This window comes from Peribacillus sp. NPDC094092, from assembly GCF_050279365.1.
Classification (GTDB): Bacteria; Bacillota; Bacilli; order Bacillales; family DSM-1321; genus Peribacillus.
The window spans coordinates 1,326,446-1,384,116 of the sequence record NZ_JBNNUC010000001.1; the positions used below are offsets into that span (position 1 = coordinate 1,326,446).

Annotated in this window: 58 protein-coding genes, 1 tRNA gene and 2 pseudogenes (2 of these 61 running past the window's edge); 19 read left to right on the top strand and 42 right to left on the bottom strand. The window is 39.3% G+C overall.

Annotated elements, in window-relative coordinates; genetic code table 11:
- Together ACQKNS_RS06330 and ACQKNS_RS06335 are read right to left on the bottom strand one after the other, a co-directional pair.
- On the bottom strand, positions 1-928 hold the 5' portion of the coding sequence (locus tag ACQKNS_RS06330) for an acyl-CoA dehydrogenase family protein (RefSeq protein WP_054400504.1). The gene continues 278 nt to the left of window position 1, outside the view; 928 of the gene's 1,206 nt are visible here — the first part of the coding sequence; it begins with the start codon at positions 926-928; the stop codon falls past the left edge of the window.
- A 14-nt stretch (positions 929-942) separates the two neighbouring features.
- Positions 943-2,130 carry a CaiB/BaiF CoA transferase family protein gene (locus tag ACQKNS_RS06335; RefSeq protein WP_427641668.1) on the bottom strand — a complete coding sequence of 396 codons (1,188 nt, stop codon included), beginning with the start codon at positions 2,128-2,130 and terminating at the stop codon, positions 943-945.
- Between the two features lie 453 nt (positions 2,131-2,583).
- Between ACQKNS_RS06335 and ACQKNS_RS06340 the strand changes: the two genes are divergently transcribed.
- A complete protein-coding gene (locus ACQKNS_RS06340) occupies positions 2,584-3,522 on the top strand; it encodes a DHH family phosphoesterase (protein ID WP_427641669.1) in 939 nt (312 codons plus the stop codon).
- 122 nt (positions 3,523-3,644) lie between these two features.
- On the opposite strand, the gene ACQKNS_RS06345 is transcribed toward ACQKNS_RS06340, so the two are convergent.
- The 4 genes from ACQKNS_RS06345 to ACQKNS_RS06360 all read right to left on the bottom strand — a co-directional run bounded on the left by ACQKNS_RS06345 (position 3,645) and on the right by ACQKNS_RS06360 (position 8,584).
- Positions 3,645-4,661 (bottom strand): aliphatic sulfonate ABC transporter substrate-binding protein, encoded by a 1,017-nt coding sequence (locus ACQKNS_RS06345; RefSeq protein WP_427641670.1) that lies wholly within the window; start codon positions 4,659-4,661, stop codon positions 3,645-3,647.
- Positions 4,662-4,702: 41 nt separating this feature from the next.
- Complete coding sequence (locus ACQKNS_RS06350; protein ID WP_076367033.1) at positions 4,703-5,455, bottom strand: ABC transporter permease; 753 nt, start codon at positions 5,453-5,455, stop codon at positions 4,703-4,705.
- Positions 5,388-6,230, bottom strand: a complete 843-nt coding sequence (locus ACQKNS_RS06355) for an ABC transporter ATP-binding protein (protein WP_427641671.1) — start codon at positions 6,228-6,230, stop codon at positions 5,388-5,390. The genes ACQKNS_RS06350 and ACQKNS_RS06355 overlap by 68 nt, the downstream gene beginning before the upstream one ends.
- Positions 6,231-6,481: 251 nt before the next feature.
- Entirely contained in the window at positions 6,482-8,584 is a 2,103-nt protein-coding gene (locus ACQKNS_RS06360) for a YhgE/Pip family protein (RefSeq protein ID WP_427641672.1), read from the bottom strand.
- Positions 8,585-8,868: 284 nt separating this feature from the next.
- On the opposite strand from ACQKNS_RS06360, the gene ACQKNS_RS06365 reads away from it, so the two are divergent.
- Positions 8,869-9,588: a DUF421 domain-containing protein gene (locus tag ACQKNS_RS06365; RefSeq protein ID WP_427641673.1), complete on the top strand. Its 720-nt coding sequence runs from the start codon at positions 8,869-8,871 to the stop codon at positions 9,586-9,588.
- Positions 9,589-9,700: 112 nt separating this feature from the next.
- On the opposite strand, the gene ACQKNS_RS06370 is transcribed toward ACQKNS_RS06365, so the two are convergent.
- The 3 genes from ACQKNS_RS06370 to ACQKNS_RS06380 all read right to left on the bottom strand — a co-directional run bounded on the left by ACQKNS_RS06370 (position 9,701) and on the right by ACQKNS_RS06380 (position 12,466).
- The gene (locus tag ACQKNS_RS06370) at positions 9,701-10,225 is read right to left on the bottom strand and encodes a type 1 glutamine amidotransferase domain-containing protein (RefSeq protein ID WP_427641674.1); all 525 of its coding nucleotides are present in this window, start codon (positions 10,223-10,225) and stop codon (positions 9,701-9,703) included.
- A gap of 110 nt (positions 10,226-10,335) precedes the next feature.
- Complete coding sequence (truA, locus tag ACQKNS_RS06375; RefSeq protein WP_427641675.1) at positions 10,336-11,073, bottom strand: tRNA pseudouridine(38-40) synthase TruA; 738 nt, start codon at positions 11,071-11,073, stop codon at positions 10,336-10,338.
- Between the two features lie 1,039 nt (positions 11,074-12,112).
- Complete coding sequence (locus ACQKNS_RS06380) at positions 12,113-12,466, bottom strand: hypothetical protein (RefSeq protein WP_427641676.1); 354 nt, start codon at positions 12,464-12,466, stop codon at positions 12,113-12,115.
- 299 nt (positions 12,467-12,765) lie between these two features.
- Between ACQKNS_RS06380 and ACQKNS_RS06385 the strand changes: the two genes are divergently transcribed.
- The gene (locus ACQKNS_RS06385; protein ID WP_427641677.1) at positions 12,766-13,587 is read left to right on the top strand and encodes an STAS domain-containing protein; all 822 of its coding nucleotides are present in this window, start codon (positions 12,766-12,768) and stop codon (positions 13,585-13,587) included.
- Positions 13,588-14,405: 818 nt separating this feature from the next.
- Here ACQKNS_RS06385 and ACQKNS_RS06390 read toward each other — a convergent pair.
- From ACQKNS_RS06390 to ACQKNS_RS06435, 10 genes and pseudogenes are all read right to left on the bottom strand, one after another.
- Positions 14,406-14,822 carry a hypothetical protein gene (locus ACQKNS_RS06390; protein ID WP_144526961.1) on the bottom strand — a complete coding sequence of 139 codons (417 nt, stop codon included), beginning with the start codon at positions 14,820-14,822 and terminating at the stop codon, positions 14,406-14,408.
- Between the two features lie 314 nt (positions 14,823-15,136).
- Positions 15,137-15,528, bottom strand: a pseudogene (locus tag ACQKNS_RS06395) (type II toxin-antitoxin system death-on-curing family toxin).
- 41 nt (positions 15,529-15,569) lie between these two features.
- Positions 15,570-15,761: an AbrB/MazE/SpoVT family DNA-binding domain-containing protein gene (locus ACQKNS_RS06400; RefSeq protein ID WP_427641678.1), complete on the bottom strand. Its 192-nt coding sequence runs from the start codon at positions 15,759-15,761 to the stop codon at positions 15,570-15,572.
- A gap of 146 nt (positions 15,762-15,907) precedes the next feature.
- Positions 15,908-17,017: a Ger(x)C family spore germination protein gene (locus tag ACQKNS_RS06405; RefSeq protein WP_427641679.1), complete on the bottom strand. Its 1,110-nt coding sequence runs from the start codon at positions 17,015-17,017 to the stop codon at positions 15,908-15,910.
- Positions 17,014-18,114, bottom strand: coding sequence for a GerAB/ArcD/ProY family transporter (locus tag ACQKNS_RS06410; protein WP_427641680.1), 1,101 nt, complete (start codon positions 18,112-18,114; stop codon positions 17,014-17,016). The genes ACQKNS_RS06405 and ACQKNS_RS06410 overlap by 4 nt, the downstream gene beginning before the upstream one ends.
- 10 nt (positions 18,115-18,124) lie before the next feature.
- A complete protein-coding gene (locus ACQKNS_RS06415) occupies positions 18,125-19,699 on the bottom strand; it encodes a spore germination protein (protein WP_427641681.1) in 1,575 nt (524 codons plus the stop codon).
- Between the two features lie 181 nt (positions 19,700-19,880).
- Positions 19,881-20,489: pseudogene (locus ACQKNS_RS06420) on the bottom strand (IS6 family transposase).
- 664 nt (positions 20,490-21,153) lie between these two features.
- Positions 21,154-21,225, bottom strand: a tRNA-Val gene (locus ACQKNS_RS06425).
- A gap of 560 nt (positions 21,226-21,785) precedes the next feature.
- Positions 21,786-22,340 (bottom strand): hypothetical protein, encoded by a 555-nt coding sequence (locus ACQKNS_RS06430; RefSeq protein ID WP_427641682.1) that lies wholly within the window; start codon positions 22,338-22,340, stop codon positions 21,786-21,788.
- Positions 22,340-22,945, bottom strand: a complete 606-nt coding sequence (locus tag ACQKNS_RS06435; RefSeq protein WP_427641683.1) for a hypothetical protein — start codon at positions 22,943-22,945, stop codon at positions 22,340-22,342. Before ACQKNS_RS06435 ends, ACQKNS_RS06430 begins: the two co-directional genes overlap by 1 nt.
- A 720-nt stretch (positions 22,946-23,665) precedes the next feature.
- Between ACQKNS_RS06435 and ACQKNS_RS06440 the strand changes: the two genes are divergently transcribed.
- Positions 23,666-23,887, top strand: coding sequence for a hypothetical protein (locus ACQKNS_RS06440; protein ID WP_076367067.1), 222 nt, complete (start codon positions 23,666-23,668; stop codon positions 23,885-23,887).
- Positions 23,888-23,904: 17 nt separating this feature from the next.
- On the opposite strand, the gene ACQKNS_RS06445 is transcribed toward ACQKNS_RS06440, so the two are convergent.
- Entirely contained in the window at positions 23,905-24,462 is a 558-nt protein-coding gene (locus ACQKNS_RS06445) for a phosphatidylglycerophosphatase A family protein (protein ID WP_034314446.1), read from the bottom strand.
- A 190-nt stretch (positions 24,463-24,652) separates the two neighbouring features.
- Here ACQKNS_RS06445 and ACQKNS_RS06450 point away from each other — a divergent pair, with 190 nt between their 5' ends.
- The 5 genes from ACQKNS_RS06450 (at position 24,653) to ACQKNS_RS06470 (ending at position 27,558) form a co-directional block, all read left to right on the top strand.
- Positions 24,653-25,375 (top strand): alpha/beta hydrolase, encoded by a 723-nt coding sequence (locus ACQKNS_RS06450; RefSeq protein ID WP_427641684.1) that lies wholly within the window; start codon positions 24,653-24,655, stop codon positions 25,373-25,375.
- Between the two features lie 91 nt (positions 25,376-25,466).
- Positions 25,467-25,982 carry a YjcG family protein gene (locus ACQKNS_RS06455; RefSeq protein WP_427641685.1) on the top strand — a complete coding sequence of 172 codons (516 nt, stop codon included), beginning with the start codon at positions 25,467-25,469 and terminating at the stop codon, positions 25,980-25,982.
- Positions 25,954-26,415 carry a GNAT family N-acetyltransferase gene (locus tag ACQKNS_RS06460; protein WP_427641686.1) on the top strand — a complete coding sequence of 154 codons (462 nt, stop codon included), beginning with the start codon at positions 25,954-25,956 and terminating at the stop codon, positions 26,413-26,415. The genes ACQKNS_RS06455 and ACQKNS_RS06460 overlap by 29 nt, the downstream gene beginning before the upstream one ends.
- 157 nt (positions 26,416-26,572) lie before the next feature.
- Positions 26,573-26,836, top strand: coding sequence for a hypothetical protein (locus ACQKNS_RS06465; RefSeq protein ID WP_427641687.1), 264 nt, complete (start codon positions 26,573-26,575; stop codon positions 26,834-26,836).
- Between the two features lie 233 nt (positions 26,837-27,069).
- Positions 27,070-27,558 carry a spore coat protein gene (locus tag ACQKNS_RS06470; protein ID WP_251431300.1) on the top strand — a complete coding sequence of 163 codons (489 nt, stop codon included), beginning with the start codon at positions 27,070-27,072 and terminating at the stop codon, positions 27,556-27,558.
- 55 nt (positions 27,559-27,613) lie between these two features.
- Here ACQKNS_RS06470 and ACQKNS_RS06475 read toward each other — a convergent pair whose 3' ends face one another.
- On the bottom strand, positions 27,614-27,904 hold the full coding sequence (locus ACQKNS_RS06475) for a hypothetical protein (protein WP_427641688.1): 291 nt from the start codon (positions 27,902-27,904) through the stop codon (positions 27,614-27,616).
- A gap of 151 nt (positions 27,905-28,055) precedes the next feature.
- Between ACQKNS_RS06475 and ACQKNS_RS06480 the strand changes: the two genes are divergently transcribed.
- A complete protein-coding gene (locus ACQKNS_RS06480; RefSeq protein WP_427641689.1) occupies positions 28,056-30,329 on the top strand; it encodes an ATP-dependent helicase in 2,274 nt (757 codons plus the stop codon).
- Between the two features lie 63 nt (positions 30,330-30,392).
- Here the strand turns inward: ACQKNS_RS06480 and ACQKNS_RS06485 are convergent, their stop codons facing one another.
- The 9 genes from ACQKNS_RS06485 to ACQKNS_RS06525 all read right to left on the bottom strand — a co-directional run bounded on the left by ACQKNS_RS06485 (position 30,393) and on the right by ACQKNS_RS06525 (position 34,967).
- Positions 30,393-30,647 (bottom strand): stage VI sporulation protein F, encoded by a 255-nt coding sequence (locus tag ACQKNS_RS06485; protein WP_034314458.1) that lies wholly within the window; start codon positions 30,645-30,647, stop codon positions 30,393-30,395.
- A gap of 110 nt (positions 30,648-30,757) precedes the next feature.
- On the bottom strand, positions 30,758-30,907 hold the full coding sequence (locus ACQKNS_RS06490) for a YjcZ family sporulation protein (RefSeq protein ID WP_427641690.1): 150 nt from the start codon (positions 30,905-30,907) through the stop codon (positions 30,758-30,760).
- A 102-nt stretch (positions 30,908-31,009) separates the two neighbouring features.
- Positions 31,010-31,366 carry a stage V sporulation protein AE gene (spoVAE, locus tag ACQKNS_RS06495; RefSeq protein WP_283901583.1) on the bottom strand — a complete coding sequence of 119 codons (357 nt, stop codon included), beginning with the start codon at positions 31,364-31,366 and terminating at the stop codon, positions 31,010-31,012.
- 16 nt (positions 31,367-31,382) lie between these two features.
- On the bottom strand, positions 31,383-32,408 hold the full coding sequence (gene spoVAD / locus ACQKNS_RS06500; protein WP_427641691.1) for a stage V sporulation protein AD: 1,026 nt from the start codon (positions 32,406-32,408) through the stop codon (positions 31,383-31,385).
- Positions 32,409-32,411: 3 nt separating this feature from the next.
- Entirely contained in the window at positions 32,412-32,882 is a 471-nt protein-coding gene (spoVAC, locus tag ACQKNS_RS06505; RefSeq protein ID WP_427641692.1) for a stage V sporulation protein AC, read from the bottom strand.
- A gap of 15 nt (positions 32,883-32,897) precedes the next feature.
- Positions 32,898-33,395, bottom strand: coding sequence for a sporulation protein (locus ACQKNS_RS06510; RefSeq protein ID WP_427641693.1), 498 nt, complete (start codon positions 33,393-33,395; stop codon positions 32,898-32,900).
- A 290-nt stretch (positions 33,396-33,685) separates the two neighbouring features.
- Positions 33,686-34,051 carry a DUF1360 domain-containing protein gene (locus ACQKNS_RS06515; RefSeq protein WP_427641694.1) on the bottom strand — a complete coding sequence of 122 codons (366 nt, stop codon included), beginning with the start codon at positions 34,049-34,051 and terminating at the stop codon, positions 33,686-33,688.
- A gap of 14 nt (positions 34,052-34,065) precedes the next feature.
- A complete protein-coding gene (locus ACQKNS_RS06520; RefSeq protein ID WP_427641695.1) occupies positions 34,066-34,641 on the bottom strand; it encodes a hypothetical protein in 576 nt (191 codons plus the stop codon).
- An 11-nt stretch (positions 34,642-34,652) separates the two neighbouring features.
- Positions 34,653-34,967, bottom strand: coding sequence for a hypothetical protein (locus ACQKNS_RS06525; RefSeq protein ID WP_427641696.1), 315 nt, complete (start codon positions 34,965-34,967; stop codon positions 34,653-34,655).
- 219 nt (positions 34,968-35,186) lie between these two features.
- On the opposite strand from ACQKNS_RS06525, the gene ACQKNS_RS06530 reads away from it, so the two are divergent.
- From ACQKNS_RS06530 to ACQKNS_RS06540, 3 genes are read left to right on the top strand one after another with little or no spacing between them, the layout of a single operon-like run.
- Positions 35,187-36,323, top strand: a complete 1,137-nt coding sequence (locus ACQKNS_RS06530) for a GerAB/ArcD/ProY family transporter (protein WP_427641697.1) — start codon at positions 35,187-35,189, stop codon at positions 36,321-36,323.
- Positions 36,280-37,803 (top strand): spore germination protein, encoded by a 1,524-nt coding sequence (locus ACQKNS_RS06535; protein WP_427641698.1) that lies wholly within the window; start codon positions 36,280-36,282, stop codon positions 37,801-37,803. Before ACQKNS_RS06530 ends, ACQKNS_RS06535 begins: the two co-directional genes overlap by 44 nt.
- Complete coding sequence (locus ACQKNS_RS06540) at positions 37,800-38,969, top strand: Ger(x)C family spore germination protein (protein WP_427641699.1); 1,170 nt, start codon at positions 37,800-37,802, stop codon at positions 38,967-38,969. The genes ACQKNS_RS06535 and ACQKNS_RS06540 overlap by 4 nt, the downstream gene beginning before the upstream one ends.
- 53 nt (positions 38,970-39,022) lie before the next feature.
- Here ACQKNS_RS06540 and fabI read toward each other — a convergent pair whose 3' ends face one another.
- Both fabI and mgtE read right to left on the bottom strand, forming a co-directional pair.
- The gene (fabI, locus tag ACQKNS_RS06545; RefSeq protein WP_427641700.1) at positions 39,023-39,796 is read right to left on the bottom strand and encodes an enoyl-ACP reductase FabI; all 774 of its coding nucleotides are present in this window, start codon (positions 39,794-39,796) and stop codon (positions 39,023-39,025) included.
- A gap of 133 nt (positions 39,797-39,929) precedes the next feature.
- The gene (mgtE, locus tag ACQKNS_RS06550) at positions 39,930-41,300 is read right to left on the bottom strand and encodes a magnesium transporter (RefSeq protein WP_427642156.1); all 1,371 of its coding nucleotides are present in this window, start codon (positions 41,298-41,300) and stop codon (positions 39,930-39,932) included.
- Between the two features lie 122 nt (positions 41,301-41,422).
- Between mgtE and prpE the strand changes: the two genes are divergently transcribed.
- Complete coding sequence (prpE, locus tag ACQKNS_RS06555) at positions 41,423-42,166, top strand: bis(5'-nucleosyl)-tetraphosphatase PrpE (protein WP_427641701.1); 744 nt, start codon at positions 41,423-41,425, stop codon at positions 42,164-42,166.
- Positions 42,167-42,251: 85 nt separating this feature from the next.
- Here the strand turns inward: prpE and ACQKNS_RS06560 are convergent, their stop codons facing one another.
- Genes ACQKNS_RS06560 through ACQKNS_RS06570 form a run of 3 tightly spaced genes read right to left on the bottom strand, consistent with a single transcriptional unit; the run spans position 42,252 to position 44,649 of the window.
- The gene (locus ACQKNS_RS06560; protein ID WP_427641702.1) at positions 42,252-43,166 is read right to left on the bottom strand and encodes an RluA family pseudouridine synthase; all 915 of its coding nucleotides are present in this window, start codon (positions 43,164-43,166) and stop codon (positions 42,252-42,254) included.
- Positions 43,167-43,183: 17 nt separating this feature from the next.
- Positions 43,184-43,978 (bottom strand): NAD kinase, encoded by a 795-nt coding sequence (locus ACQKNS_RS06565; RefSeq protein WP_427641703.1) that lies wholly within the window; start codon positions 43,976-43,978, stop codon positions 43,184-43,186.
- A 50-nt stretch (positions 43,979-44,028) separates the two neighbouring features.
- The gene (locus tag ACQKNS_RS06570) at positions 44,029-44,649 is read right to left on the bottom strand and encodes a GTP pyrophosphokinase (protein WP_034314484.1); all 621 of its coding nucleotides are present in this window, start codon (positions 44,647-44,649) and stop codon (positions 44,029-44,031) included.
- Positions 44,650-44,965: 316 nt separating this feature from the next.
- Between ACQKNS_RS06570 and ACQKNS_RS06575 the strand changes: the two genes are divergently transcribed.
- From ACQKNS_RS06575 to ACQKNS_RS06590, 4 genes are all read left to right on the top strand, one after another.
- Positions 44,966-45,544: a CYTH domain-containing protein gene (locus ACQKNS_RS06575; protein ID WP_427641704.1), complete on the top strand. Its 579-nt coding sequence runs from the start codon at positions 44,966-44,968 to the stop codon at positions 45,542-45,544.
- A 22-nt stretch (positions 45,545-45,566) separates the two neighbouring features.
- A complete protein-coding gene (locus ACQKNS_RS06580; RefSeq protein WP_427641705.1) occupies positions 45,567-46,235 on the top strand; it encodes a lytic transglycosylase domain-containing protein in 669 nt (222 codons plus the stop codon).
- Between the two features lie 233 nt (positions 46,236-46,468).
- On the top strand, positions 46,469-46,873 hold the full coding sequence (locus ACQKNS_RS06585; RefSeq protein ID WP_427641706.1) for a globin: 405 nt from the start codon (positions 46,469-46,471) through the stop codon (positions 46,871-46,873).
- Positions 46,870-47,763, top strand: coding sequence for a ClpXP adapter SpxH family protein (locus ACQKNS_RS06590; RefSeq protein ID WP_427641707.1), 894 nt, complete (start codon positions 46,870-46,872; stop codon positions 47,761-47,763). Before ACQKNS_RS06585 ends, ACQKNS_RS06590 begins: the two co-directional genes overlap by 4 nt.
- Before the next feature lie 921 nt (positions 47,764-48,684).
- On the opposite strand, the gene pepF is transcribed toward ACQKNS_RS06590, so the two are convergent.
- From pepF to ACQKNS_RS06620, 6 genes are all read right to left on the bottom strand, one after another.
- Complete coding sequence (gene pepF / locus ACQKNS_RS06595) at positions 48,685-50,502, bottom strand: oligoendopeptidase F (protein ID WP_427641708.1); 1,818 nt, start codon at positions 50,500-50,502, stop codon at positions 48,685-48,687.
- Between the two features lie 191 nt (positions 50,503-50,693).
- Positions 50,694-51,902, bottom strand: coding sequence for a competence protein CoiA (locus ACQKNS_RS06600; protein ID WP_427641709.1), 1,209 nt, complete (start codon positions 51,900-51,902; stop codon positions 50,694-50,696).
- Between the two features lie 93 nt (positions 51,903-51,995).
- Positions 51,996-53,504, bottom strand: coding sequence for a cardiolipin synthase (cls, locus tag ACQKNS_RS06605; protein ID WP_427641710.1), 1,509 nt, complete (start codon positions 53,502-53,504; stop codon positions 51,996-51,998).
- A gap of 119 nt (positions 53,505-53,623) precedes the next feature.
- A complete protein-coding gene (mecA, locus tag ACQKNS_RS06610; RefSeq protein WP_427641711.1) occupies positions 53,624-54,292 on the bottom strand; it encodes an adaptor protein MecA in 669 nt (222 codons plus the stop codon).
- Positions 54,293-54,781: 489 nt separating this feature from the next.
- Positions 54,782-55,177, bottom strand: a complete 396-nt coding sequence (gene spxA / locus ACQKNS_RS06615) for a transcriptional regulator SpxA (protein ID WP_034314502.1) — start codon at positions 55,175-55,177, stop codon at positions 54,782-54,784.
- A 605-nt stretch (positions 55,178-55,782) separates the two neighbouring features.
- A complete protein-coding gene (locus ACQKNS_RS06620) occupies positions 55,783-56,364 on the bottom strand; it encodes a GNAT family N-acetyltransferase (RefSeq protein WP_427641712.1) in 582 nt (193 codons plus the stop codon).
- A 96-nt stretch (positions 56,365-56,460) separates the two neighbouring features.
- On the opposite strand from ACQKNS_RS06620, the gene ACQKNS_RS06625 reads away from it, so the two are divergent.
- Positions 56,461-56,649: a hypothetical protein gene (locus tag ACQKNS_RS06625; protein WP_034314508.1), complete on the top strand. Its 189-nt coding sequence runs from the start codon at positions 56,461-56,463 to the stop codon at positions 56,647-56,649.
- A gap of 50 nt (positions 56,650-56,699) precedes the next feature.
- On the opposite strand, the gene ACQKNS_RS06630 is transcribed toward ACQKNS_RS06625, so the two are convergent.
- Positions 56,700-57,671, bottom strand: the 3' portion of a protein-coding gene (locus ACQKNS_RS06630; protein ID WP_427642157.1) for a putative glycoside hydrolase. The gene runs 174 nt beyond the window's last position; 972 of the gene's 1,146 nt are visible here — the last part of the coding sequence; its start codon lies off the right edge, out of view; the stop codon is at positions 56,700-56,702.

Sequence of the window (57,671 nt, forward strand, 5' to 3'; positions counted from 1 at the left end):
TTCCTTGGTTTTTTAAGGTACCCGCTTTAAAGACCAGCAATCTGGAAATCTCTAAATTTGCGGTCATCTTGGCAATCATCTGCTGAACGAGCTGATGCCTGCCAATCTCTTTTCCGAAAGTACTTCGTTCATGGCAATATTTCAAGCTTGCTTCCAGGCTTGCTTCTATTAACCCTACAGCACCTGCGGCCACTGTAAACCGGCCGCTGTCCAATGCCGACATGGAAATTTTAAAGCCCTCACCTTCTTCACCAAGCCTATTCTCGACCGGAACTTTTACATCCGTTAAAAAGATTTCGCCTGTATTTCCGGCACGAATTCCTAATTTACCTTTAATGGCTTTCGACTCCACTCCCTCGAAAGTCCGTTCCACAATAAAAGCAGTGATTCCCCTTGAACCGGCATCATGATCCGTCTTGGCGAAAATGAGGAAATGATCTGCATAATCACAGAGCGAAATCCATGTTTTTGACCCGTTCAAGATATAATGGTCCCCAACACGTTTTGCTGTTGATTTCATTGCCGCAACATCAGATCCTGCATTCGGTTCAGTCAGCCCAAAAGCGCCAATCTTGATCCCTTTTGCCTGCGGAACTAAATATTTCTGTTTTTGTTCTTCCGTTCCCCATTGCAGCAAGGTCATGCTATTTAACCCTGTATGTACAGAAACTGCAGTTCGGTAAGCCGTGTCACCTCGCTCCAGCTCCTCACAAACGATGGCAAGTGTATTATAATCCATTCCGACTCCACCATATTCTTCGGGTATACAAACGCCCATCAATTGCAATTCCGCTAACCTTTTTAAAATATGCGGCTGGAATTGACCCTGCCTATCCCACTCTTGAATGTATGGGATAATTTCCTTATCCACAAATTTCCTTACCACTTTCTTCACACTTTGCTGCTCTTCTGTTAATTCGAAATTCATCATCGAAATTCCTCCTATATAATTTTATTTTCCTTGAATTTGCTTATTTGGTCTGGACTATAACCAATTTCAGCCAAAATGGAACTCGTATGCTCTCCATACAGCGGCGGATGCTTTCTCATCGTAACCGGTGTTTTTGAAAGGTTCAGTGGCGATCCCGTCATTCTAAGATCTTCGATTGTGGGATGTTCCATGTTCACCAACATGCCTCTTGCGATGATCTGCGGGTCCTCGAACATCTCTGCGATATCATTAATCGGTCCATTGGGTATCCCTGCATCATCAAATAGCCTTTTCCATTCTTTCTTTGTCTTTCCTTTCAACAAATCTTCTATTATCGATATTAATCCTTCCTTGTTCAGTAAACGTTTTTCATTATGCTTAAACTGTTCCTGCTCGGCTAAATCAGGCCTGCCGATAACGGCTGTAAATCTCTTGAACTGATCATCATTTCCTACAGCGACAACAAGCTCGCCATCACTTGTCCGGAACGTTTGGTATGGAACGATATTGGGATGCTGATTTCCCATTCGTACAGGGGTCTGGCCACTGAATAAATAGTTGCTGGCTACATTCACCAATGAAGAAACCTGGCAATCCATTAACGATATATCAATTTCCTGTCCTTCCCCCGCTTTATCCCTATGATGCAAAGCGGATAAAATGCCAATGCATGTATACAGACCAGTCAATATGTCAGCTATGGCCACCCCGACCTTCACGGGGCTTCCATCATTTTCTCCTGTGATGCTCATCAAACCACTCATCGCTTGAATGATATAATCATAGCCAGGCAAATCTTTATATGGTCCGGTTAAACCAAATCCCGTAATCGAGGCCATGATCAGATTGGGATTGCATTCCTTTAAATCCTCATAACCCAGCCCCATTTTTTCCAACGTGCCCGTCTTGAAATTTTGAATCACTATATCCCCTGAAGACACCAACTTCCGGAAGATCTCTTTCCCTTGTTCAGACTTTAAATTCAAGGTCATGCTTTGCTTATTTCGATTGGCACATAAATAGTAAGCGCTTTCTCCTTGGGCGAATGGCGGACCCCATCCTCTCGTTTCATCCCCTGCCTCATGATGCTCGATTTTAATAACATCGGCACCCAAATCACCGAGAATCATTGAACAAAACGGCCCCGCCAAAACACGGGATACATCGATAATCCTGACTCCTTCCAAAGCTCCATTCATATCATCACCCCTTTCAAACTGTCGGGATACACAAAAAAGAGCCAGTAAAACCAACAATGTCATTACATTGAATGTTTCACTGACCCTTATCCACGAACTGTCTTCCTGCAAAGGAAGATCAAGTGAATCAAGTCAATTTTTATGGATTCCAGTTTTATGACAAGCCGGCCATGCAGCAAGGTCACTTGCTGTCATCGGTTTGGTAAATTAAGTATAATGTATTTTTTTGAATTTTGCAATAATTTCGTTCTGGTGCTTTCATTACTTCCACTGAAATACTTTTTAGCATACTTCGCGTTTACTATAGAAATACACCCCTCGATCCATAGTAATCGGAAATTGCCTTTATTCGTGAGGCATGGGATGATTGAATATAAATAATTGTCAATATATGAATCTTTCATACTCGATTATCGCTCAACAGACTAGGAAAGATTAAAAGGAGATGCCGATATGGATAATATAAAAGCGGAAATAATCGAAGCGATAAAGAAATACTCCACTATTATCATTCATCGCCATGTTAATCCTGACCCGGATGCCTTGGGATCACAAATCGGTTTAAAGAACCTATTGAAGCATTCCTATCCTTCTAAAGAAGTCTATGCGGCAGGCGAGGAAGTGGATAAGCTTTTATTCATTGGTGATATGGATGTCATTTCCGAAGACAAATACAAGGGTGCCCTGGTGATTGTTTGTGATACTGTCAACATTTCACGGATCAGTGATTCCCGGTATGATTACGGGGACATGCTAATCAAAATTGACCACCACCCCGATTATGAGCAATTTGGAGATCTTTCCTGGGTCGACCCTTCTTATAGTTCTGCCAGTGAAATGCTTGTTGATTTATTCTTGGAATTTCCAGAAAGCTTCATCATGAATAAAGAAGCGGCTAAATCATTTTATGCAGGAATACTTAGTGATACAGGTAATTTCATGAATGGGAATACAACTTCCAGGACATTAAAAATGGTTTCGCACTTAAGAACTTATAATTTTCATCCAGAAAGAATCCATAACAGCCTTAATATAAAGACGAAAAACGCTTCAAGACTTCAAACAGACATACTCATGAGCTTCAAAGTAACCGATAAAGGGGTGGCTTACTTCATTATTACGGAGGATTTGTTAAATATGTATGGCGTAGATCGAATTGAAGCTTCGAATTTGGTTAATACGCTATCAAGTGTCAGGAGCAATAAAATCTGGGCTTTCTTCATCGAATATCCTTCTGAAATCCGTGTCAGGATACGTTCACGGAATATTCCCATCGCTTCAGTCGCACGTCAATTCAATGGTGGAGGACATTCACTCGCCTCAGGCGCTGCCATCCATTCCTGGGATGAGGTCGATCAAGTTATCCGAGCATTGGAACAGGTCTGCCCATAAAAGGGAGTTCACGACCTGCCATGGTTATATTCCAGGCGCAATACGGTGGAATAATTCGTCCTTGTCCAGTTTACAAAAAAAGCGCCAAAGCCAGGATGGCTGAGGCGCTTGCTTATTTCAATTTATTTGGACACTTCTTCAAGAATTGATAAATCGATCATGCCTTTTATATCATTGCTTGGGATATAACCAGCTTCTTTGCTTATGTCTGCCATTTCCTGAATGACTTGTTCATTAACTTCAGTTGTCACTTCAAGGCGCGAAAATGCTGAAGCCACTTCTTCTTTGCTTAATTCTTTTCCAGTCAGTTCCTTCAAATGCTTAATAACCAGTTCCTGACTTTCTTCAGGGTTGTCTTGTATAAACTTCACCGCTTTTTCATGCGCCTTCAAATAAGAAGCGGCGAGCCCCTTTTTATCCAAGAACTTCTGGCTTGCAGCCACTACCGTGTTAGGTGAATCTTTCCCCCATGCAAATTGATCCCAGTCAAGCAATAACTTTCCTTTTGCCTGGTTTTCCAATACATAGCCCCATGGTTCCTGAGTTGCTGCCGCATCGACAGATTTTTGGACAAAAAGGGCTGTTGTGTCAGCAGGTGCTGCTGCGTACAGCTCAACTGTCCCCCCATTCGTAGTCGGTTTTAAGTCAACATCTTGAAGGGCCTTCCTAAGCATGACATCCTGTGTGCTTCCAATGACGGGAATCGCTACTTTTTTACCGCCCAAATCTTTTAAATCCGTAACTTTGCTGCCCTCGCTGGCCACAAGTACCGCACCTCCATTAACAGCCCCGGAGATCAAGTGGTATTCAGGGTTTTTTACGTAAAAGTTAAGCAACGGACCAGGCCCGACCGTTCCGACATCAATGGCGTTTGTTGCCATTGCTTCCATGAATAATCCGCCATTGGCCACTGTTTTGGTTTCAATCTTAACATCTTTACCGAACTCTTCTTCGAAAAAGCCTTTTTCGAGTGCAATGATCGTTGCACTGTGGGTTAAGTTAGGAAAATATCCAATTTTCACGGATTTCCCCCCCGAACCTTCTCCTTTTTCATCATTGCTGCTGGATTGAGTGCATCCGCTTACTATTCCGATTAACAACACAGACAGAATAAGGGCAAAAAATGATTTTTTTAGCATATTTTTCTCTCCTTGTTAACTATTTTTTTATTAATCTACCGTTATTTCACTCCCCATTTCAATTGAACATTGCGTTCAAGGCGGGAGAAGACAACATTATCCACGATTGTTCCGATGATTGCGATGATGATCATCACGGAGATGACCAAATCCATTTGTCCCAGTGATCTGCCCATTTCCAGCAATTGTCCAAGACCGCCTCCCCCGCCAAGTAATTCACCTGCCATAAGTGCACGCCAGGAAAAGGCCCAGGCAATTCGGAGACCGGATATTATTTGCGGGACGGATGCTGGTAAAATCACTGTGCGAAGAAAGTGAAACCCGGTCGATCCATATGTTTTGGCAACCCGCTGATACAACTGGGGTACATTCCGGAAGCCACTTGTTGCATTAACCGTCATCGTCCAAGTTGCGCCGATGGTGACGATAAATAGAATCGAAAAATCATTCAATCCAAACCAAATGATCGCTAAAGGGAACCACACGATACTCGGGATGGACTGTAAAGCCGTCACGACGAATCCTAAAGTGTCTTCAACCAATTTAAAGCGCCATATGAAATATCCTAATATTAGACCTACTATAATGGCAATAGTAAAGCCGATCAGGATACGGCCAAGGCTTTTTCCGATCGCTTCAGTTATTTGTCCGCTCATCAGTCCATTAAACAGAGTTTCCAAAACCTGAGTCAGGCTTGGGAACATGAATTCCGGAAGACTGGAAAGTCTAGATGTGACTTCCCATATCCCCGCTATCATCGCGATGAATATGATTCGTCTTAAAGCTGTAATCATTCCCCATTTCCTCCTTCAGCACTTTTTCAATTTCCTCCTGTAAAATCGATAGAACCCTTTGTTCTGTATGCAAAGTTACACTATCCGGCATAACTCCATCTTTCATGGAAGGCACGGAAATCGTCTCTTTAATTTTCCCTGGGCGGGTTGCAAAGACGATAATTTTTTCAGAAAGCTGAACAGCCTCACGAATATTATGGGTAACGAAAAAGATTGTCACTTTAGTTTTTCTCCAGATTTCGAGCAGTTCTTTATGCAAGACCATCCTCGTTTGCTCATCCAGCGCAGAGAATGGCTCATCCATCAACAGGATATCCGGTTCCATCACCAACGCTCTTGCGATGGCCACCCTCTGTTTCATGCCCCCTGATAGTTGATGTGGATAGGAGTCAACATATTGGCTGAGGTGAACCATTTTTAAAATGTCCAATGCCTTTGCTTTAGCCTCTTCTTTGGGTATTTTCTTCAACTTCAATCCGTATGTAACATTCTCAAGTACCGTCAACCAAGGGAATAACCCCGCCTCTTGAAATACTACGACCCTTTCCGGACCTGGATTCATCACTTTTTTCCCAGCTACGCGTATTTCACCTGCATCTGCCTTATCAAGTCCGGCAATCAGATAAAGGAGTGTGGATTTACCACATCCTGAAGGGCCGACGATTGAAACGAAGCTTCCTTTCTCGACCTCTATGTCGATCTTATCGAGCACCTTTATGCTTTCTTTCTTTTCATTCTTAAAACTTTTTTCAATACCATCTATTGTTAAATACATAAGGTCACCCCACTTTTATATCGCATCGATTTACTAAACATTATTTCTTAATAATGATTAATCCAATGGTTTTTGTCAACTATAAAAATGCAAAAATTCTAATTTATCGGTATCTTCCTATCCAACTGTCAATATATTGATAAATATTCCAATCCCACAAAAAAATACATACGGCCAACTTCCATTCAGCAAATAAAAAACCTGAGCCCTTGAAAGGGTTCAGGCTAATTTCATTATCCATATTTATACACTTAAAAAATCCTGCTTCCATACAATTTATCCTTCATTTTTTGTGTCCTTGCATGCAGGGGCTTTTTCAAAATGATACCTAATATGAGCGCGATCATTAAAAAGAGAATCAAGATAAAAATGTCCCTGCCGGCTACGCTCCAAGTTATTCCCCCAACAGATTCACGAAGTAAACCCACAGCATAGGTGAATGGCAAGAATGGGTTAATATGTTGAAAAAAGGGCGGTGTGACTTGAATGGGGAAAGTGCCGCCAGAACTTGATATTTGAAGGACCATCAAGACGACGCTTATCCCCTTTCCAACATTTCCAAGAACGGAAACGAAGGTGTAGACAATGAGTGTAAATACTGTACTTATCAAAACAGAAAACAGGATGTACTCAAATTTATCCGCTACATAAACACCGATAAGGATGATATTCCCTATGGAAACACTAAGAGCCTGCATGACCCCAATGACGAAAAAGATAAGATACCTCCCGATATAAATTTGATACGGGCTGTAGACTTTTTGAGGAACGCCCACGCTTAGCATGGAAATCAATATTGTACCGCCGACCCAAAGGGAAAGTGCCGTAAAGAAAGGGGACATGGCGGATCCATAGTTCGGAATCGGAAAGAGACTGTGCTTATTGAGCAGCACCGGTTCTGAAAAAAACTCACTTTCTTGTTCAATATCATTCCTTAGGAAATCGATCACTTCTTCCATATCATAAGACTTATCGATTTCCCTCATTTTAGAAGCTAGAGCCTTTATTTTCGTTTCGATTTCCGGAAACTTATTCATTAACTTATCGATATCCCCTGTACGTGTTTCCAATGTTCGATTGGTCTCATTCAACAGCGTCCTAACTTCAGGAAGAACCTTGGTTCCCTCCGCCATCGTGACCTGGACATTATTCAATATTGATTCCGTTTCATTCCAGATTTCGTTGAATTTTGGCCCCGTTTCCTTTGAATAACTTTCCTGGAACTTTGCCAATACTTGATCATTGTTCCCGCCAAGTTCGATAAGATTACCGTAGGCCCGGCCATTCAGCGCTTTAAGTTGGTTCGAAGTATTATCCCTTAATTCATCAACTAGCTGTATTTCTGGCTGGAGCAAGTTTTTCTCATTGAATTGATTGACCCTCACCAGTAAATTATACATACTGTCCAAAAGGTACAACTCTTTATTTATTCTCGTTACCCCTTGTTCTACTAGCTGATTCGACTCATTGGCAGGCAAATCCTGACCCGTTAGCCGGTTCGCCAGCACTAAAATGGATTCATTATCACTCCTGATGTTCGCGATATCATTTTTCAAGAGGGGATTGATTCCTTCGAATGCCTGCCTTGTTGAATCTACATAACTAGAAACGTCCGATACCAATTTTTCCTTCTGCGACGTGATTCCTTCTATTGAATCCAATCCATCATTGACCCTCTTAATGATATCTTCCGCTCTTTTAACATGTGTTTGAACGGTTTTGATATTTTGTTCAAGCTCGGGCAATTGACCCTCTAATAAATACACCATATTCTTCATTTTTTGAATGGTCGGCAACTCGTTTTGAAGGGTGATTCCCAGTTCATTAAATATTGCAAGGATACTCCCACTGGCCGATTTGATAAAGGTTTTGCTCACATTGTCCACAATGCTGTTTGCACCCGCTGCCGTAATTTTAGGCGCGATGGAATTGATTTTTTCATTCACATAGTAATCAATCTCCGCCTTTTTAGGATCATCGGTCATGATTGTCGCAATATGTTCGGAAAAGTTCTCCGGAATGATGATGGATGCATAATAATCCCCCTTTTCCACCTTAGCTTTCGCCTCTTTTTCCGAAGTGAATCTCCAGCCTAAATCCTTATTCTCCTTTAACCCTTCCATGACTTCCCTGCCTATGTTCACGGCCTCGCCATTTAACTCCGCACCATTATCATTATTGGCAACACCGACAAGAATTCCTTCCGTATTTGCATACGGGTCCCAAGATGCGACAATATTAAACCACGCATAAATGGATGGGATGAACATGAGAAAAACTACTACGATACAAACAAAGAAATTTTTATAAATGCTTTTTAAATCGTCGATGAAAATTTCCCGAATATTTCTCAAAACATACCCCCGTGCAAATGTATTTTGATACTATTATTCGAAGAAATTTCTTAATCGATACTAAGTAAACATATCCATGGATTTATTCAACCTAATAATAAAGAAGCAAGTAACGAACTACTTGTTTTTTTGTTCATTATCCATTGCACCCATTGAATCAATCTTTCCATGCCAAGATGGGATCCAAATTCCAAGACGTTTCTTTAGTGACAGAATAAATGGCAAGGTGCAAGAGCAAACTATCACAAACTAACTGCAGGGAGTTTTGCAAGGGAGAAATAGTCATGTCAGACGCTGTTGAAATCATCTTTCGAACCCTTACCTCTTTTATTTTATTATGGGTATTTGTCCACCTCCTCGGTAAACAGACAATTGCCCAGAGGACCTATCACCTTTATATCGCATCCATTACGATGGGGACAATTGCAGGAAATCTAGCATTCAATATTAAAATTAAATTCCTGTATTTTATCATAGCAATCATTATTATGGGTACGGTCGTTTTTATGCTGAATCTTCTAGCGGTTCGAAATCCGCGCTTCGGGAAATGGATAGCTGGAGAACCTGCTACATTAATTCAAAAAGGGAAAATACTTCAAGAGTCAATGGAACGAATGGGGTATTCAATGGATTCTCTTAAACAGGCTTTGCGTGAAAAAGATATCTTCAACATAGAAGAAGTGGAATGTGCCATTTTAGAGATAAATGGCTCACTCTCAGTATTAAAAAAAGAACAACACCAAAGTGCCACCAAGCAGGATTTACTTATACTGCCCTCAGCAGGAACTGTACCGATTGAACTTGTCTATGACGGGAGGATCTTATATGAAAACTTATCCAAACACACCTATGATGACGAATGGTTAATGGCTGAACTCAAAAAAAGAAACCTTTCTGTTTTGGACATCATGTATGCTGTCGTAGGCACAAAAGGAAATTTGTATATTGATTTGATTAAGGATCAATCAAGGGAATCATCCATTGCATGTCAGCGAGAATCTTAATGAAAATATCATATCAATTTTTGTTAAGTATATCGCATTTAGGTAATTGGATGGCAGGAATAAAAAAAGTGGTTTTTCCAGAAGGAAAAACCACTTTTCAGACTAGGTCGATTTAATTCTTTTCAATCACATTTATCAATTCCCTTAAATAATCCGGTAGATCAGGCGGACGCCTGCTTGATACAAGGTTACCATCGACGACGACGGACTTATCTATCCAAGTCGCCCCTGCATTTTCCATATCATCTTTAATGCCCGGTGTACTCGTTACATTCTTCCCATGTAAAATTTTAGCGGAGATCAACACCCAACCAGCATGACAAATTTGCCCGATGGGTTTTTTATTTTCTTCCATGCTTTGGATAAGTGATATCACTTCGGGAAACCGGCGAATTTTGTCAGGTGCCCATCCGCCCGGTACAAGAATGGCATCATATTCTTCAGCTTTAATACTGCCATACTCATAATCCGATATAGCTGGTACACCATATTTCCCAATATATGTTTCATTCGCCTTTTCTCCAGCGAGGTGAACAATCGCTCCTTCTTCTTTTAAACGTAAAATCGGATACCAGAGCTCTAAATCTTCAAAATCATGGTGCACTAGACTGATTATTTTCTTTCCTGCTAATCTCATGAAACCCTCTCCTTTTTTCGTTCTATTACCCATTACCATTCTTCCCTATTACTTCCCATTATCAACTGCCTGTACACTTTACATGCGTTAACCGATGCACAATATCTGGTCTAAAAATCAACCTTTACCAGGTACAACCCAGCTGCCTCCGCCATACGGCCCGTTTGGATTCTTTCTTTTGACTCTATAATGCTTGGTATAATTTCAGCATCTATTTCACCCAATCCAACTTCTATCAACGTCCCGACAATCTTTCTTACCATATTATAAAGAAATCCATCGCCTCGCACTGTAATTTGGATGAATCCGGCATTTTCTTCTATAACTATGGAATATATTTCACGCACCATGGACTTTTTCTTAGACTTTGCATTTGAATATGCCGTGAAATCATGTTCACCCATAAAATGTTGACAGGCTTTTTTCATTCTCGTGATATCCAGCTTTTTCTCTACATGCATACTGTATTTTCGCATGAAAGGATTTGTATATGGCTCGTTCCAGATTTTATACAAATAGGTTTTGTCCTTAGCATTATAACGGGCATGAAACCGATCGGGAACTAGCCTAACCTCGACAATGCTGATATCTCTTGGTAAATACCTATTCAAATAATTCATGATTTCAGCTTCAGTCAGATTTTCACCAATCTTAAAATTGGCAATTTGAGCAAAGGCATGTACACCGGCATCCGTTCTGCTGCATCCGATGATCTCGATTTTTTCCCCAACCATTTCCGTTAATACATTTTCTATTTTCCCTTGAATCGTATCATCACTATTACCGAGTCGTTGCCAGCCTTTATAGCGCCCGCCATCATATTGAATGGTCAATTTATAATTGTTCATTGCTTCCTCCTTATTTTATCTAAACAGAAAATTCTTGATAAATTACAAGCCCCCATACAACTCCTGCTGTATGAGGGAACAGATGGCCTTTTCTAGAAACACATTTAAATTGTTAAGGTGTTAAGGTTTTGTATCATCATGTCCCTTTATACCCTTACTTCCACAAGTTTGATTGAATGCATTAAATGGAGTTCCATTGGCCTATTTCATTTGGGAGGCCCACCGCTTACAAGGACCATGATTTATGTAAAGATCATGCATCTGATCTTGCCACTCGATAGTAAATCCTAACAATCAAAGTGATATGCACTTCTGCATAGTGTACCAAAGTGGGTAACCTCATGCAACGAACGGTTCACCGTCACGCGCAGTTCCTGTACAAAAATAAAAAAGACCTAACCCCTGTTATATCAAGGATTAAGCCTTTGGAAGTTGCTGACCTGTAAGGGATTCGACCCACGGCCCCTCCCCCGTCCATTTTGATTCATATAATCAAAATGGTTTACTGCTTCAAATAAGTATAAAGAAAGCTGATTTCTCAGCGTTTTGTAAGGTCTTTATATCAGCTCTGTTAAATAAATAATGCTCAATGAAATAATGATAGGTGGTCTGATTCAATTATGACCAATCGTTTCATTTTCTTCCACTGACCAGTTAGGGAACAGGAGCTTCGATTTTATTAATTGTTCAAATGACAACCAATTTCATTTGAACTAAATTAGCTTTTCAAAAACTAAAAGCAGTTATATTTCATTTGCCTATATGGAACCTCAAAACAAAAAGACTTACCTTAAAGTTAAGGCTATTATGGAACATTACTTGATAAATCCATCGAGAAATTGATATAACTCTTCTAATTCACTTTCTTTTGCCACAATCCTTTGTAGCGTTGCCGACCGTGTAAGCCATGTCAGTAAACAGCCCTTCTTCCCTGGAAAAAGGGCTGTTGTAAAATTCAATGATATTATTTCATTAATTTTTTTCGAAACTTTTCAAAATAAAATGCCACCCATTGAAAATGAGTAGCAAGTAATACGAGTTATTTGAAAATAATTTGTAGTTTTCCATATACTTTGCCAGAGGAATATCCATCTTTCACATCAACATAAAATTTACCTATTTTCATATCTGTGAATAATGTATTTCCACCTGCCAAGCTATGATAGCCTGTACAATTTCCAGTACTAGCATTGCAGAGACGGGCCCATAAGTTACTATAATTAGTCAATAACATACTTTTAGAAGAGGTCTTTAAATAAATTGGGGAAACTAGTTCTACCTCTAAGTCACTACCTTTGTTAGGATTTCCAATTTCACCATCCCATTTTCCATCTTCTGTTTGAAAAGAATACTGAGGAACACTTGCTTGAGCAGAAGAAGTACTTAATACCATTCCACCTACCAGAACTAACACAAAGGTACTTAAGATTGAAAATAAGCTTTTTATGTTATTTCCTCCTCCAATCTTTATCCCTCTCATAATATCAGAATAAACTAATTATTAAAATAGTTAAAAATAACCAAAGCTTTTTATGTCCAAACATCTTTTGTTAATTTATGTGAAGATATTCACAATAATAATTAACAAAAATACAACTATTTTCCCGTTAAAATAGTTGTGTAAATGGGTTTAGTCATTATGATATCAGGGTAATTGTAGTTTTGGTATATAAAATATAGGGGGATTAAATTATGAAGGGGTCACTAGATACATATAAATTACTGGAATTCATCCAAGATAATAAAGCGGATTTTGAAGATTCATTATTAAACGAAGCATTTAATGTGAAAGATAAAATTGAAGAAATTTTAACGATCGGTAATATCGACCTGATAAATAATGCCCATAAGCTGGTTCAGTACATTATTGAGTCTAAAGAACAAGAACTTCAATCATTCGCTAAACAAGAAGGTATAGCTTGGGCGACACACGCAATACCTTTATCTTTCAAATTAGAGTGGGTGCAAGCCATTCGAAGAACTTTGTGGAGGTTCCTGCAAGAATTTAATGAGGTAAATAATAAGGTTATTACTGAAGAATTTTTTTCGGTAGAAAAACAAGTTAATAATCAAGTAGACAGATTTTTAAATGTTTTTTTCATCACATATTCTCAATACAAAGATTCATTGATAATGGCTCAAAAAGAATTGGTTGAAAATCTTTCGGTGCCTATAATACCAATAACACCCACTATATGTATTTTGCCTCTAATTGGTGCGGTTGATCTTTACCGAACGAATATTCTAGAGGAAAAAGTTTTAATAGAGATTGGAAAATTACGTATTCAAACATTGATTATGGACTTATCTGGAATTATGGAAATGGAGCCTGAAGTAATTGATCATTTAATGAAGATTATTGACGGCACTTCATTAATGGGATGCACCACTGTGATTACCGGGTTAAGAGCTGAAGTGGTTAGAAATATGATAAACTTAGGGATGAGATTAAATGAAAAAGCACAAACATTAGGAACTTTACAACAAGCATTGAATAAATACTTATTAAGGTAATCACGGAAAATCAAGGGTCGCATCGCCGACTCTTTTTTCTTTTTCAATTATTCTGACCACTATCTTAATATTTGTTCCTGCACGGCAGTTACATTATAAAAACTATAGTTGGGTATTAATTCAACACCCATACATTCCTTTTCTTCTTCAACTACACTGCGCCTTTAGTGAAAGAGCTGCCTTAAACAACTCCGATTTTCAGCTACCGCACCCATTAGATGAGGAATAGAGTTGACAAAACAAACTATGAAACAAAAAACCTCTATAAATTAGAGGTCTTTTTAGAACTATCTTGCATAACCTTATCAATTGCTGAGATAGTAGATTCTATATCGTCACAGGTTTCGATATACTGTGTATCCAAATGTGTTAGTTCATAACAATTATTGTCATAGCATGCAGACAATAACGGTATGCTATTTTTGTTTTTGAATGTTAATGTTATTTCACAGTTATTATACTGTTTTAAGGTTTCTAACATTGTTTTAATGTGGTATGAGGACATATCGTCTTAGTCTCCCTTCCATTACAGAGGGAAGATGACTAAGAAAAGTCAGGAAGTGCCCCATATAATTTATATTTAATTAACTATAATATACTAATGGTTAAAAGTATTGTTATTGTACCTCAATATAGCTGCACAGTACGAAACACACTACGCTTGTAACAAGCCTGCCCCTTTGGATAAAGGCTATCTCAGCAACCTTCCTTATTGAGTTAAATCGCCATCACTCAAAAGTCAGCTTCAGAGAGATTCTCCAAGGAGCTTCTTTTTCTTGTTTTAGTTTAAAGTCGGGTCTCCATTTTCTTAGAGTACATCAATTTATTAGCATTTTATCTAATTCACGAACTTTATCATATGACTCCAATAGTTGTTCAGGTATTAATGTTCTCCCATAGTCCCAAGCATTGGTTTCAATTTCAGATTTTAGCTTTTCTTTTTCTTCTTCATGACCATACATTAAAATCCTTAAATCATGTTTGTTTTTCTTAAAATCTAAATAATAACCAATCATACGATAAAGAATAATTTTAACAAAGTCTTCCTCTGTCTCTTTAATTCTAATTTTCCCTTTATAACCGTTAACTTGAAGGTAATTGAATTTTATAGTATTGGTCGAAACGTTATAACTCATAGGTGCACTCAGGTTATTATCAAATTCATGAATAATATCCAAATTGTGCTCATTTAATGTGTTATTAATTATCTTTTCGATATCGCTTATATAAAGCATTTAACTATCACTTCCCTTTTAAAGACTTACTTCATTATAGTAGTAATTAAATTATTCTTCCTTTATCAATATAATAAACTTTTGAGATAATAAATTCACACATTTAAAAATTCCCTTGTATGGTATTTGATCGTAATGATGATCCAACACATTATCGTATAGTGGATTTTACCGAGGAATATGATTATGTTCCTTTTAAAGAAAGACGAAAAAGGTGGGCTTGTTTTTACCTCCATCGTTAGCTGAATAAGCAAAAGGCTTTGCCTTAGGTAAAGACCCAATTAGCTTATTTGCTGCATGAATCTCGAACCCATTTATAAAGCCTTTATGTTCTCTTGGATGATTCTTGCGATAGCTTTAAAATCATACTTATGGTTGACGACATCTACAACAAAATCTTGCTCTTCTTCTATTCCCATTATCCATTGATAATGATTGATCTTCAGAAACATAATAAGGGAAGCAATTGCTGTCCTCTTGTTTGCGTTGTGGAACGCATGATTTTTTGAAATGGATTTGAATAAGGCTGCAGCCTTTTCATGAATAGATGGGTAAGCATCATTCTCGAAAAAGTTTGTCTAGGTCTGTTCACTGCAGAATCAAGGAGACCGGGATCTTTCACCCCGATTTGTTCAGTAGGAGAATAAACTTTTATTTTAATGGCATTGATAGCGAATAATTTGATTAGTGGAAAGATAGATAATATCCAATGGCATATTATCAATCACCAATTCCTTGAATGCTTCGTTAACATTTCCATAATTCTGCATCTACACCTTTAGGTAATTTCACATTTTTATTTTTCCTTAAAATGATTTCTTCACCCTTGAACTCAACCTCTAATTCTTCTCCAAAAGCTAAATTTGCAGTTTTCAACATTTCAACTGGAAACGTAATACCCAAGCTATTTCCGACTTTAGGTAATTTCCTAATGGCCATTATTTCTTTACGGTTTATACTACTTTTATCTGGAATCTTTTATTTTTGATTACACAAGAAAAGCTTGCAGATTTAATCCCTAAAAGAGACCTTATCCTAGAAACCGGGATCGGTTCTCAGCATCCCTTCATTATGAAAGCTTTTTCCTATTGATAATTCGTTGATCCTATGCCCTTAATTTTTGTTTTTACATGTATGTTTATTTTTGATTTTGCCAGAGTGTTCCCCCATTCTTCTTGTACTTTTTTCCACTCTTGATAAGTGTAGGCTCTTGCATACAGACCAAGTCCTAATGGATCAATTTGAGACTTTTGTATTTTTTGAATTAATTGATTGGTTTCATGCTCAAGCTCATTTGTAATGCTTTTTTCAAGCTTTGCATAATCTTTTCGGACATCGAATGGAAAGAGTTGTTCGGATAGCGAGATTTGTAAATCTACATTTATATCAAATACAAAGCGTCCATTGAACTTTACTTTCTTCTTTACTTTCAAATCTGAAATGGAGAAGCTGATGTATGGTTTGCCCTTACTGGCGGAGTCCATAGAAACCGGAATAGTTATGGAATAATCACCTTTTTGTTTACCTTCTAAAACATTTAATAATTGATTTTCTTCAGGTGTTATTGTTATTTTATACTGGCCGGACTGAGCTAGCAGTGCGGAGCCTGTTAGCTCGATTCTTTTTTTCTTTTTGATTTGGGTGATCCACGCCGTTGTCCCTTTGTCCTTCATTTGTCTGTGAAAATCCTGGAGGGTCGTATCTTTCACAATATTCCTCTTGGCGGCAGCATCAATTAAACTTGTTAAATATAGAGATAGTCGTGGTTTATCTGCTGGTTTATTGAAAATAACATCTGCAACAGATCCATCTACAGCGACAACACGCGCGGACACTGTATTTTTAGGATCTCTGAAGAAAGGATCGAGATAGTCAAACCAATCCTTCTTTTTAAGCAGTCGTTCTCCCACCAAAAGCAATTGCGTTTTACTTCCTGATGTTAATCCTATTACCCTCGCATCAAATTTTTCTCTTGAATGTCGGAGGGTGTATGATTTAACTTCATACACTTCTTCCTTATCTTTTGCCTCTTTACTAAATATCGGGCTTGACATATACACTAATAAATTATCTTCTTCATCTAAATCGAGGCCTAAAATAAGTGAGACGCTAACTTCCTCTATTGGTGTAGCATCCATACACCCAGAGAGTATCATTACAAGGATTAAAAGACACAATCCTATTTTTCGGCTCATGAAAATCTCCTCCGTGAAAATTTCTCATATCCCCAACTGTAAATCCATAAAAAAACGGGAAACACATATGCTACCGCAATCCCGGCATTCGATGCCCATTTTTGCCAGATTGTTACTTGCATCCATGTTGGTTGAACAAAAAATGTGCCCACGACAAGTAAACCTAACAAAACGGGCACATATAAACTATGATCCTGCTTATTCATTAATTGACTGAAACTAAAGACCGTACAGTACATGTACAAGATCCAGGCTCTTGAGGAAAAAAGGATCAAAATATTCAATATAACCACGTCAAGACGTTCAATAAACCGGAATTCAATCACTTTAAGCATACTTAGGACAGGCTGATTAAAACCGGTAATGCTATCCGGACTAAAGAAAACAAAACAGCTAATGGTTACAAAGAGATAAAAGAACATCGATAGGGTGTTGGCAATAATAATTCCATGAATGGCATATTGCTTTTTCTTTAAGAAAGGATAAAAGAAAAAGACAAGTTCAAACCCTAGGAACGAATAAATGACCGGCGGCACGGTAGCTGAAATTGACTCCCAACCAACTTTAAACAATGGAAGTAAATTCAAGAAACTTCCATCTTTTAATGGCAACAAAAAAATTACCGGGAGCCACATCGTCATATAGAAAATCAATTCATTATATCTTCCAATAACACGGAGACCACTCCTGACTATAAATAATACCGGGATTGAAAATAACAACACAATTAAGTAGTCAGGTGTATTGGGAAGAAACCATGCTTTTATATAAAGAAAAGTGTTAATAAATATCATCAAAGAAAAGCATAAAGTGTATCCAAGAATAATGAAAATAGCCACTTTACCCAGTATTTTCCCAAAAAATCGGATAAGAAGATCGTACAGCGTGTCATTTGGGTACTTCTCAGCCGTTTTCACCATAATAATACTGGCAGCAACGCTTAATATCCAACCAATGATGAGGCCCATCCAGCCGTCTGTTCCAGCCTTTTCGGCAACAACTTTAGGAAGCGACAAAAAACCGACCCCCATTTGGGTCCCAACAATTAAAAAAATATATTGCAGGAGGGTGATTTCATTATGAGTGTATTTTTTCATTTTCCTCACCTTATCTTTTAGGCTTTCCTTGACGATTGGATTGAATGGTCCTTACACTTTTTGGTCGTGTAATCATTTTCCATAAAGGAAAACGAATAAATGAGTCCTTCATATCAGCAAACCGGAAAGGAGCTAATGGGCTTGCATACGGAGTTCCCAGTGATTCAAGACTAATTAAATGGACAATCAACGTCATGGCACCAATCATGATTCCGGTACTTCCAAACATGACTGCTAATAACATCATGGGAAATCGCAGCATTCGAATAGCCGTCCCCATGTCATAACTTGGAATGATAAATGAGCCGATTGCCGTTGCAGAAACGACAATCACCATAATATTGCTTACTATACCTGCCTGAACAGCTGCCTGTCCGATCACAATTCCTCCCACAATTCCAACCGTTTGGCCTATTGGAGCCGGAAGACGAACGCCTGCTTCTCTCATCATTTCAATGGTAACCTCCATCAGGAGTGCTTCTATGATTGGCGGAAAGGGCACAACCACCCGTGATTCGGCTATGGATAAAAAAAGCTTTAAAGGAATGACTTCGTAATTATAGGATATAATGGCTACATATGTTGAAGGTAGAAATAATGTGATCATAAAAGCGAAAAATCGCAGCAACCGTATCAATGATGCAGCTAACCAGCGTGTGCTGTAATCATCAACACTCTGAAGAAAAGACATTAATGTTACCGGAGCAATTAAAACAGATGGCGAACGATCGACGATAACGGCAAATCGACCTTGAAGAATATGTGAAGCTGTTGCGTCCGGCCTCTCGGTTAATATAAACTGAGGAAACGGGGAATATGGGTTATCTTCAATGAGTTCAGATAGTTCACCAGTATTAATTATCACGTCCATTTGAATTTGTTTGATTCTGTCTTCAAGTTCCTGCAGTACTTCTTCACTAGCAACATCTCCCAAATAAACGATAAAGACCTTTGACTTTCCGCGAACACCGACTGTAAGTTCCTTAATGATCAATTCTCGGTTAGGAATGTATCTTCGCAACATTGCTACATTCTGGCCTCCGGTCTCTACAAATCCCTGATGGGCACCTTTCAGTGATGTTTCTAACTTCGGATCTTCAATCGCTCTTTGAGGCCATCCTTTTGTATCCAAAAGAAACGCTTTAGTTTCCCCTTGGATGAATAAGGCGCTGTCACCTGCAAAAAGTGCATTTTCAACGGAGTTCCATGAATGGACGTCTTCAACATCCCCTACAGTTGCAGGCAATCCCTTCTTTGGGTCGAAAGAGGATTGCATCACGGCATTTAGAACGCTATTGCTTATTGAATTTTTATCTGTTAAACCATCTACGTATACTAAAGCTGCCTTTGTTCCATTTCCGGCGAATTCGAAGTGGCGAATCACCAAATCCGGAGCATGGTGAAACATCTGCTGAAGTACTTGTATATTCATCGATAAATCAGGATACAGCGGATAATGATCTATCGAACTAAGTTTTTCTGAATAAACATTTTGGTTTGTTTGCTGGTATTTTGAAGAACGTTTCCTCTTAAATAAACCGGAGAAAAAAATATGAATCGCCCCCCTTTCTCTCAGATTTATCATTTCTCGCATAAGAAGAAATATACTCGATGCAGTAAAAAAATTAGACTAAGATGCTGCAGAAGGAGACGACCCGCTCTTTACGGTTCTAGTGCAAATATACCTGTTAGAAACATAGAACTTCAATGTCCTTTTCATCTATGAATTATGATGCTACTCCAAATAATTTATGTATGAATTCAATCTAACTTTGGACAGACTTCACCCCTTGTTGAAGTTGTCCTTTATTCAGCATATGCATTATCTCCACTCCACTGATGATCTGTTTGGCTGTTTGAAACGTTTTTAATGCTAGCATAGAACGGACTCGCTTCTTTATAAAGCGCTGATCTTGCTCCACTATGTTATCCTTCTATTGCTATAGGATAAGCAGGATTCTTATCGACCGACCTGACACGAGACTTAGAAACATGAAAAGACCGCAAGGCTTTCTTGAGGAAGCGCTTTGCAGCCTTTTTGTCACTTGTTTTACTGAAATAAAAATGAATCGTGTTTCCTTTGGAATCCACAGCACGATACAGATACATCCATTGACCTTTTACTTTGATGTACGTTTCATCGACTCTCCAGGAGTCATTTGTTTACTTTAGATGACGACGTACCCTTTCATCTATTCCGGTCCATATTGATGAAGCCAACGCATAACCGTTGTGTGAGCCATATATAAACCGTGTTCTTCCATCTTCTCCACTACATTACGAAAGCTCAAGTTGTACCGCAGGTACCATCTCACTGTTAACAAAATCATGTCAGGTTGATAATGTTTCCACTTGACTAAACTTTGCTTTTCCATACTGACCACTCATCTTTTTTAGAGTAATAGTATCAGTATGTCCAAGATTTAGAGATTATTTACAATTATCTTGAAGTTTTTGCACCAGAACCCTCTATATAGCCAGCAACATATAAAGCCAGCTCTTCTCTATATAGCACCTTTATTTGTCTTAAACGAGATAAAATGTATTCCCTTCTGGCCCAATTGGCAGGTAACCTGCTTCAAGCAGTTCTACTATAGGTAAAAAAAGATTCGGTTCTTCAACCAGTATTGAATAACAGGAGTGTGGTAATGTCCTGTAGATTCTAAAATGCCCATAGGCATCTACCATGTCTCTTTTCAAACTCTTTTACAAAGTCTAAAAAAGATCTAATTCCTCTTTGATGTGCTTCATTGAAAAGCTCGTCACACACGGTTTAGATTGATCAAAAATGCCTGAACTTAACTCTCTCCTTTAGCAACATCCAGACCAACAACTGGAATCATTGTTTAGAGCATTACGCCCATATGATGCCCAACCAAGATGATGAAGTGGCAGATATTTTCCACAACGCCCTTCAGAAGTCACGTTAGCAAAATGTGAGCAAATCACTATCATTGATTTAAACTCTCATCTAGTAAGACAAAATAAAAAAAGACCCAAATCCCTGTGATATCAAGGATTTGAGCCTTTGTTAGTTGATGACCTGTGAGGGATTCGAACCCACGACCCCTTCCCTGTCAAGGAAGTGCTCTCCCACTGAGCTAACAAGTCGTATGTAAATCAAGCTCTTTAGAGCTTGGTTTTAAACCTTACTTAGTTGCTTACTTCTTTACTGGACAAGATTTATTATATAGTGGTATTCAAAATAAAACAAGTAGTTTTGCTAAAAAAGTTTTTATCGTAAAGTGGCCTGGGAAAGTTAATCCTTGAAAGTTGCAAGCTTGTAAGAATCAGTTCAATATTTAAACGATTACATCTTAATGATTTCCCTATATCCATTATCCCCTATTCTTCGTAAAGCAGCCCAAATGAGAAGGTATCTTTTGTAGTCCAATACTGTTGTTGTCTTTATTTTAGTCATGACAATGGGAGTTGACTCTGAGTGTTCAATAGAGTTTACCCTCTTTTCCCGATAACCGCTTTTTTGAACAAAGTCAAAGAAGATAAGAAGCCAGCAGGATCTGACCCAAAAATTTCTCAGAATAGAATTCAACTAACCATTTATGAGGAGAATCCTAGGCTCCTACACATAAGATTTTCTCAACTTTAATTAACAAATAGGATGTCTATGTGCTCAATCTAAGACTTAAGCAAAAAAGCAGAAAAGATCTTTACATAGGAGAGGGGAATCTAGCAGCTTGAAAGTTGGTTAAAGGTGCCTCTGCTAAAATTTCTCCGTTTGCACCTGCGCTAAATATTACTTGTACCCGATCTCCGGCTTGTAACTGAAGGATTGTAGTAATCGATAGCTGAATAGGTCTTGATCTCTCAAAGAAGTCGTTTTCAATATCTATATCATCTCCGTTTACGTTAATTGAAATGGATGCTTTGTATCCTTCTTTTGAAGAACGTATTTTTTTGTCTTTTGGAGAATGACTTTTTTTACAATAATCACAGTTGCAGCTATTTCTTTTACAATAATCACATTTGCACTCTTTTTTGTTTTTTGAGGAATTATCACTTTTTCTTTTTGACGGACAAAATGAGACTTTTGCTGTTATCTCATAAATTCCATTCTCAGTTGGAATAAATGTTGATATATGCGGGTTATATTCATTTGCTAAATCAAATTGTTCAGTTTGGTATAAAACTTTTACAGAGGGAGTAACCGCTGCTTTGTAAAGTTGCGGTGTGTTCTTATTAGCCTTAAACGCAGATGCTCTCACTAGATTTTGTTTCTTATCTTCACAGTGACAGTCATCGGGTTTCTTTTGATCGCATATACAGTCATTGTGCTTCTTATGACAACAATGGCAATCATCCGGTTTCTTCGGAATACAAATACAGTCATTGTGCTTCTTATGACAACAGTGGCAATCATCCGGTTTCTTTGGAATACAAATACAGTCATTGTGCTTCTTATGACAACAATGGCAATCATCCGGTTTCTTCGGAATACAAATACAGTCATTGTGCTTTTTATGACAACAATGGCAATCATCCGGTTTCTTCGGAATACAAATACAGTCATTGTGCTTTTTATGACAACGATGGCAATCATCCGGTTTCTTCGGAATACAAATACAGTCATTGTGCTTTTTATGACAACGATGGCAATCATCCGGTTTCTTCGGAATGCAAATACAGTCATTGTGCTTCTTATGACAACAATGGCAATCATCCGGTTTCTTCGGAATACAAATACAGTCATTGTGCTTTTTATGACAGCTATGACAATCGTCCGGTTTCTTTCGAACACAAATACAGTCATTGTGCTTCTTATGACAGCTATGACAATCGTCCGGTTTCTTTTCCATACAAATACAGTCATTGTGCTTCTTATGACAGCTGTGACAATCGTCCGGTTTCTTTTGAACACATTTCTTATTAAGATATGTGGTGTCTACAAAGGAATTACAATGTGAAATAGTATAATGAGTTTTAATTATAATCACCTTTTCTTTTTTATTTTCTGGTTATTTTATTCACTAAAAGAAAAGGTGTTTGTACAATATGGTACAAAGTAAATATAAAACTAATTAAAACAGCAAAAATCCAATGATTTATAAACCAATTTTAAGAAGGGTCGTAGGAAGTCATATTAGAAAATTATCTTCTTCACTTTTTTCAAACACTTAAAAAAAACACTAAAAAAGAACACAATTAGCGGTCTCTTTTATTTGTTCAAAATCAGCAATGAAAATGAACTAATTTAATTAAAGCGTGGAAACAGATTCTCTCTTCTCTACCTGACAATGAGATGAGGTATAATGCACTTCAGTTGGGATTGGTGAAGAAGCAGCCATTGTACTTCTGCGAGGACCGTTAGAAGAAAGGTCAGAAGGGGAAGTTGAAGAGCTAAAAGAAGATGTTACAAAACAGCAATACATAATTTGTTATTTGTTTTTTAGTTAAAAATACACCCCATTATATTAAAAAGTGTTTGTTTTATCCCACCACAAAAAAGAACTAACGTTCCCTTTTCACTTGCATACAAAACGTATGTTCGCATATAATGATAGCAAGCAAGTCAGCAAAGGAGTGACAGGGAATGAAATATATACTTCGTAAACATATGGAAGAAAATGCTCCATTGGAGATCATTTATCTCTCCGAACAAGGGAAGATTACGCAGAGGAAAATTCAGGTGCTTGAGATTTACCCAGGCCATATTCACGCATTCTGTTTTCTAAGGCAGACAAAACGGACATTTAAAGTGGCCAATATCCTTTCTGCCCGCCTCATTAAGGCCCGGTTTGACAGGTCTGGATGAAGATTGTTAATCAAGGTTCAACCTATTAACTCTTCTTCTTCCTGGATGTCCTTTTCCTGTTCAGTTAACGATTCTTCTTCATCCCTCAGACGATGAGCTAACCTTGAGGCGGCACTCGCGGCAATGCTTGCAACGATATCATCCAGGAAGGTATGCACGATTCCTTCTTGCTTCTTATCAAGTTCGTGTATGACGCCTATTTTATTTTTATCCAAATGGCCAAAGGTCGTTACAGCAATGCTTCCGTAACCGAGAACTGCACCAAAGGCAATCGTTTCATCCACTCCGAATAGCCCTTCATCGGACTCAACGATCGATTGAAGGGGTTCTGATAGCTTTTTTTGCTCTGCCAGTTTATCCAGCTCCACACCGACTAAAATGGCATGTTGAATTTCCCTTTTCAACAGGACACGCTCAACGCTGTGGATGCATTCCTCCAGCTTAAGATCAGCTTTGTACGGGAACTGCAATTCGTAAACGATTTTTGCAATTGCCTCCACACTGACACCACGCTCTAATAATGTTCGTTTAGCCGCCTTTGTTACTTCCCTGCTGTGTACGTGTACATCTGCCATTTTATTCGCCACCTTTTTTTGTATTATTTTTCTATATCCTTGTATTATACCACCTTATAATTTAAATTTTTAGAAAATATGGCGAAAATTTTATATTCTAAATTCTTGTCACGGGAAAAAGTCGCAAGGCTATGCTAAAATAATCAAGTAAGTTGTTTTTCATTAATATTTATCATTGAGGTGCGGGAAAATGAGTTTACGCAAAGGCACAATTAAAGAGTACATGTTTAAAAGCGAAGCTTTAGCAGAAGAATTGGAACTGCTTGTTTACTTGCCTGCTAACTTTTCGCCATTGTATAAATATTCGCTTGTGATTGCTCAGGATGGCCGTGATTATTTTCAAATGGGCCGAATTGGCCGGGTAGCAGATGAACTGTTAGGGAACGATGAGATCGAGAATATCATCATTGTCGGCATTCCCTATAAAGACCGCTTTGACCGCTGGCGCAAATATCATCCGGACGGTGAACAGCACATTGCATACATACGTTTTCTTGCCCATGAACTTGTCCCGTTTTTAGATGATGAATTCCCAACCTATCAAATGGGACATGGTCGAACTTTGATCGGTGACTCCCTTGGCGGTACAGTTTCTTTATTGGCCGCTTTGCAGTACCCGCATACCTTCGGGAAATGCATCATGCAGTCGCCGCTTGCCAATGAAGCAGTAATGGACGCTGTACGTAATTTTGAGGATCCGCATCTTCTCGAACTTTATCATGTGATCGGGACTGATGAGACAGATGTTCCGACGACGGATGGCAACAAGGCAAACTTCATAGAACCAAATAGGGAATTGCATAAATTAATAAACCAAAAAGGATTTCCTTGCTTCTATGAAGAATTTGAAGGTAATCATACCTGGAAATACTGGCAGGCAGATTTAAAACGAGCACTATTGGAAATGTTTTAATTTACTCGAACCATCTCTCTTTGAGATGGTTTCAAGTAAAAACATGTCCAACTATAATACAACAATAAAAAAATATCAGGAGGTTTTATTTATGAAATATGGTGTTGCAATTTTCCCTTCAAAAAAACTTCAAGATTTAGCTAACTCCTATCGCAAACGGTATGATACGAAATATGCTTTCATACCACCGCATCTGACGCTTAAACCAACGTTCGAAGCGACGGATATGGAAATTTCAACAATCGCTGAACAATTAAAAAGCATTGCTCAAAAGTGCAGGCCTTTTACGATGAGCGTTACGAAAACGAAGTCTTTCCAACCCGTAAGCAACACTATTTATTTCAAAGTGGAATTATCCGAAGGGCTTAAAGAGCTTCATGATGCACTCAACAATGAGGACTTCATAAAAAGTGAAAGTGAACATGCATTTGTCCCGCATATTACCATCGCTCAAGATTTATCCGATAATGAGCATTCTGATGTTTTAGGCCAATTAAGCATGCTTGACATCAGCCATGAAGAAGAGGTGAAACGAGTTCACTTGCTGTATCAACTTGAAGACGGGGCATGGACCGTTTATGAAACATTTAGATTGGGAGCTGAATGATTTCGTGTTTGTAAAAATCGCAGAGAACAGCCAAGAACTTGAACATGCATATATGATCCGAAAAAAAGTGTTCGTCCAAGAACAAAACGTACCTCTTGAAGAAGAGATCGATGAATATGAAAAAGAGTCCACGCATTTCGTTTTATATGATGAGCAGCATCAGCCAATCGGTGCCGGCCGATTCAGGGTCATTGACAACATCGGTAAAATCCAGCGCATTTGTGTACGATCATCGGGCCGTAAGAAAGGTGCCGGTGCCATGATCATGAATGCTATCGAGGAATACGCAATCCAGCAGGAAGTGCCTCAATTGAAGCTTGATTCCCAGGTGCATGCTATCCCTTTTTATTCAAAATTAGGGTATGAGATCGTTTCCGACGAATTCATGGATGCTGGCATTCCTCATAAAACGATGAAGAAAACCATTTTATGAAATAAAAAAGCTGTCCATTCAGTCTTCTGATTGGACAGCTTTTTTGTTCGTTCCTGGACTTAAATATCGTTTTATAAAAAAAACCATTTGGGTTCAATGGCAATCTCCTCAAAAATACATAGTCTATATATAGAAAGCAAGAAGGAGGGAAAATTTTATGGGTAACAATGATTTTAACTTGGAGGAGTCTCAAAAAAGACTGATGGAACTGCTGGTTTCGAGGACTATGAGAAAACATGGTTTCAAAAAGGAAAAAGTCGATCTAACTGAAAGAGAGAAAAACAACCTTAAAGAAACCATACGTTATTTACAAGAGCAATCACTAAAAATCATAAACCAAGAAAAGAACATCACGGAACATGATGTTAATCCAGTTACAAATTCCATTCACAACAAATTCAAGGATTCCAAAGATAAATGACGCACCATATCACCTAATCACCCTACTTGCTGGCGAGAAATAAGTAAACCGAGACATAGCAGCACATACATTTCATTCCTAAAGCTCCAGCTTCTTTATTATTCATCCCCCACACACTAATACTTTCTCTAAGTATTTAAAAAATAGACGAATGAACTGATTTATTCGTCCAACCCGATTAATCATCAAAGCATATTTTAATAGGGAATAAAACCTAAGGAGGAAAAAACAACATGAACCAAAATGTATATCGTAGCAATTGTAACACACATGATGATTCTGAAAGATCATGGTCGGCTCTAGATTCCGCTTCCAGACATCCCCTGTCAGGATTCTGTAACGACGATGACACAAAGATTGACCAAGAGGCAAGACAGGATAATAATCAAGTACAGCTTTCTGAAGAACTTATTTACATTAAAGATTCTTGTAATGTAAATATCACTTCAACGGATGTTAAAGCGGCCCTTTCTCTGCAAGCTGCCCTACAAGCTGCTATTGCGGTCATCGTAAGCATTTCCATTGCAGATGCTGATAATGCTGAAAAGATCACTCAAGAATTAATCCAATCTTCTAATGTTAAACAAATCACGCGCCAAAAAACAATTGTTGAAAACAGCCGTGATATCGACATTACAACAACTGATGCACAAATCGCCCTAAACATCCAACTATTACTGCAACTATTGTTAGCTCTAATCGTGGAAATTGACATCCTTTAATAAAATCAACACAAAAAGGACACTTCTCGTGTCCTCTTTTGTCTTTCATGGGAAACTAAATAATTATGTTGATAAACCTTCCTTTTCCTGTCATTCCAGGCGTTAAATCTCCCTTTATCCTCATGCCCATTTGAGATTTATATGCGTCTGCTCCAAAAGCACTTACCCGATCATTATCTTGAATTTGAAGTAATCCTCCCATGCTTTCCCTTTCCAATACCTGATCAAAACGGATAGGTTGAATGGGTGCCGTTCCTTCAACAATTCTTACTTTCTCTGCAGCTTCGATTGTCCTGTTGGCATATTGAATATAATCAAATTGTGTGACAGGTGCTATGTACCCCATTGTAACCCTCCTTATATTCAAATCATTATGTTGTCATTTAATTACCCATCCAGAACCATAATTTAAACATGATTTCCGCATTCTTTTTTCCTAATCTTCTGGTATGATGAGTATTGCCGATATTTTTAATAGATTAGAGGTATCCATTTATATGAATCAAGCAAAATCTGGCAATGAAATCGTACATTTACATACCGTTTCAGCTGGTGAGCTGCAGACACTTTTTGAAAAAGGAAAACGTGATCAGCTTTCTTGTATCATTTGTCATAAACCAGTGAAATTATTTATTGGAATCCATGAGACACCTTATTTTTATCATAGTGACCCGTCGCAGGGACCCTGTGAAATGCCAATTTCAGAACCGATGAACGAGGACAAGCCATTAGAATATATGGAACAGAATGGATTTAGGATTCCAACATCACGGACCATTACGGAAACCAAAACCATTACAGAACCTTTCCTTAAAAGCCGGCCCATAACCGGCAATCCGAAATATTCAGATAAACCATATGGTCTGGCACAGCCAGAGGAACCATACTTTCAAGAATTATCCTCATCAGGGGTTGTACTCGATGCAGAGCAACTCAAGGCGGTAATGACGATCGATGGTCCAATTCTCGTCCTTTCAGGAGCAGGCAGCGGGAAAACCCGCGTATTGACGGTACGCACTGCCTATATGCTTACTGTGAAAAAGATTGATCCAAAAAGTATCATGCTTGTAACATTTACTGCGAAATCCGCAAAGGAAATGCAGCAGCGTCTGCTCGGCTATCCCTATATGACGCCTTCCCTTGTTTCTCAAATCGTTAGCGGGACATTTCATAGCATCTTTTATAAAATCCTGATTTTCCATGAACCGGCCAAATGGCAGCGCGATTTCCTATTGAAGTGGGAATGGGAAAAAGAAAAGGTATTGAAACAGGCTGGAAGGGAATTGGAACTTGATGATAAGGAATTTGCATATGATCAAGCCCTTCAACAAATCGGGCTTTGGAAAAACTCTTTGGCCTTTCCAGAAGATATTCACCCTAAGGACGATTGGGAGAAATCGTGTTTATTTTTATATAGGAGATATGAAGAATATAAACAGCAAACAGGGAAGTATGATTTTGATGATATGCTTGTAGGCTGTTATGTATTTTTAAAAAATCACCCGGACTTTTTAAAGAAATATCAGCAAAGGTTTAACTATTTTTTGGTGGATGAGTTTCAGGATATCAATAAAGTTCAATATGAATTGATAAAACTCCTCTCTGCTGACTCAAAAAATGTTTGTGCAGTTGGAGATGATGATCAATCCATTTATTCATTCCGGGGAAGCGATCCGAAGTATATTTTGAATTTCAATCATGATTTCCCCCGATCCCAAGTTGTGAAGCTGACGGAGAATTACCGCTCTTCCCATGAAATTGTAGCTACAGCGAACCGATTGATCAAGCGCAACCAGAACCGGATGGAGAAAAAGATGAGGGCACAGCATGATTCAGGAAATCCCCCTGTTTTATTTTATCCTCATGATGAGGAATTGGAAGCAACGATGATCGTATCCGATATCCAAGAGAAAATATCCAAGGGAGCAAACCCTGGGGACTTTGCAGTATTGTACAGGACACACACGATGTCCAGGGCCATTTTTGAACGGCTGGCCGCCTCCAACCTGCCATTCGTCATTGAAAAGGATGCAGATTCGTTTTATCAGCGCAGGGTGATCCGCGGGATGCTTTCCTTTATGCGCTTGAGTTTGTTTCCTCATGACAGCAAGTCAGCATCTGATGTCCTTTCCTCCTTATTCTTAAAGCAAAGTATACTACAGGAGTTAAAAGCAATGACAATCTTGCAGGATTGTGATTTTATTGATGCTTTTGCTTTTGTTAAGACAGGACATGCTTTTCAAGAACGAAAATTAAAAGCGATTCCAGGACTGATCCGCTCTTTGAAAATTATGTCGCCACTCGTAGCTTTAGAAATCATCGAGAAAGATTTAGGATACCAGGAATATGTAAAAAAACGCGGAAATGATGCGAACCTGGAAAAAGGATCCGATGACATCCGCGACTTAAAGGTCGCAGCAAATCGTTTTCCCACCGTCGCCGCTTTCCTTGAACATGTCGATCATATGACTGCGATGGTCCAAGAGATCAAACAGCTCTCGAAACATTTTAAGGATGCCATACAGCTTACCACCATACACCGTTCCAAAGGGCTTGAATATAATACCGTATATGTTCTTGCTGCTGTAGATGGCAGCATTCCTCATGATTTCGCACTTGAATCTTACCGGAAAGGGGAACTATCCCCTCTTGAAGAGGAAAGACGATTACTCTATGTAGCGGCAACCAGGGCTAAAAAGGACCTTTACCTTTCCATCCTGCAAACTAGGCGCGGACGGACGGCCCATCCATCACGTTTTCTGAAGCTTTGACCAAAGGCTGATGCTATCCAGCTTACAAAAAAACTGAAGGCCTGCATGATGGCAGGCCTTTTTTTACTTTTTATTTATCATATTGGAAATAGTACCGAAATCCAGTTTATTCCCTTCAGCTACGATCGAATGGACGATTTTATCTTCCGTTTCCTTATTGACCGGTTTGTTCGCAATTTTTGAAACACGCTTAATGACATTTCTAACAGTTGTTTCATCTTTGAAATTGGCTCCTTGCAGCGAGTTTGCCAATTCTAATACATCTTTCATATTTACGCCCGTTTTACCTTCTATGTTTTTAAAAAAGTTATTATCCATACCTAAGCCCCTCCCTTTTCTGTACCTATCCTATGGCATTATCAGAAAAATGTGCTTGGCCCAAACAAAAATAAAAATGGAATAGGCTTCTTCTGCCTATTCCATTTACCTTAGCAGAAAGAAGCCCCTACAATGATCAATAGGATAAACAATACAACGATTATCGCAAAAGTGGAACCGCCACCGCATCCACCGCCATAACCGCCGCCGTATCCATAGCCGCTGCCGCCACAACAACCGTAGCCACCAAAACCAAACATACATATCACCTCGCTCTCGCTAAAGCTTACTGATAACATATGTAGGTCTGGACAAATATGTATAGGCCATGTCCTAATCCAGGCTGCCTATTTCCGCTTATTTCATCCTTTTGGTCTGAAAACCAAAGCTCCGATGAAACCAAAGACGATTGCAGCAGAGATACCGGAACTCGTAATTTCAAACATACCTGTCAGTACGCCAACGATTCCATGTTTTTCCGATTCCATCATCGCCCCGTTCACCAGCGAGTTCCCAAACGAAACAATCGGTACGGTTGCTCCTGCACCGGCAAAGTCAACAAGCGGCTCATATAAATCAAATCCGCCAAGAACAGCCCCTATTACAACGAACAAGCTTAACGTATGTGCTGGTGTCAGCTTGGCAACATCGAAAAGAAGCTGGCCGACGACACAGATCAAGCCACCGATGACAAAGGCCCAAAAAAACATTGCTAACATCGAAATCTCTCCTTTTTCATGAACTCATCCCATATTCAATGGCCACCGCATGGGCAATGCACGGAATCGTATCTTTTTGCTGGACGGAAAGTGGTGACAATAATGCACCTGTTGCGACAAGCAGGATTTTTTTATATTTACCAGAAATCATCCCATTTAATATATGACCGTATAAAACCACTGCCGAACATCCCGCACCGCTCCCGCCAGCCAAAACAGGCTGATTCTTTTTAAAAATCATCAATCCGCAATCCTTGAATTTTTCCTGATTGATGTCACAGCCCTTTTGCTTTAATAAGTCAATGGCTGTCTCCCTCCCTATTTGACCTAAATCACCAGTAAAGATGAAATCATAATCATCCGGGGTCAAACCAGTATCTTTGAAATGGGCAAGTATCGTATCGACGGCCGCCGGGGCCATCGCTCCCCCCATATTGAAAGGATCTTTCAATCCCATATCAATGACCTTTCCGATAGTGGCCGAGACAATATGGGGAAATTCCCCTTGCTTGCTTCCATCAGGAGCAACCAGCGCCACCCCCGCTCCTGTTATCGTCCATTGAGCTGTTGGTGGTTTTTGCCCTCCATATTCAGTTGGATAGCGAAATTGTTTTTCTACAGCTGCATTGTGGCTCGAGGCGCCTGTCAACACATAGTTAGCCCCGCCATAATTCGTGATGAAGGCTGCTAGAGCTAACCCTTCCATCGAAGTGGAACAGGCTCCAAACAAGCCGAAATATGGAATTCCATTCGTTCTGGCCGCAAAGCTTGTAGGGGTAATCTGATTGATTAAATCACCCGCCAAAAAAAATTGCACTTGTTCCTTGTTGATCTTACCTTTTTCCAATGCAAGCTCAACCGCTTTTTCCATCAAATGTCGATGTGCCTTCTCATATGAATCCTGCTCCATCCACAGATCGTCATAAAGGATATCGAAATCACCCGCGATTTCTCCATTTGATTCAAATGGCCCTCCTGTTACCCCTGTTTCCAAGATGACCGGTTTATTGGTAAACATCCATGTTTGTTCTCCCTTTAACACCGCTTAGCCCCCAATCATTTGATAAATTGTTTTTATCAACGCCACGACAAAGGCTGAAAATACTCCAAATAAAATGACAGATCCGGCCAATTTAAACATATTGGATCCAACGCCAAGTACAAAACCTTCCGTCCGATGTTCGATTGCTGCCGAAATGACTGCATTACCGAATCCTGTAACAGGGACGGCACTTCCTGCCCCGGCAAACTGGCCAATGCGGTCGTAAAATCCGAAACCGGTCATCAAAAGAGCCAGGAACACCATGGTGGCAGTTGTAGGACCTCCGGCAGTCTGTTCCGTAAAGTTAAAAAAGTAAATATAGAAATAGGAAATGGCTTGTCCCACCATGCAGAAAATGCCACCTACTAAAAAGGCTTTCAAACAATTCTTCACGACTGGTCTTTTAATTTCATGCTTCCCTTGGAGCTCTTGATACGCATTCTGCTGTGGGGTCGTTTTCTCCTTGCCGCTCATAGCTGAACCTCTCTTCTAAATTAATTCTTTTTGAAGTTCTTCAATTTCCTTGAACTTCTTCCTTGCCTTTTTCTCGGGTACATCTTTTTCTTTTAGTAACTCGTTCAATCTTACAGATTCCAAAAAGATTTTATAATCGCTAGATACGATAAAATCATGATCGGGAAACTTCTCTTCCAGATTTTCAGTCACGGTCTTTTCAATTTTCTTCATATGAAAACGTTGCAGGTGCTTAACTTTATATGCGACGATAATCTTTTTTTCGTTTTTCACGACGATCACGTCATAGATGGTGTCTTCATTAGCAACTGTTTCCTTGACCTTTGAGATCAATCCCTTTTCATCTTTCCCATCCATTCCATTAATGATATCCATCGGTTCAGGATTCGTACGTTTAATCATTGCTAAATTTTCCGTTTTCCCATCATTCTTATTGCTGCAACCAGTAAGCACACACAAAACAACCAGAAAAACCAGCAAGCTGCCCTTAAAATATCTTTCTCGTCTGAACATAGATTCACATCCTAATTTTTCGTTCTATTGTTATTTTCTTGTTTAACTGTTTTTTTATGAATGGTAGGATTAGGAAATAAAAAAACCTTTCCGAAATGGAAAGGTTTTTTCACTCAATAGCCTTTATTTTTATTGTTATTATTACAGCCACAGTCTTTCTTGATTTTGATCGGTTGATCTTTTTTAATCGGTTTTGCATAAGCCCATGGATTCTGTTTCTGATTCAATTTATGACTCCTCCTTTAAGATCTATACCATACTATATGAACGAAGAGACAAGTTGTTTCCAATCAAATGTCCATAATTTTGCTGATTATGACCTCAATGATTGCGCCTACTGCTGCTACGGCAAGGATTACTATCAATACGTCACCAATAAACCAATATTGGATATAGAGAAAGACCAGAAAAAGGCTTACCCAGACACCCACACACCAATAACAGCTAAGCAATTGACCAATCCAGCCAAGCAGGCCCTTCTCCTTGGGAATTAAAAATATTTCGACTTCCCCTTCTTCATTTTTTTCCTCTATCTCATTAAAAAAGGGGCGGCGCAGCGGCTCCATGATTTTATCGAAAACGATCAAGCGTGTCAGCCTGAAGGAAGCCAAACCTAATATTATAAATAAGGTAAATCCATTTTGTGGGAGAAACATTTATTATTGCTCCTTCACTTGGGTTCTTCAATTATTTTGGCATCGATGATATCCGGCAGGCCAACGAAACGAATATGGTTCCCTCTTTTTATCTTCACTGATTCCCCCTTCATTCCCAACACATGAAACTGAATCGTTTTTCCTTTAACAGTAGCCTGACATAATGGCTTTGGAAAACCTTGATGATTGGATAGGCGGGAAATGATGTCGCGGGAAGATTCTTTCTTCTCCACTTTTTTTCTTTTCCTCTTAACTGGTTTTTCTTTTTCTTCTTCTAGTTGTTCAGGACGTTCCATTTGTTCAACCGGAGCATGCTCAGGAACATATTGTTCGGTGATTTTCCTTAATCCCGAAATCTCTTTTTCAATTTCCATCATGGCATCGTAAACACCGAATTCCCGTTTGACTTTTTCGATTTTTTCTTCTTTTTGATCGGCTTCCTGTAGTTCGGGTTCAGGCTCAACGCTGTCTTGAGATGTAGCTTTTTTGGTTCGAAAATCACGTTGCATATTCCCACGCTGATCAGATATTTTTGCTTGATCAACATATAAAAGTGGTTTGGATTCCTTATCGCCATTTTTCTCTGACATGAAAACCCTCCTTAATATTTCAGGATATCCACAGACTGCAGCTGCTCCATATGGTATTGGACCACTTTTTTCCCGAATTTATGCCTTATGAACAAACTGGATTCTTTTTTTTGTTCCAATTTTCCAAACAGTGTACGGTCATTGATGATGAACTTACAAACAGGTTTAGGTGCAAAGGCTGGAAGCCGGGACAATAGCTCCACCAATTCCTCGGCAGTATATGAAGTGCTGATATTTTTTTCATTCAAATTAATATGTCTCTTTAGCGGATTGTGTATGGTTTTTTTTCCGACAACACAAGGCAGACCAACTTTCTTCACGTCCATGATTCCCCTCCTTCTTTTTCACGAATAGGGTTGAAAGCAGGTTTTTGCCGATTCTCGCAAACAATGAATATCAGCTCTATGTATCATTTATATGAGATTCACCCTTCTTTATGCTGGAGAAGTGCCGCTCCCTAAAAAAGAAGGACATCAACTCATCTTGGATATGTTGGGGATTGGTGGAGAAAACTAATAAATAATGGGTAACAAAGGAGATCCGAGATGAAAAAAAGTGGAAAGATTTCAACCGTACAATTATCTTTAATCGTAATGACGGCCGTCGGTTTAAAAAATCATGTAACAATTCTTCCTCATTTACTATCAAGTGCTAAACGGGATGGGTGGATTTCCGTACTGCTTGCTTTTGGTTTGATAATGATTTGGTGTTTACTTTTGTCATACATTCACAAAGCCACCTATCAGACCAACGTATTTGTATGGGTTGAATTGAATATCGGAAAGGCTCCAGGCAAAATTTTATCCTTTGCCATGAGTATCTTTTTCGCTTCTTTAGCTGCCGTGTCATTGAAAGAAATGATTGTTTGGACAAAGGTATCTTATTTACCCGTAACTCCGCCAATTCTCGAAATCATCCTTTTTATTGGTTTATGTTTTTTCCTTGCCTCCACAAATATCCAAACGATAGTTATCACGAACACATTCGTACTGACTGCCGTTATCGTTTTTGGTTTTTTTGTAGCGATAACAAATATCCAATTTAAGGATTATTCACTATTAAAGCCCATCATGGAAAATGGATGGTCTCCAGTTTTTTCTGGCATGATTTATCCTTTGTCCGGGCTTATTGAGTTGATTGTCATACTATTCATGCAGCAAAAAGTTCATGGCAAAATAAAATTCAAGGTATTTGCCTTAAATGCCATTATCCTTACATGGCTAATCCTTGGTCCCCTAATTGGTTCCATTACGGAATTCGGTCCGTTGGAGGCTTCCAGACAAAAGTATCCGGCTTTTGAACAATGGGGATTGGTAACTTTAGGAAGATTCATTGAACACCTTGATTTCCTCTCGATTTACCAATGGTTAACCGGAGCGTTCATAAGAGTATCGTTTTTCTTATTCTTATCACTTGAAGTGCTATCACTTACAAAAAAGCGAAGCAAAACTATATTGCTCATTGTTTATTCAATCATCCTGTTCCTTTCCAACGCATACAGCTTCAGTGATGTAATTTTATATCACATTATAAGAGTATATGTCATGCCGATTACGTTCTGGTTCTTTTTAGCGGTTTCCATCCTCTTAAGCATTTTTATATTCTTCAACAACCGTAGTAAAAGGAGGACAACATCCGATGTTCAAGAAAACCAAAAAGCAACTGTCCAATCCGAAAAGTAAGAAGGACAACATAGAAAAACTCGATATAAAAAAAGAATCCGATTTAAGAAAAATATTCGAAAATTCAGGTGATGTTTATTTTCAAAGCAGTCTTTACCGTAATGAGTTTCCCCTTAAAGTCACATTAATAGGATGTGAAGGGCTTATCGATACTGAACTGTTAAATAATCTGGTTTTTGAAAGGTTAACTTTATTTTTTCAAAAGTACCCAAAGGGCAAATTGACTATCGAGGACTTAAAGGATTCCCTTTACCTTCCTCAACTAACAGAAGTAAATACAAGTGAAGAGTTATTTGCAGATATCTACTCTGGGAAGTTAATTCTTCATTTTGAGGGATTCGAATATTTATTATCCGCTAATATTTCTAAGCGTCCCCAACGCAGCCCTGAGGAAACATCTGCCGAAGTCACCATTAAAGGCCCTAGAGATAATTTCATAGAGGATTTATCCATTAATGTCGCATTGAACCGTAAGCGAATGCGAACAAACTCCTTGAGTGTTAAATATTTCGAGGTGGGCAGGAGAACTTTGACTAAAGTCGCTGTTTTATTTATGGATGACATATCTAATCCTGATATGGTTCAGGAAATATCTCGGAAAATTGAAGCAATTGATGTGGATGGGATATATGGAGGCAATCAATTTATGGAATTGATCGAAGAGCATCCTTCGTTACTTTTTCCAAGGCATGACTATTCGGGAAAGCCGGATTTTGCCGTACAATGCCTGTTAAAAGGAAGGATTTTAATTTTAATTGATGGTGTTGCCTATACCATGATTACACCAATTAACCTCTTCATTGTCTTAAAAACATCCGAAGATAATGAATACACGACCATTTACGCTTCATTTGAAAGGATCCTTCGATTATTCGGCATATTTATTGCTGCTTTATTACCAGGTTTTTGGGTCGCTTTAACAACCTTTCATCAAGACCAGCTCCCGCTGATATTACTTGCCACGGTAGTGGAGTCCAGAAGGGGTCTTCCACTTCCAACCGCACTGGAGGCCATTACCATGGTAATCGTCTTTGAAATATTCAAAGAAGCGGGGATGCGCCTCCCCACTTCGATAGGATCTACATTAAGTGTATTGGGCGCCTTGATCATCGGGGATGCCGCCATCCGTTCCGGTTTAACAAGTCCGGCCATGCTTGTAGTCATAGCCGGTTCGGCAGTCGCCACTTTCACTCTCGTCAATCAATCGATCATAGGCGTCATCAGCTTGATAAGACTCGTGGCCATTATATCCGCTTCATTTTTGGGACTTTTCGCATTTATTCTACTAGCTCTATTTTTATGTGCATATGTAAGTAATATCCGGATATTAGGAGTTCCTTATATGGAAGTTTCCGCTAACCTGAGTATGTCCAACATGGTCAAGACACTTTTTCGCATTCCTTCCTCCTCGGATAAAAGACGCCCATCCATCTTTTCTTCGAAAGATCCCACGAAGAAAGGTGAGGAAGGACATAAATGAAAAAAACGAAAAGCGCTCTCATTTTTTTATTATGTGTTTTCTTTCTCACTGGCTGCTGGGATTCCAATGAACCGGAACGCCTCGTGTATGCGAATGGTTTAGGCATCGATTATAAAAACGGCAAAATCATCGTTCATCTTCAAATAATAAATATGAAAGGATTAGCCAAATCAGAATCCGGTGGTGACCCAAGTTCACTTAGCGCAGCTGATGTTGGAACAGCTACTGGAAACACGTTGGAAGAAGCATTATTCAATTTATATCATACGGTCGATCGGCGAATTTATTGGGGACACCTCTCATTTGTGATTTTTTCTGAAGAAGCGCTTAATATGGGCGGACTCAAATATACAGTTGATTTTTTGGATCGTTACCGTGAAACACGCTATCGGGTTTACTTTTTCATGACGAAAGATTCAATAAAAGATGCCATGCTCATTTCTCCCATTGAAAATATCTCCATCGCATTTTCAAAATTGAGTGATCCAGATGATAACTATCATCAAAGTTCCTTCATCCCGCCCATTAATCTTAGGGAAATTATCATTCAACTGGATGAACCTGCTTATCAGGTAGCCATTCCAGAGTTAAAAATAACTGAACAATGGAGCGGTCAGGATAAAAAGGAGAAGTCATTATTAATTGAAAGTGTAACGATCATTTCCAAAAATAAAATTAAAGATTTCCTGCCTAAGAACGTAATGAATGGGGGTCGATTGGTCAATAAAGATTTCGTTCGTGATAGTGTAACCCTTTTCGCCGGAACAAAAAAGGATGCATCTGTCATCCTTTACGATAAAAAGTCAAAAATCACTCCTATCATCGAGAGAAACGGGAAAGTCCGATTTGATGTGAATTTAAAAGTCAAGGCAAGTGTGGAAATGATAAAAAATGATATAACCCGTCAACAATATGAATCTGAAATAAAACGCTCCATCAAAAAAGAGATAAAAAAAACATATCAATATACACAGAAAAGAGATATCGAGCTATTCAAACTCTCTAAACTACTCTATCGGCATGATAGTGAAGCTTGGAAAAGAATGGAGAGCGAAGGAATGATCCCTTTGGATGATGATTCGCTCAGATCAATTTGGATTGAGGTTGAACTTCAAGATACCGGTAAACAAAAATTATCTCCTATCTTTGAAGGCCAGAGAGACTAAGGAGTGGAAAATCAGTAAAAAAAGGGGACCGATATCGGCCCCCTTTTTTACTGTCATCCGATTATATGGTAACCGGAATCCACATGGATATTTTCCCCGGTGATTCCGCGGGACATATCACTTAATAAAAATACTGCCGTATCCCCTACTTCTTCTGGAGTCGTTGTACGGCGGAGCGGTGCTTCTTCTTCAATCTTCTTTAAAATTGTATTGAAGTCACGGACACCTTTAGCGGATAAGGTACGGATAGGTCCTGCCGAAATTGCATTCACACGGATGTTATCTTTGCCTAGATCACTTGACAGATAACGGACATTGGCTTCAAGAGAGGCCTTGGCCACTCCCATTACATTATAATTCGGCATGACCCGTTCACCGCCAAGATACGTCATTGTGACGATGCTGCCGCCTTCCGGCATGATTTCCTTCGCCGCTTTAGCTACAGCCGTCAACGAAAATGAACTGATATTATGGGCAAGCAAGAACCCTTCACGGCTCGTGTTCACGAACTCGCCGTCCAGCTCTTCTTTGTTGGCGAATGCGACACTGTGTACCACGCCATGAATGATACCTGTTTCTTCCTTAATCGTCCCAAAACATTTATCAATGCTTTCATCCTTCGTTACATCACATTGTAAAATAACGGAAGGTTCCCCTTCCAATGTAGAAGATAGTTCCTTAACGCTTTTTTCCGTACGGTCTTTTCCGTAAGTGAAGATCAGCTTTGCACCTGCTTTATGTAAGGAACGGGCAACTCCCCATGCAATACTTCTTTTATTCGCTACACCCATTATGACAAACGTTTTTCCCTCTAATGAAAAAGTCATCGTATGTGACCTCCTATTTTTAATACAAGTTATTAGTACCTGCTACTAATGATAGTATATCAAAATTCCTTTGATAAAAACACCGTTTTCTAAAGTCCTGTGGGAATAGCCCTTCAAGAGGGCCTCACTTGGCTTATAGCAAATAGCCCATTAATAAAGTTGCCAATCCGAAATAAATAAGAATACTGATAAGGTCATTGATTGTTGTAATGAAAGGACCTGAAGCTACCGCTGGGTCGATTTTCATTTTATGCATGAGAAGCGGGACAATTGAACCGGCAAGTGTGGCAACGATCAGGGTTATGAAGATGGAAACACCGACCAATAACCCCAGCATTAAATCACCTTGCCAAAAATAGACAATGAAAGTGATGGCAATTCCACATGTCATCCCAATAATAAGCCCAGTTCCAGCCTCTCTAAGGACCAGTTTCCACTTGCTTTCCTGTTCTAATTCACCTGTTGCGATTCCTCTGACCGCTACTGCCAATGCTTGTGTTCCCGTATTTCCTGCCATGCCCCCAATCAATGGAATAAATACGGCAAGAATCGCTTTTTGGCTTAGTGTCTCTTCGAATCGGCCGATCAAACTCGCAGTCAGCAAGCCTAAAAATAAGAGGATGACCAACCATGGCAGCCGTTTTTTTGCAGCGGAAAATGGATTCTTATCAACATGATCAAGATCAGAGATACCTGCCAATTTAGAATAATCATCGGATGCCTCTTCATCCATGACATCAATGATATCATCAACCGTTATTATCCCTAGCAAATGGTTTTGGAAATCGACGACTGGCACGGCAAGGAAGTTATAATCCCTGATTTTTCGTGCCACCTCTTCCTGATCTTCAGATACAGGTACGGAAACTACCCTGTCATCCATTAAATCACCGATTAAAGCATCTTCTTCAGCAATGATCAATGTCCTGAGCGATAAAACACCGAGCAGCTTCTTATCCTGATCGGTAACGAACACATAATAAATCGTTTCCGCTTCCGGAGCTTCCCTTTTTAAGATCTGCATGGCTGATCGAGCGGTTTCATTTGCTTCAATGGCAATGAATTCTGTCGTCATGATACTTCCCGCCGTAGATTCCTCATAGTTCAGAAGCTCCTGAATCTCACTTGCCGCTTCATCATCCATGATGGTCAAATAGCTGACGGCCTGCTCATCATTGATTTCATTCAGGACGTCAGCCGCATCATCCGCATACATATGGGAAAGCATATCTGCTGCGTAAGAAGGATTCATTTCAGCCAATAGGCTTTCGTAATCCTCTTCATCAATTTCTATATTTTCAAAAAGGTCCGCCATTTCTTCCGGTGACAAATATGTGTAAACGACGGATCTGAATTCATCTGTCAAGCTTGTATAAAATTGAGCCTGATCATATGGATGCATTTCAAGGAACTCCGTACGAAACTGATCTAGACTTTCCGTTTTAAGCGCTTCAAGCAAAAGTTCGTTATTCATTTGACTGCTCTCCCGCTCCCAGTCCTTCATCTCCTCCATAACCATACACCTCCTAAAACATATTTTTTCATTTTCTCGTTTATATTTTATTTTTTTAAATAATACTATACTAATACCATAAACATATACAAAACAAACAAAGGGTGTGTCAAATGAACATCGATATCATAGGGGACATTCATGGATGTTTCGCTGAATTAAGGCAGCTGACCGAAAAAATGGGCTATACATGGGAGACTGGGTTTCCTGTACATCCCTCTGGAAGGATTCTCGGCTTTGTAGGAGATTTAACCGATCGCGGCCCAAATTCCCTTCAAGTAATAGAGGTTGTCCATGAATTAGTCATTAACCAAAATATAGCAAGATATGCCCCAGGTAACCACTGCAATAAATTGTATCGTTATTTTTCAGGCAATAAAGTTCAAATATCACACGGTTTGGAGACTACTGTAGCCGAATATGAATCACTGAACATTCGGGAGCAAAAGAAGATCCGAAAAAAATTCATGGATCTGTATGAACGTTCCCCACTTTATCAACTCATTGATGAAGGGCGATTGATCATTGCCCATGCAGGAATTCGCGGTGACTATATTGGCCAATATAGCAATAAGGTCAAAACCTTTGTCCTATATGGTGATATCAATGGCTCCAAACATCCCGATGGGTCCCCTGTCAGGAAAGACTGGGCACAATCATACAAAGGGAAACCATGGATCGTATATGGACATACACCAGTCCCTCAAGCCAGACGAGTCAATCAGACTTATAATATTGATACAGGCTGCGTCTTCGGTGGAAAACTGACGGCTGTCCGTTATCCCGAAATGGATCTTCAAGATGTGCCTTCTTCCATGCCATATATTGCGGAAAAATTCAGGACATCTTTCGATTAACCAAAAAAACTCGCCATCTTGGTGAGTTTTTTTTCGTATATGGATTTAACTCATAATCTTAGATTAATGCGTCCCGGGTATAAAGTCAGGAATCCCATCCTTTACTTCCCTCGAGCAAACTGGTCATATCTTCTGGTAACTCTTCTTGAAACACCATCATCTTCTTGGTGAAAGGATGTAAAAATTTCAATTCAAAACAATGAAGGGCTTGGCGAGGGATACCTCTCCTATTCCCTCCATATAAATCATCACCGGCCAGCGGGTGACCAATATGCGCCATATGGACCCTGATTTGATGTGTACGCCCTGTCCTGAGTTCCAAATTAAGGAATGTATGGGACTCTGTGTGTGCCAATACCTTAAATAAGGTACAGGCATACCGGCCATCCTCCCTAACCTCCCGTTCAATGATGCTGGTCGATTTACGCCCGATTGGCGCCACTATCTCCCCTACAGGTCCTTCAACGATCCCTTCTGCTACCGCTTGGTATCTCCGTTTAACCTGTCCTGATTTTTGCTGTTCACTTAAAAGGTGATGGATATGCCGGTGCTTGGCGATTAAAACCAAACCTGATGTGTCCCGGTCAAGACGTGTAACTATATGGATCGTCGCCTGTATTCCCCTCTTCCTATAATAACCCGCCAAGCCATTCGCCAGACTGCCGTTGGGATGCTCGCGGGAAGGAATGGTATTCATGGAAGGGGGCTTGGCCACCACCAATACAAACTCATCTTCATATCTTACGTTCAGGGGGATGGGTTCCGGCAAAAGGCCTTCGCTTGCCTGTTCCGGCGGAAATATGACGGTGACGATGTCGCCCGTTTCAATCCGTTCCCGTACGGTTACTTCTTTACCGTTCAACTGGATATACCCACCTTTAAACTTAATATCCGTTAATGCTCGTTTTGAAATATCGCATTTGCTGAGAAACTCTCGCAATAAAGAGCCAGAATCCTCTTCAAAAACCGACCAGGTCAAAGAAAAGTTTTGATTTGACATGAGATGAACCTATCTCCTTAATTAGCAATAAATGAATCATGCACTCTTTTCCAGAAAGGAAAAGGGCGGAATCTGGCAAATCGGATCTTTTCATCTGCCACTCGGCACTGTATCGACTTTACATTCTCCTGAAGCAAGGACAAATGGTCGACCGTAATTTGAAAATTGACCGCATTGACCGGCCTGAACATACACGTATGATGTGCCGGCAGCAGAAGTGGAGATCCCACCGTCCTAAACACCCGGTTGTTAATGGATGCCAATTCGGTGATCTGGATGGCATCAATTGATGGATGGACGATGGCCCCGCCAAGCGCCTTATTATACGCCGTGCTACCAGATGGAGTCGCAATGCATAAACCATCACCACGGAATGTCTCGAAATGCTGGCCGCGTATTTCAACGTCCATGACGAGCGTCCCTTCTACACTTTTGACCGTCGATTCATTCAAAGCCAAAAATCTGGCTTCCCGCCCTCCATGCTGATAACGGACAATCGTTTCGAGCAGTGGATATTCGACTATTTGAAATGGGGTTTTCGCTAAAGCTATCACCAATTTTTCAATTTCATCAGGGGTCCAATCCGCATAAAAACCAAGATGTCCTGTATGTACACCGACAAAGGCGGTTTTATCCAATCGATTCTTATAACGGTGAAAAGCATATAATAAGGTGCCATCACCACCGACAGAAATGACAATATCCGGCTGATCTTCGTCATAATCCAAATGAAAGTCCTGAAGATACGTCCGCATCCTTTGCATTAAAGTATTCGATTTCGCATCTCCTTTTGACGTAATCGCAAATTTCATGTAATCCCACCTCACAAATTAGATTTCTTTTCGTTTGCCCATTTATCCGTTCAAGAATCTTTCTTCCTGGAAAAAAGACGCTGTGCTTCCTGGATTTCCGTACGGATTTGCGACATCTCTGCATCAAGAAGAAAGGCCGCTTCCGCTGCACGTTTGAGTCGCAGTTGTATATCTTCCGGGAAAATGCCTTTATATTTATAATTTAAAGAATGTTCAATCGTCGCCCAAAAATTCATAGCAAGCGTCCTGATTTGTATTTCGGCAAGGATATTTTTTTCGCCATGGATCGTCTGGACCGGATAGCGGATCACTACATGATAAGAACGATAGCCGCTTGCTTTTTTATGGGAAATATAATTCCTCTCCTCGACTATCTCGAAGTCATTGCGACCTCGTAATAGTTCAACTACCTGTTCGATATCATCCACGAACTGGCACATCATGCGTAGCCCTGCAATATCCTGAATTTCAGTTCCCAATTTATCAATGGGAATATCCTTCAGGCTCGCCTTATCCAAAATGCTGACAATCGGCTTTACCCTGCCTGTTACAAATTCGATCGGCGAGTGAATATTCTCCCTCTCAAACTGTTTCCTTAATCCCTTTAGCTTAACCTTTAATTCTTCGACAGCCTGAGTATAAGGCGCCAAGAAATCGTCCCAACTCTCCATTGCCACACCACCTATATCTATCTAAAAAGCGCCTGTTCAACTCTGGTATGGGCAGAACGCTCTCCTAAATCCAGCAGTCAAATGACTTTATGCCAATTCACCGTTGGATCCTATTTCTTTTTCCAGCAAAAAGTATGTATTAAATTCCTATATATATGATATTCCACTTTTCGTGCTCAACGTTTATATTTTATCATATCCTGCAATTGATTCCTAAATATTCAAGTACAATAGCAAAAAATTATTGAATTCAATTTGACAGCTGGAATGGTTCTTATATGATAAATCTAAGAATCAGCCAGAAAGGGTGGAACACATGAACCAGCATATTGAAATTGAATTTAAAAACCTATTAAGCGAAAAAGAATTTCGTCAACTGATCGAATACTTTCAACTCGGGGCATCGAACTTTAAAACCCAGAAAAACCATTACTTCGATACACTCGGATTCACATTGAAAAATCAAGATTCTGCGCTTAGGATCCGGGAAAAAAACGGGCGTTACGAGCTGACTTTAAAACAGCCCGCCACAGAAGGATTATTGGAAACGAATCAAGATATTCCAGAAGAAACCGCATATGCATTTCTGAATCATCACACATTCCCTGATGGCGAGATCCAACACCTTATCCTCGAATGCGGAATTGATCCAAAAGATTTTGCCTGCTTTGGGACACTGAAGACAGACCGCCTTGAATTTCCTTACAAAGAGGGTTTACTTGTATTAGATCATAGTTCGTATATGAATCAGGAAGATTTCGAGCTTGAGTATGAGGTGACGGATGCAAAAGCCGGAAAAAAAAACTTCCTGACTCTCCTTGAAACCCTTCAAATTCCGGTAAGGGAAACCGAAAATAAGGTTAAGAGGTTTTATCGTGCCAAATTCCAGGAATAATCCTGTTTGAATCCCTTCGGAGGTGGAGAGTTTGAAAATCCAAGATTTCAAAGCGTTTATGGAATTGCAGGCAATCCAGCAATTCACAAATGGCAGCATCACAAATACAAATTCATCTCGATCCGTATTCCAGGTCATGCTCTCGGAACTGGTTTCGGGTGATGCTCTTGAAAGCACATCGCAGAAATTGGGTTCTTTATTATCCAATGTGGAAGCCGAAACGAAATCCTTTCTTCAACCCGGCGTCCTAACATCAATGAACATCAACCCGATATCCACTGACCATGCTAACAACCAGAGCAGCAGCGAAACCGCAACAAACTATGATGAAATTATCAGCCAGGCGGCCAGTTTATATAATCTCCCGGAAAAACTGATTAAGTCTGTCATTAAACAAGAATCCAACTTCAACCCTAAAGCCACTAGTTATGCGGGTGCAACTGGCCTTATGCAGCTAATGCCAGCAACTGCCAAAAGCCTTGGGGTGGACGATGCAACCGATCCAGAACAAAACATCATGGGCGGGAGTAAATATTTAAGTCAAATGATGGCACGATATGACGGGGACATCCAGGTTGCCCTTGCTGCTTATAATGCAGGGCCAGGAAACGTCGATAAATATAATGGCATCCCGCCCTTTAAAGAAACCCAGAACTATGTTCAAAAAGTGTATGGCACGTTTTCAAGCTAAAACTGGCTGACCCTGTTTATTTGTGACGGGTCAGTTTTTTTCATGTCTATATATGCTTCCTCCACGAAACCAGAACAAATGGGAAAGCCCCTCAAGAGTGTAATTTTCAATCATTCCCCTGTGTCATACTACAGATGTAAAATTTTCTTTAAGCTATATATTTGTTATATCAGTACGTCATTGATAAAATATGAATAAATATCAACCATCTTTCTTTAAAAGGAGTAATCAACATGACGCAAGGGAACCCTACACCATATGAATTAATTGGAGAAGGGCAATTACACAAATTAATTGATGTGTTTTACTCCAACGTTAGTCAGCACCCGGATCTGCAGCCAATATTCCCTGACGATTTAACTGAAACGGTCCGTAAGCAAAAACAATTTATGACTCAATATTTAGGCGGTCCCTCTTTATATACCGAAGAGCATGGCCATCCTATGTTGCGGGCTCGACATATACCTTTTGAAATTACACCAGAACGTGCGAAAGCATGGCTTTCATGCATGTATCATGCTATGGACGAAGTTGGCCTTGAGGGTGAGATAAGGGAGTTTTTCTATCACCGCCTCTATTTGACGGCACAGCATATGATCAATACATCCGGAACTGACGGGAAAGGAGAAGACAGTTGAGCGCACAAAAACCAGTTTTCAATATTTCCGATTGGATCAAGACGCAGCATTGCTATGATATAGGAAAAAAGCCAATTGAAATTTATGTTTTTGTTGATCCGCTTTGTCCCGAATGCTGGGGCTTAGAACCAATTATTAGGAAATTACAGATAGAATATGGCCAATTGTTCAGTTTACGCCATGTTTTAAGCGGTAAAATCGATTCTCTTAATATGGGGAAAAATAAAAATTATGAAAACATTGCTCAAGTTTGGGAAAAGACAGCCAGCCGCTCGGGAATGTCCTGCGACGGCAGCCTTTGGTCAGAAAACCCAATCTCTTCTCCATATACAGCTTCCATCGCAATAAAAGCAGCGGAATTGCAGGGGCGTAAATTGGCCATTCGCTTTTTAAGGCAGCTTCAAGAATATGTATTCATAGGAAAAAAGGATATATCCAATATCGAAGTCTTGACCGAATGTGCCAAACTGGTTGGATTGGACGTGGAGGAATTCCTTTATGACATCAATTCTTCCAGTGCAGCCAAAGGCTTTCAATGTGACATGAAAATCACAAGCGAAATGGAAGTGACTGAAATACCTTCCCTTGTCTTTTTCAATCAAAATATTGAAGAAGAGGGAATAAAAGTTTCAGGTGTCTATTCTTACGAGGTATATGTTCAAATTTTAGAAGATATGCTCAATGGTCTTCCAGCCCCTGCAAAGCCCCCCTCTCTCGAAGAATTTTTAAGCTGTTTCAAACTAGTGGCCACAAAGGAAATTGAAACTGTTTATAATATGAATAAGAATAACGTCGAGCTGGAAATGAAAAAGCTTGTTTTAAAACAGATGGCAGAGAAGATTCCTGCTAAATACGGTACGTTTTGGAGATATACAAAAAAGCAGTCATGAATTTGACTGCTTTTTTGTTAAAAACCATGCAAATCGAAAGATTGCATGGTTTTTTATAAGAAAATAAGGGGATGGGAGAAATTTTTCACGATCAAACAAAGGGGTATAAGTTTGTTTGTGATTCACTTCACAATAAATAATATAACAGATAATCCAGTTATGTTGCAACTCTATGTGTATCATTTCACAAATTGTTCACAATATATATTTTTCATTTTTTATTTACCGTTTCTGGTATATATAGCTAAATAGGAGCCCATTTTCATTTAAAGCCATACGTTTTTTTATATCGGATAAGCTTGGTAATGAATCTAATTGTGAAATAAATCACAAAAATATATTCAATCATATGTTTTTATTTTCTAATCCTTCTTACAACTTTGTTACAACCGGCGTCATTTTATTCTTTTTACTTTTCATGGAAATGAAAAACCCCGGCAAATCACGAAATTTGCTGGGGTTTTCATCTATTTATACGAATAAGGGGATAGGAGAAATTTCACGACGAACAAACAAAGGGGTATATGTTTGGGATGTGATAACTTCTATATCTGTACTATAGCAGATTACACACCTTAATTGCAAGAACTTTGTGCGCAGCTTCACATTATTGTCATATTCTTAGAATACTGCTTATTTTAAAACATACTATCTAATAAAGCGCAGATGAGCTTTTACTGCTGCCAGGTTGGAGGTGACCAAATTGAAAGGCTTTATTCTACTCATACTCTTGATAGGGTCGCTATTTGTCCAGCTGCTCGGTATCATGAACCTCATTCCTCTGTATTTTACCTCCCCTATTTTATTTTTTGTTTTCTTCATAATTCTTCATAGCTTAAATCAGAGAAATCGTTTTAAAGGATTATGACGGACTTCATATAAGTTGAAAAGGACCCGAAGTTCTCGGGTCCTTTTCGCATCCTATTTATTCAAAAGCTCTTCCAACTCATTTAATTTTTCTTCGAATACATTCATGGCTTCTTGTACAGGTTCGGCTTTTGTCATATCGACGCCAGCCTTTTTGAGCACTTCGATCGGATAATCGGAACTTCCTGACTTCAAGAACTCCAGATACCTTTTGACGGCAGGCTCCCCTTCTTCAAGGATTTGCTTGCTCAATGCCGTTGCTGCACTGATTCCGGTTGCATATTGATAAACATAGTAATTATAGTAGAAGTGTGGAATACGCGCCCATTCCAAACCGATTTCTTCATCAATGGTCACATTCTCCCCAAAGTATTTCTTGTTCAGCTCATAATATTCCTTAGTGAGCATATCCGCTGTCAATGCTTCCCCATTTTGAGCTTTTAAATGAATCGTATGTTCAAACTCCGCAAACATCGTTTGCCGGAACAATGTGCCGCGGAAACCTTCCAGGTAATGATTCAATAAATAGATTCGTTTCTTTTCATCTTCGATTGAATTCAGTAAATAATCGTTCAACAGGTTTTCATTACAAGTCGATGCAACTTCCGCTACAAATATGGAATAATTCCCGTATGGATACGGCTGATATTTACGTGTATAGTAGCTATGGACCGAATGCCCAAACTCATGAACGAGCGTGAATAAGTTATTGACGTTATTTTGCCAGTTCATTAAAATATAAGGATTCGTCCCATATGTACCAGAAGAATAGGCACCGCTTCGTTTCCCTTTGTTTTCATGCACATCGACCCAACGGTTATCGAATCCCTCTTTCAAAACGTTCAAATAATCCTCCCCAAGCGGAGCAAGACCTTTAAGGACATAATCTTTGGCCTCTTCATATGTCACTTCCATCTTCACTTCTTTAACAAGAGGAGTGAAGAGGTCATACATATGAAGTTCATCTAATTGCAGTACTTTTTTACGTAAATCAAGATAACGGTGCAGTAATGGCAAGTTGTCATTGACCGTTTTAACGAGATTATCGTATACCGTCTCCGGAATGTTATTATTACTTAACGCCGCTTGGCGTGCTGAATCATATTTTCGAACTGTGGCATTGAAGTTGTGATTTTTCACCTCACCCGACAGGGTTGAAGCAAATGTATTACGGAACTCTCCATACTTGCTGTATACCCCTTTAAATGCCTCCTCACGTACACGGCGATCTTCACTCTCAAGAAAACTGATATACCTTCCGTGAGTAATTTCGACTTCATTTCCCTCTTCATCCTTGATGGTCGGGAATTTCAAATCGGCATTGTTAAGCATACCGAAAGTATTGCCCGATGCATCAAGTACTTCTGATGCTTGCGCCAATAATTCTTCCTGCTCTGCAGATAAGATATGGGGTCTCTGAAGATTAATTTCCTCTAAAGAATGTTTGTATAATTTCAGATCTTCTTTTTCTTCCAAAAACCCTTCCACTTTGTTTTCATCAATACTCAATAGTTCAGGAACCATATATGAAAACGCAGCCGCTGCCTGGGCGTATAAAGCTTTTGCCCGATCCTCCATCCCTTGATAAAAAGGATTGGTTGTATCTTGATCATTGCGCATATGTGAATAAGAATAGACTTTCCCTAGCTTCTCGAATACTTCATCTTGGAGTTGAAGGGCCGCAAATAATTTTTCTGCACTTTCTCCCAACGTCCCTTTATGTGCCTCCGCTTTTTTGAGGTCTTCTTTTACCGCTTTGAAAGCAGCTTCCCAATCTTCCTCGGTTGCGAAGATATCTTCCAGTCTCCAAGTATCTTCAGGAGCTATTTCACTTCTTGAAGGTAATGTATTCGCTTTTGTTTCCTGTGCCATAAAAAATTCCTCCCCATTCTATAGAAACTTGCCATTGGGCTAACTCGTTAAACCGGATCGAACGCTGCAATACTTCATTCGACATTCATTCTTTCTTAAAGTTTTCTTAATTCCCAGTTCTTATTACTATTTCTCCATTAATAAAAATAATCCTGCCCTTTCATCTGAATTCAAGATAAATAGAGAAGTTATCACTGATTATACTGGATATTCCCCTTTTCCATCATCCATTTATGCTTATCATAGAAGTTTTTTTCCAAAATTTGAGCTTGATCACTGGTGAAGGGAAGGGTAAATTCCCTTTCAACTATAAAAACCCCCTCTTTCAGCTTTGATAGATAACCAAATTGCTCCAAAAGCATGATATATTGTCCTACAGGATACTCGAAGGTTTTTTCATGAAGCAATGGCAACGGTCTAAACTTTATGTCCCCTTTTTTTGCACGCTTTCTAAAAATATGGATGATATCAGCCATAAAAATCCTTTCCCCTGTTCTTTTCTCTTGAAACACTTCCATGTATAACCATGCCTGCCATTCGATCGAGGCAGTTTCGATCAACAGCATCCCTCTGACGGGAACGCCCACTTCAATTGGAAGTGTCGCAGGTGAAATATGATGTAAATATAGCCCTTCGAAAAAAGGATCGCTCCTCCGTGCTGTTTTCACTCGATGGAGGGACCAGCCATTTCGTTTATATCTCCACATGGGAAGAAAAGGAAATCGAAAGCATTTTTGGGGCAATGCCCGACTAGGGGTAAGGAGCTTTAAAGGAGCTGTTGTCAATTCGGCAAATACGGTTCTGGGGGTAAAAGGAGTGAGGTTTTTCAATACGGATAAATGATCAGTTTCCGGGCAATACATCCAAAGAAAAGGATGATGGAAGCTGCCGGTGACGAAGAGCCAGTGAAAGCGGGATAAACTGAATTCATACAAACTTTTCCTTTTTAAGCGTTTTGCAGCGAGAATCCAAATTGGCTTGATCCCTATGCTTTGATAGGCTTTTGTCCTTTCCATGAATTCAACCTCCGGGATAACTGAGCATTGAAATTCTATTGCATAGCGATCACCTCCTATCACAGCTAAAATATCAGCCCTTTTCTTAATTTCAGGAAGGTAGGCTTCTAGATCCACTTGATAACCATGTGACAAGAACCAATGAAACAATTTTCTTTTTCCCATTAAATGATAGGCGGATTCCGGTTCCGAAGAAGTGCGGCATGACGAATTATTTTTATGGGCGAAATGAGGGATCCTGACTTTCCCCGCTTTGATGGTCATTTCCATCTTGCAGCATGGACAGTAATATTCTGTAGACTTTCTCCATTCATCAATCACGTTTGCCGGTATCTTTTCAGGGAGGGTAATCCATGTCCCATCTTTCTTTATCGCAGTTAGCATACATCTCCTCCTCATCCACTACATTCGCCTGCTCCGCTCAGGATTCCTTTTAATCCGCAAAAAAAAATGCCTGATCGGCATAAGAGAAAGTCTCTAAAGAAGGGGTGACAGCAATCGGCAAGTGGACTCCAAAACTTTCAAACCGAAATTCCGTTTGGAAAACGCCTCAATCTCCACTTCTTGGGAGACCTTTATATCTTCCAAAAAATCATTCACCAGCTGCTGGGTACTTTCCGTCCGGTAGAGAAAAGCATTGACTTCGAAATTCAAGTGAAAGCTTCTCATATCCATATTGGTTGTCCCAATTGATGCCAGTTGGTCATCGACGATGATGATTTTACTATGCATGAAGCCTTCATTATATTGGAATATACGGGCTCCGGAAGCAAGCAATTCGGGAAAATAAGTTCTCGAAGCATGAAATACGATACGTTTATCGGGGTTCTTCGGGACGAGCAGCCTGACATCCAAACCACTTAAAGCAGCCACCTTCAATGCTTGTAAGATGTCGTCATCAGGAACGAAATACGGGGAGGCTATCCAGACGGACTTTTCTGCTGAAGTGATCATCTTAAAAAAAATGCTTTTAATGATCGTCCACTCACTATCAGGCCCGCCTCCAATCAATTGAACTCCGCCATGTCCGTGATGGTCCGGCAGTCCGGCCATGAGATAATCATCACTTAAAAAACTATTATTGGTGCTATAATACCAATCCTGAAGAAATATGAGCTGTAAAGTCCTGACCGCTTCCCCCTTTATGATGAGGTGCGTATCCCGCCAAGAACCGAATTTCCGATCTTGTCCCAAATATTCATCCCCAATATTGAGGCCGCCGGTGAAACCGACAGAGCCATCTATCACAATTATTTTACGATGGTTACGAAAGTTGAATTTATTATTTAATAATGGGAGATGCAATGGACCAAAGGCCACCATTTCGGCCCCTGCATTCTTCAGTTCATCGATATAAGAGCGTGCCAACTTCCAAGAACCAACCGCATCATAGAGAAATCGGACCTCTACCCCTTCTTTTACTTTTTGTATCAAGATGTCTTTTAACAGTCCGCCAATGCGGTCATCCCTAACAATATAATATTCCAAATGAATATGATGTTTGGCTTTCTTTAATTCTTCGATGATATTGGAATATGTCTCCTCCCCATTCCTTAAAACCCTAGTTTCAGTCCGAAATGAAATAGGGCTATTCCCCAGCTTATTCGCAAGAGTGATCAACTGCTGCGGGTTCTCGCCTATTTCCTTCATTCGTTCATTATAATCCGCTTCACCGCTTATTTTCACGAAACTCTGTTTGTCCAAAAAGTACTTCTTGCGAAATATCCTCTCTTTCCGAAAATTACGACCAAACAAAAAGTAAAAAATGAAACCGATGAATGGGAAAGCGCCAAAAATAACAAGCCATGTTATGGTCTGGATGGGATCCCGGTTTTCCATGAAAATGTTGAATCCAATTATCACCAAGAAAAGGGTCAATATAAGGCCAGAATAAAAAAACAGCCCGCCATCGACTCCATTAATGAGAAAATGCCATGTGCTGACCAACAAGAGAATAAGCAGACCGACGCCAGCTATATTCTTCACCTAGACTACCTCCAATTGACAAACAAACATAGGCATATTTAAAAAACCTCCATGCTAAGGCAAAAAATACTTATTCTTGGACGAAAAGGCCGATTTCTACTGAAATCGGCCTCAACAGTCTATGCGAAATATTTATCGACCGTTGCGAATACATCATTATCGATAACTATCTTCCCGTACTCTTCAAGCATGTGCACCGTTATAGGTGACTCCTGACTATATTCCAATAAAAGACTTAAAACATTATCGATTTCTTCCTCATCAATCTCCGCCTCGGAAAACTCGATATAAAGATAATATTTATTCTGATAAACATAAAGTTTTGTCGTCCAGTCATCCAAGCCATGACGCTTGCTCAATGAAATGACATCTTCAAAATCCTCGAAAGTCGTGATGAATTCAATCATACCATCCTCGAATGTCATACCGCTTTCTTCATCTTTACCTTGAAAATGTTGATCAAGAAGCGTATCCATCTTGTCTGACACATTCAAATCCCTTAACTTATCATCTGAAAGAGGCAGCTCGAGTTTCTGACCATCTTTGGCAAGCTGGGCTTTTGTGACCAAAACTTCCAAGCCTTTTTCAAGGGCTTGAACTTGAATCCATAAGGGTCCTTCAATCATGAATTCTTCTTCTTGATGCACTTCATCCATCATTTCCCAAAAAAGCTCCTCACTTCGCTCGCGGCTGTACCAAATCTCTTCGCGATCAAAGCCTCTTTCCTCAATATCTATATAGGAAATATAAAATTTAACTGTATCGTCATTAATGCGTTCGATTTCCATGATTCCCCTCTCCCTTCCTTTCTCATTTTGAAGGGATAATAACCCCCAAGCGAAAATTGCTCTTAAAAGCTCTTTACCCGTAAGTGAATACTGTAAATCATGATAGCCATTAAAACAGACTATTTTACATCATTTTATGACAAAACCTTGAAGAAGGGAAATAAAAAACATTACTTATCTAAAAAACAATTGTTTGCCTAATATTCCATTCATTCTATAAAATAATTCATCCTGATGCAACTATCATAATGCTTTACTCAATTTTAATCTTACTGCCATTAATGCCTTATTATATACAGCATGACGAACCTCATTCTTAATTATTTTAAATGATGACCGGTCAAGGACCTGCTGCAAATCCGAAACGTCTGCTGTCACCTAATGATTCTTTATGTTCCCCTTCATTAAGCTAAAAAAATCAGCGAAAAATCATAGATATGTATAAAGAAAAAGCCCTGCACATTTCCTGGCAGAGCTTGAAAGACCTTATTAGTTGACCATACGCTGTGCTTCCCGTAATTGGAAGGTACGGACTTTACGTGGTAAAAAGCGTCTTATCTCATCTTCATTATAACCAACTTGAAGCCGTTTCTCGTCAAGGATAATTGGACGTCTCAACAGACCTGGATTCTCCTTGATCAATTTATATAATTCTTGAAGAGGCAGGCTCTCTAAATTTACATTTAACTTTTGGAAAGTTTTTGACCGTGTTGAAATGATTTCATCGGTTCCATCTTCTGTCATTCGAAGAATTTCTTTAATCTCATCAATCGTTAACGGTTCTGAAAAAATGTTTCTTTCTTTATATCCAATCTCATGTTCCTCTAACCATGCTTTTGCTTTTCTGCATGAAGTACAACTAGGTGATGTATATAATGTTACCATGTTTACTCACACTCCCTAAATATAGAATCGGTGATCTATGAGGGGAAATCTACTATTAGTATTCATAAGTACCACTCTAATTTGAAATAATTTTAATTAAGTATTTCATTTTCTTTATTATACACTAATTTATTTAAAATGAATACCCTTTTTGATATTTGGAAAAATCCTTTTAAACTTCAAGTTTAGCCTGTACTATAGCTTTTTCTGTTTTTTATGTAATACATTAAAACCGCTTTTTCTAATTGAAAATACCTACCTACCATTCTCATTTAACTCTCAATACGGCCCTCATGATTTTTTAAATAACTCGTTATTTTTATTTACCCCCAATCTTTGTCAATAAACAAGAACATGTTAATATATTTTCTTTAATCAAATGCAAATTCCTCCTTTTACATTAAAAACCATTCTTTTAGCACATATATTTCCAAAAGTAAAAAGATAACTCCCAAGAATAAGCGACAAGGGAGCAATCTACCACCCAAGAAGCTATAGAAATTCATTTTGCCGAAAAATATGCCATTCCATAATTCCGATGTTTTCTGCTGGAACATTTTTTTCGATATAATTAAAAAGGGCCGGTGAAATTACCGGCCCTTTTCTTAAATTTGCACCTCTTTGAAAATATCCGTTTCCTGACCTGCATTCAAGCTTAGTACATCCTCCACATCTTGATATGATTTTCCATAAAGATCATCATCTTTGTAAGTATGGATTTCAGAATAAATCTTTTTCATGAAATCAAATACGTCTTCCTCATCAACAGATGGGTTCGAGGGCCAATATAAGATTTCCATAGGCGTCTCTTCCTTGGTGGCTAGCGATTTTCTGTTGTAGGAAATCGAAGAGGCATGCCGGAATCCTTCCCTTTTATAAAATTTCAGCCTTTTAAATGTGTCATCATCATTTTCTTGTACTGGTTCTACTTCCAGCAAGATCGTTTTCTGCTTTTTTTGCAATTTTTGAATCAATTTCCTCCCTAGTCCCTGTCCCCTTGATTTCTTTGACACAAAAAGGTAATCAACGAAAATAAACTCTTCCCCTTCCACATACAATAAAACATGGTCGGGACCTTCATCTTTTTTATAAATTTCTTGTTTGTCTTCTAAAAGAACTTCTATATGTTCTTTGGACTTCATTTCTTCAATAGGGAAATACTGGTTTAGCTTTTCATACCAATTCATGATTTAATCTCCTCATTTGCTAGTTTATACTTTCCAGATTATTTCTTATCCACTACAATGGAACTTGAATAGCTTGAAAATATTAGGAGGGTTTTGATGATCAGTTACTTTTTGGACTTTTTTTTAGTCGCTGCTTGCGTTATTGGCATTACAGCCGTGAATGGCGTTGTGACGAATGGCATCGGCGAAAAATGGTTTGGCGGGAAACGTCACTCTCATATTTTCGATCAATCGAAACGAATTCAGTCAGGGTGGAGTCAAGTTGGCGGGAATAAAAAGCGGTAATTCAGAGAGAATATGGATGACCGGAAGAATCTTCCTGGTCATCCTTTTTTTCATGGAGTATAGTCTACTCCCTTTGTATATCGATTTGCTGCATTCCATAATAAGTATTCTTCAATACCATTGTCTTTCAATGCTTTTATTTGAGCTTCCACTTCTTCCTTACCATACCTTTGGTAATTCCCCTCTCCCAAATAGGAGGCAGTGAAATCTTGTAACCAAGGTCTTGAAGTAGGTGGTGTTTTTAGTTCCTTAAGCTTCCCGTTCTCTAATTTCGCATATTCCTTAACGAGATTATAAGGCTCCAAATCAGGCTTATCGATACCAAAATAAGATGTCCAGTGACTCGGATAGATCATAGAGGAAATGACATCAACATTCTCAGAGATTTTTGTGAAGTTTTGCCCAATTCCGGGAGCCTCAGGCAATGTTGCCGCATATCCAAAAATATCCACTGATACTTCCACACCATATGGCTCCAGTTTTTCCCTCGCATAACTTACGAAATCTGTCACTGCCTGAACCCTTTTGGCTGTATTACTCACTTTCGCTTCATCATATTCACCTACATCATATTTCAAATCATCTTCTTTATTTTCAAATCCTTCAGGAAATCGGACATAGTCAAATTGAATTTCTTTAAAACCCATCTTTGCCGCTTCAATGGCAATACCCACATTATAATCCCACACCTCTTTTAAGAATGGGTTAACGAAGGCCTCCCCCCGACCATTCTTCCATACCTTTTCTCCATCTAAAAAAGACCATTCAGGCTTCTCTTTGGCCAAATGGGAGTCTTTAAAGACGACTACCCTTGCAATCGGATAAATCTGTTTATCCTCAAATTTTTTCAGCATTGACCTTGGGTTTTTTATGTAGTCTTTACCGATCCCAGCATATGGAGAATCGGGATCTTCGGGTTTATACGTAACGTTCCCCCTGTCATCCTTAATGTCAATGACCATCGCATTCAAATCGGTTTCATCTACATATTTAATAAGTTCATTCAATTTATTGCCGCCCGC

Coding starts and splice junctions, on each gene's coding strand:
- ACQKNS_RS06335 (WP_427641668.1), bottom strand. CDS start 2,130: ATGAATGGAGCTTTGGAAGGAGTCAGGATTATCGATGTATCCCGTGTT.
- ACQKNS_RS06340 (WP_427641669.1), top strand. CDS start 2,584: ATGGATAATATAAAAGCGGAAATAATCGAAGCGATAAAGAAATACTCC.
- ACQKNS_RS06345 (WP_427641670.1), bottom strand. CDS start 4,661: ATGCTAAAAAAATCATTTTTTGCCCTTATTCTGTCTGTGTTGTTAATC.
- ACQKNS_RS06350 (WP_076367033.1), bottom strand. CDS start 5,455: ATGATTACAGCTTTAAGACGAATCATATTCATCGCGATGATAGCGGGG.
- ACQKNS_RS06355 (WP_427641671.1), bottom strand. CDS start 6,230: ATGTATTTAACAATAGATGGTATTGAAAAAAGTTTTAAGAATGAAAAG.
- ACQKNS_RS06365 (WP_427641673.1), top strand. CDS start 8,869: ATGTCAGACGCTGTTGAAATCATCTTTCGAACCCTTACCTCTTTTATT.
- ACQKNS_RS06370 (WP_427641674.1), bottom strand. CDS start 10,225: ATGAGATTAGCAGGAAAGAAAATAATCAGTCTAGTGCACCATGATTTT.
- truA (WP_427641675.1), bottom strand. CDS start 11,073: ATGAACAATTATAAATTGACCATTCAATATGATGGCGGGCGCTATAAA.
- ACQKNS_RS06380 (WP_427641676.1), bottom strand. CDS start 12,466: ATGGTATTAAGTACTTCTTCTGCTCAAGCAAGTGTTCCTCAGTATTCT.
- ACQKNS_RS06385 (WP_427641677.1), top strand. CDS start 12,766: ATGAAGGGGTCACTAGATACATATAAATTACTGGAATTCATCCAAGAT.
- ACQKNS_RS06390 (WP_144526961.1), bottom strand. CDS start 14,822: ATGCTTTATATAAGCGATATCGAAAAGATAATTAATAACACATTAAAT.
- ACQKNS_RS06400 (WP_427641678.1), bottom strand. CDS start 15,761: ATGGCCATTAGGAAATTACCTAAAGTCGGAAATAGCTTGGGTATTACG.
- ACQKNS_RS06405 (WP_427641679.1), bottom strand. CDS start 17,017: ATGAGCCGAAAAATAGGATTGTGTCTTTTAATCCTTGTAATGATACTC.
- ACQKNS_RS06410 (WP_427641680.1), bottom strand. CDS start 18,114: ATGAAAAAATACACTCATAATGAAATCACCCTCCTGCAATATATTTTT.
- ACQKNS_RS06415 (WP_427641681.1), bottom strand. CDS start 19,699: ATGATAAATCTGAGAGAAAGGGGGGCGATTCATATTTTTTTCTCCGGT.
- ACQKNS_RS06435 (WP_427641683.1), bottom strand. CDS start 22,945: ATGACTGTATTTGTATGGAAAAGAAACCGGACGATTGTCATAGCTGTC.
- ACQKNS_RS06440 (WP_076367067.1), top strand. CDS start 23,666: ATGAAATATATACTTCGTAAACATATGGAAGAAAATGCTCCATTGGAG.
- ACQKNS_RS06445 (WP_034314446.1), bottom strand. CDS start 24,462: ATGGCAGATGTACACGTACACAGCAGGGAAGTAACAAAGGCGGCTAAA.
- ACQKNS_RS06450 (WP_427641684.1), top strand. CDS start 24,653: ATGAGTTTACGCAAAGGCACAATTAAAGAGTACATGTTTAAAAGCGAA.
- ACQKNS_RS06455 (WP_427641685.1), top strand. CDS start 25,467: ATGAAATATGGTGTTGCAATTTTCCCTTCAAAAAAACTTCAAGATTTA.
- ACQKNS_RS06460 (WP_427641686.1), top strand. CDS start 25,954: ATGAAACATTTAGATTGGGAGCTGAATGATTTCGTGTTTGTAAAAATC.
- ACQKNS_RS06465 (WP_427641687.1), top strand. CDS start 26,573: ATGGGTAACAATGATTTTAACTTGGAGGAGTCTCAAAAAAGACTGATG.
- ACQKNS_RS06470 (WP_251431300.1), top strand. CDS start 27,070: ATGAACCAAAATGTATATCGTAGCAATTGTAACACACATGATGATTCT.
- ACQKNS_RS06475 (WP_427641688.1), bottom strand. CDS start 27,904: ATGGGGTACATAGCACCTGTCACACAATTTGATTATATTCAATATGCC.
- ACQKNS_RS06480 (WP_427641689.1), top strand. CDS start 28,056: ATGAATCAAGCAAAATCTGGCAATGAAATCGTACATTTACATACCGTT.
- ACQKNS_RS06485 (WP_034314458.1), bottom strand. CDS start 30,647: ATGGATAATAACTTTTTTAAAAACATAGAAGGTAAAACGGGCGTAAAT.
- ACQKNS_RS06490 (WP_427641690.1), bottom strand. CDS start 30,907: ATGTTTGGTTTTGGTGGCTACGGTTGTTGTGGCGGCAGCGGCTATGGA.
- spoVAE (WP_283901583.1), bottom strand. CDS start 31,366: ATGTTAGCAATGTTTTTTTGGGCCTTTGTCATCGGTGGCTTGATCTGT.
- spoVAC (WP_427641692.1), bottom strand. CDS start 32,882: ATGAGCGGCAAGGAGAAAACGACCCCACAGCAGAATGCGTATCAAGAG.
- ACQKNS_RS06510 (WP_427641693.1), bottom strand. CDS start 33,395: ATGTTCAGACGAGAAAGATATTTTAAGGGCAGCTTGCTGGTTTTTCTG.
- ACQKNS_RS06515 (WP_427641694.1), bottom strand. CDS start 34,051: ATGTTTCTCCCACAAAATGGATTTACCTTATTTATAATATTAGGTTTG.
- ACQKNS_RS06520 (WP_427641695.1), bottom strand. CDS start 34,641: ATGTCAGAGAAAAATGGCGATAAGGAATCCAAACCACTTTTATATGTT.
- ACQKNS_RS06525 (WP_427641696.1), bottom strand. CDS start 34,967: ATGGACGTGAAGAAAGTTGGTCTGCCTTGTGTTGTCGGAAAAAAAACC.
- ACQKNS_RS06530 (WP_427641697.1), top strand. CDS start 35,187: ATGAAAAAAAGTGGAAAGATTTCAACCGTACAATTATCTTTAATCGTA.
- ACQKNS_RS06535 (WP_427641698.1), top strand. CDS start 36,280: ATGTTCAAGAAAACCAAAAAGCAACTGTCCAATCCGAAAAGTAAGAAG.
- ACQKNS_RS06540 (WP_427641699.1), top strand. CDS start 37,800: ATGAAAAAAACGAAAAGCGCTCTCATTTTTTTATTATGTGTTTTCTTT.
- fabI (WP_427641700.1), bottom strand. CDS start 39,796: ATGACTTTTTCATTAGAGGGAAAAACGTTTGTCATAATGGGTGTAGCG.
- mgtE (WP_427642156.1), bottom strand. CDS start 41,300: ATGAAGGACTGGGAGCGGGAGAGCAGTCAAATGAATAACGAACTTTTG.
- prpE (WP_427641701.1), top strand. CDS start 41,423: ATGAACATCGATATCATAGGGGACATTCATGGATGTTTCGCTGAATTA.
- ACQKNS_RS06560 (WP_427641702.1), bottom strand. CDS start 43,166: ATGTCAAATCAAAACTTTTCTTTGACCTGGTCGGTTTTTGAAGAGGAT.
- ACQKNS_RS06565 (WP_427641703.1), bottom strand. CDS start 43,978: ATGAAATTTGCGATTACGTCAAAAGGAGATGCGAAATCGAATACTTTA.
- ACQKNS_RS06570 (WP_034314484.1), bottom strand. CDS start 44,649: ATGGAGAGTTGGGACGATTTCTTGGCGCCTTATACTCAGGCTGTCGAA.
- ACQKNS_RS06575 (WP_427641704.1), top strand. CDS start 44,966: ATGAACCAGCATATTGAAATTGAATTTAAAAACCTATTAAGCGAAAAA.
- ACQKNS_RS06585 (WP_427641706.1), top strand. CDS start 46,469: ATGACGCAAGGGAACCCTACACCATATGAATTAATTGGAGAAGGGCAA.
- pepF (WP_427641708.1), bottom strand. CDS start 50,502: ATGGCACAGGAAACAAAAGCGAATACATTACCTTCAAGAAGTGAAATA.
- ACQKNS_RS06600 (WP_427641709.1), bottom strand. CDS start 51,902: ATGCTAACTGCGATAAAGAAAGATGGGACATGGATTACCCTCCCTGAA.
- mecA (WP_427641711.1), bottom strand. CDS start 54,292: ATGGAAATCGAACGCATTAATGACGATACAGTTAAATTTTATATTTCC.
- spxA (WP_034314502.1), bottom strand. CDS start 55,177: ATGGTAACATTATATACATCACCTAGTTGTACTTCATGCAGAAAAGCA.
- ACQKNS_RS06620 (WP_427641712.1), bottom strand. CDS start 56,364: ATGAATTGGTATGAAAAGCTAAACCAGTATTTCCCTATTGAAGAAATG.
- ACQKNS_RS06625 (WP_034314508.1), top strand. CDS start 56,461: ATGATCAGTTACTTTTTGGACTTTTTTTTAGTCGCTGCTTGCGTTATT.